This window comes from Sphingopyxis sp. PET50 (genome assembly GCF_025244705.1).
Taxonomy (GTDB): Bacteria; Pseudomonadota; Alphaproteobacteria; order Sphingomonadales; family Sphingomonadaceae; genus Sphingopyxis.
Genome location: NZ_CP104207.1, coordinates 1,750,864 through 1,805,350, shown reverse-complemented (window position 1 = coordinate 1,805,350; position 54,487 = coordinate 1,750,864). Strand labels below are relative to the sequence as shown.

General features: G+C 67.2%; 52 protein-coding genes, 2 tRNA genes and 7 pseudogenes (2 of these 61 running past the window's edge). 28 read left to right on the top strand and 33 right to left on the bottom strand.

Annotation, left to right across the window (positions count from 1 at the left end):
- The 4 genes from N0A20_RS09460 to N0A20_RS09445 form a co-directional block, all read right to left on the bottom strand.
- Nucleotides 1–648 carry the 5' portion of a zinc-dependent alcohol dehydrogenase family protein gene (locus N0A20_RS09460; protein ID WP_260583681.1) on the bottom strand. The gene continues 360 nt to the left of window position 1, outside the view, so 648 of the gene's 1,008 nt are visible here — the first part of the coding sequence; the start codon lies at nucleotides 646–648; its stop codon lies off the left edge, out of view.
- 15 nt (nucleotides 649–663) lie between these two features.
- Nucleotides 664–1,230: a nuclear transport factor 2 family protein gene (locus N0A20_RS09455; RefSeq protein WP_260583680.1), complete on the bottom strand. Its 567-nt coding sequence runs from the start codon at nucleotides 1,228–1,230 to the stop codon at nucleotides 664–666.
- Nucleotides 1,231–1,313: 83 nt separating this feature from the next.
- Nucleotides 1,314–2,891 carry an FAD-binding protein gene (locus N0A20_RS09450; RefSeq protein ID WP_260583679.1) on the bottom strand — a complete coding sequence of 526 codons (1,578 nt, stop codon included), beginning with the start codon at nucleotides 2,889–2,891 and terminating at the stop codon, nucleotides 1,314–1,316.
- Nucleotides 2,888–4,231, bottom strand: a complete 1,344-nt coding sequence (locus N0A20_RS09445; protein WP_260583678.1) for an aromatic ring-hydroxylating oxygenase subunit alpha — start codon at nucleotides 4,229–4,231, stop codon at nucleotides 2,888–2,890. The genes N0A20_RS09450 and N0A20_RS09445 overlap by 4 nt, the downstream gene beginning before the upstream one ends.
- Nucleotides 4,232–4,382: 151 nt before the next feature.
- Between N0A20_RS09445 and N0A20_RS20665 the strand changes: the two are divergent.
- The 6 genes and pseudogenes from N0A20_RS20665 to N0A20_RS09415 all read left to right on the top strand — a co-directional run.
- Nucleotides 4,383–4,622, top strand: a pseudogene (locus N0A20_RS20665) (GntR family transcriptional regulator); the annotation flags it as partial.
- A gap of 229 nt (nucleotides 4,623–4,851) precedes the next feature.
- Nucleotides 4,852–5,316: an FCD domain-containing protein gene (locus N0A20_RS09435; protein WP_260583676.1), complete on the top strand. Its 465-nt coding sequence runs from the start codon at nucleotides 4,852–4,854 to the stop codon at nucleotides 5,314–5,316.
- A 23-nt stretch (nucleotides 5,317–5,339) separates the two neighbouring features.
- Nucleotides 5,340–6,329 (top strand): thiamine pyrophosphate-dependent dehydrogenase E1 component subunit alpha, encoded by a 990-nt coding sequence (locus N0A20_RS09430; RefSeq protein ID WP_260583675.1) that lies wholly within the window; start codon nucleotides 5,340–5,342, stop codon nucleotides 6,327–6,329.
- Complete coding sequence (locus tag N0A20_RS09425; protein ID WP_260583674.1) at nucleotides 6,326–7,336, top strand: alpha-ketoacid dehydrogenase subunit beta; 1,011 nt, start codon at nucleotides 6,326–6,328, stop codon at nucleotides 7,334–7,336. Before N0A20_RS09430 ends, N0A20_RS09425 begins: the two co-directional genes overlap by 4 nt.
- 50 nt (nucleotides 7,337–7,386) lie before the next feature.
- On the top strand, nucleotides 7,387–7,578 hold the full coding sequence (locus tag N0A20_RS09420; protein ID WP_409574783.1) for a biotin/lipoyl-containing protein: 192 nt from the start codon (nucleotides 7,387–7,389) through the stop codon (nucleotides 7,576–7,578).
- Nucleotides 7,579–7,600: 22 nt separating this feature from the next.
- Entirely contained in the window at nucleotides 7,601–8,284 is a 684-nt protein-coding gene (locus N0A20_RS09415; RefSeq protein ID WP_260583882.1) for a nitroreductase, read from the top strand.
- 321 nt (nucleotides 8,285–8,605) lie between these two features.
- On the opposite strand, the gene N0A20_RS09410 is transcribed toward N0A20_RS09415, so the two are convergent.
- The 8 genes and pseudogenes from N0A20_RS09410 to N0A20_RS09375 form a co-directional block, all read right to left on the bottom strand.
- Entirely contained in the window at nucleotides 8,606–9,574 is a 969-nt protein-coding gene (locus tag N0A20_RS09410) for an ecdysteroid 22-kinase family protein (RefSeq protein ID WP_260584003.1), read from the bottom strand.
- A 71-nt stretch (nucleotides 9,575–9,645) separates the two neighbouring features.
- Entirely contained in the window at nucleotides 9,646–10,779 is a 1,134-nt protein-coding gene (locus tag N0A20_RS09405; protein WP_409574756.1) for a GMC family oxidoreductase, read from the bottom strand.
- Between the two features lie 151 nt (nucleotides 10,780–10,930).
- Nucleotides 10,931–11,227: pseudogene (locus N0A20_RS09400) on the bottom strand (GMC family oxidoreductase N-terminal domain-containing protein); the annotation flags it as partial.
- A 4-nt stretch (nucleotides 11,228–11,231) separates the two neighbouring features.
- Nucleotides 11,232–11,396: a rubredoxin gene (locus N0A20_RS09395; protein ID WP_260583671.1), complete on the bottom strand. Its 165-nt coding sequence runs from the start codon at nucleotides 11,394–11,396 to the stop codon at nucleotides 11,232–11,234.
- 15 nt (nucleotides 11,397–11,411) lie between these two features.
- A complete protein-coding gene (locus N0A20_RS09390; RefSeq protein ID WP_260583880.1) occupies nucleotides 11,412–13,454 on the bottom strand; it encodes a cytochrome P450 in 2,043 nt (680 codons plus the stop codon).
- A gap of 76 nt (nucleotides 13,455–13,530) precedes the next feature.
- Nucleotides 13,531–13,815: pseudogene (locus N0A20_RS09385) on the bottom strand (serine hydrolase domain-containing protein); the annotation flags it as partial.
- On the bottom strand, nucleotides 13,800–14,978 hold the full coding sequence (locus N0A20_RS09380) for a cytochrome P450 (RefSeq protein ID WP_260583669.1): 1,179 nt from the start codon (nucleotides 14,976–14,978) through the stop codon (nucleotides 13,800–13,802). The pseudogene N0A20_RS09385 and the gene N0A20_RS09380, both read right to left, overlap by 16 nt.
- Before the next feature lie 39 nt (nucleotides 14,979–15,017).
- The gene (locus N0A20_RS09375) at nucleotides 15,018–15,296 is read right to left on the bottom strand and encodes a hypothetical protein (protein WP_260583667.1); all 279 of its coding nucleotides are present in this window, start codon (nucleotides 15,294–15,296) and stop codon (nucleotides 15,018–15,020) included.
- 175 nt (nucleotides 15,297–15,471) lie between these two features.
- On the opposite strand from N0A20_RS09375, the pseudogene N0A20_RS09370 reads away from it, so the two are divergent.
- The 5 genes and pseudogenes from N0A20_RS09370 to N0A20_RS09350 all read left to right on the top strand — a co-directional run.
- Nucleotides 15,472–16,029: pseudogene (locus tag N0A20_RS09370) on the top strand (acyl-CoA dehydrogenase family protein); the annotation flags it as partial.
- A gap of 232 nt (nucleotides 16,030–16,261) precedes the next feature.
- A complete protein-coding gene (locus N0A20_RS09365) occupies nucleotides 16,262–16,618 on the top strand; it encodes an acyl-CoA dehydrogenase family protein (protein ID WP_312846643.1) in 357 nt (118 codons plus the stop codon).
- Nucleotides 16,615–16,956, top strand: coding sequence for an acyl-CoA dehydrogenase family protein (locus N0A20_RS09360; RefSeq protein ID WP_260583665.1), 342 nt, complete (start codon nucleotides 16,615–16,617; stop codon nucleotides 16,954–16,956). Before N0A20_RS09365 ends, N0A20_RS09360 begins: the two co-directional genes overlap by 4 nt.
- On the top strand, nucleotides 16,904–17,692 hold the full coding sequence (locus N0A20_RS09355; protein ID WP_260583663.1) for an acyl-CoA dehydrogenase family protein: 789 nt from the start codon (nucleotides 16,904–16,906) through the stop codon (nucleotides 17,690–17,692). Before N0A20_RS09360 ends, N0A20_RS09355 begins: the two co-directional genes overlap by 53 nt.
- Complete coding sequence (locus N0A20_RS09350) at nucleotides 17,693–18,454, top strand: enoyl-CoA hydratase/isomerase family protein (protein ID WP_260583661.1); 762 nt, start codon at nucleotides 17,693–17,695, stop codon at nucleotides 18,452–18,454.
- Between the two features lie 81 nt (nucleotides 18,455–18,535).
- Here N0A20_RS09350 and N0A20_RS09345 read toward each other — a convergent pair whose 3' ends face one another.
- Entirely contained in the window at nucleotides 18,536–19,726 is a 1,191-nt protein-coding gene (locus tag N0A20_RS09345; RefSeq protein ID WP_260583659.1) for a 12-oxophytodienoate reductase, read from the bottom strand.
- Between the two features lie 186 nt (nucleotides 19,727–19,912).
- Here N0A20_RS09345 and N0A20_RS09340 point away from each other — a divergent pair, with 186 nt between their 5' ends.
- Entirely contained in the window at nucleotides 19,913–20,479 is a 567-nt protein-coding gene (locus N0A20_RS09340) for a nuclear transport factor 2 family protein (RefSeq protein ID WP_260583658.1), read from the top strand.
- 236 nt (nucleotides 20,480–20,715) lie between these two features.
- On the opposite strand, the gene N0A20_RS09335 is transcribed toward N0A20_RS09340, so the two are convergent.
- The 8 genes and pseudogenes from N0A20_RS09335 to N0A20_RS09305 form a co-directional block, all read right to left on the bottom strand.
- On the bottom strand, nucleotides 20,716–21,483 hold the full coding sequence (locus N0A20_RS09335; RefSeq protein WP_260583656.1) for an SDR family NAD(P)-dependent oxidoreductase: 768 nt from the start codon (nucleotides 21,481–21,483) through the stop codon (nucleotides 20,716–20,718).
- Complete coding sequence (locus N0A20_RS09330; protein ID WP_260583654.1) at nucleotides 21,480–22,271, bottom strand: SDR family NAD(P)-dependent oxidoreductase; 792 nt, start codon at nucleotides 22,269–22,271, stop codon at nucleotides 21,480–21,482. Before N0A20_RS09330 ends, N0A20_RS09335 begins: the two co-directional genes overlap by 4 nt.
- A gap of 25 nt (nucleotides 22,272–22,296) precedes the next feature.
- Entirely contained in the window at nucleotides 22,297–23,454 is a 1,158-nt protein-coding gene (locus tag N0A20_RS09325) for an NADH:flavin oxidoreductase (RefSeq protein WP_260583652.1), read from the bottom strand.
- A gap of 22 nt (nucleotides 23,455–23,476) precedes the next feature.
- Entirely contained in the window at nucleotides 23,477–24,901 is a 1,425-nt protein-coding gene (locus N0A20_RS09320; RefSeq protein ID WP_260583651.1) for an MFS transporter, read from the bottom strand.
- A 40-nt stretch (nucleotides 24,902–24,941) separates the two neighbouring features.
- Nucleotides 24,942–26,147, bottom strand: coding sequence for an acyl-CoA dehydrogenase family protein (locus N0A20_RS09315; protein ID WP_260583650.1), 1,206 nt, complete (start codon nucleotides 26,145–26,147; stop codon nucleotides 24,942–24,944).
- On the bottom strand, nucleotides 26,144–26,836 hold the full coding sequence (locus N0A20_RS09310) for an acyl-CoA dehydrogenase family protein (protein WP_260583649.1): 693 nt from the start codon (nucleotides 26,834–26,836) through the stop codon (nucleotides 26,144–26,146). The genes N0A20_RS09315 and N0A20_RS09310 overlap by 4 nt, the downstream gene beginning before the upstream one ends.
- Nucleotides 26,837–26,936: 100 nt before the next feature.
- Nucleotides 26,937–27,086 (bottom strand): annotated as a pseudogene (locus tag N0A20_RS20660) (acyl-CoA dehydrogenase family protein); the annotation flags it as partial.
- 150 nt (nucleotides 27,087–27,236) lie between these two features.
- Nucleotides 27,237–28,040, bottom strand: a complete 804-nt coding sequence (locus N0A20_RS09305; protein WP_260583648.1) for an enoyl-CoA hydratase/isomerase family protein — start codon at nucleotides 28,038–28,040, stop codon at nucleotides 27,237–27,239.
- 106 nt (nucleotides 28,041–28,146) lie between these two features.
- Here N0A20_RS09305 and N0A20_RS09300 point away from each other — a divergent pair, with 106 nt between their 5' ends.
- Entirely contained in the window at nucleotides 28,147–28,839 is a 693-nt protein-coding gene (locus tag N0A20_RS09300) for a DUF4286 family protein (protein WP_260583647.1), read from the top strand.
- Here the strand turns inward: N0A20_RS09300 and N0A20_RS09295 are convergent.
- Nucleotides 28,831–29,979 carry a GntR family transcriptional regulator gene (locus N0A20_RS09295; RefSeq protein ID WP_260583646.1) on the bottom strand — a complete coding sequence of 383 codons (1,149 nt, stop codon included), beginning with the start codon at nucleotides 29,977–29,979 and terminating at the stop codon, nucleotides 28,831–28,833. The genes N0A20_RS09300 and N0A20_RS09295 overlap by 9 nt on opposite strands.
- Before the next feature lie 122 nt (nucleotides 29,980–30,101).
- On the opposite strand from N0A20_RS09295, the gene N0A20_RS09290 reads away from it, so the two are divergent.
- The 7 genes from N0A20_RS09290 to N0A20_RS09260 are packed head-to-tail and all read left to right on the top strand — an operon-like array spanning nucleotide 30,102 to nucleotide 36,288.
- Nucleotides 30,102–31,247, top strand: coding sequence for an acyl-CoA dehydrogenase family protein (locus N0A20_RS09290; protein WP_260583644.1), 1,146 nt, complete (start codon nucleotides 30,102–30,104; stop codon nucleotides 31,245–31,247).
- A gap of 3 nt (nucleotides 31,248–31,250) precedes the next feature.
- Nucleotides 31,251–32,207, top strand: a complete 957-nt coding sequence (locus tag N0A20_RS09285) for an acyl-CoA dehydrogenase family protein (protein ID WP_260583643.1) — start codon at nucleotides 31,251–31,253, stop codon at nucleotides 32,205–32,207.
- Nucleotides 32,177–32,998: a thioesterase family protein gene (locus tag N0A20_RS09280; RefSeq protein ID WP_260583642.1), complete on the top strand. Its 822-nt coding sequence runs from the start codon at nucleotides 32,177–32,179 to the stop codon at nucleotides 32,996–32,998. Before N0A20_RS09285 ends, N0A20_RS09280 begins: the two co-directional genes overlap by 31 nt.
- On the top strand, nucleotides 32,995–33,951 hold the full coding sequence (locus N0A20_RS09275) for an SDR family NAD(P)-dependent oxidoreductase (RefSeq protein WP_260583640.1): 957 nt from the start codon (nucleotides 32,995–32,997) through the stop codon (nucleotides 33,949–33,951). Before N0A20_RS09280 ends, N0A20_RS09275 begins: the two co-directional genes overlap by 4 nt.
- Nucleotides 33,948–34,733, top strand: coding sequence for an SDR family NAD(P)-dependent oxidoreductase (locus N0A20_RS09270; protein WP_260583638.1), 786 nt, complete (start codon nucleotides 33,948–33,950; stop codon nucleotides 34,731–34,733). Before N0A20_RS09275 ends, N0A20_RS09270 begins: the two co-directional genes overlap by 4 nt.
- Complete coding sequence (locus N0A20_RS09265) at nucleotides 34,730–35,470, top strand: SDR family NAD(P)-dependent oxidoreductase (protein ID WP_260583636.1); 741 nt, start codon at nucleotides 34,730–34,732, stop codon at nucleotides 35,468–35,470. The genes N0A20_RS09270 and N0A20_RS09265 overlap by 4 nt, the downstream gene beginning before the upstream one ends.
- A 14-nt stretch (nucleotides 35,471–35,484) precedes the next feature.
- Nucleotides 35,485–36,288 carry an SDR family NAD(P)-dependent oxidoreductase gene (locus N0A20_RS09260; protein ID WP_260583634.1) on the top strand — a complete coding sequence of 268 codons (804 nt, stop codon included), beginning with the start codon at nucleotides 35,485–35,487 and terminating at the stop codon, nucleotides 36,286–36,288.
- A 327-nt stretch (nucleotides 36,289–36,615) separates the two neighbouring features.
- Here N0A20_RS09260 and N0A20_RS20655 read toward each other — a convergent pair.
- Nucleotides 36,616–37,329: pseudogene (locus N0A20_RS20655) on the bottom strand (phosphotransferase family protein); the annotation flags it as partial.
- 38 nt (nucleotides 37,330–37,367) lie between these two features.
- Between N0A20_RS20655 and N0A20_RS09250 the strand changes: the two are divergent.
- The gene (locus N0A20_RS09250) at nucleotides 37,368–38,330 is read left to right on the top strand and encodes a hypothetical protein (protein WP_260583632.1); all 963 of its coding nucleotides are present in this window, start codon (nucleotides 37,368–37,370) and stop codon (nucleotides 38,328–38,330) included.
- A 134-nt stretch (nucleotides 38,331–38,464) separates the two neighbouring features.
- Here N0A20_RS09250 and N0A20_RS09245 read toward each other — a convergent pair whose 3' ends face one another.
- Entirely contained in the window at nucleotides 38,465–39,448 is a 984-nt protein-coding gene (locus N0A20_RS09245; protein ID WP_260583630.1) for a phytanoyl-CoA dioxygenase family protein, read from the bottom strand.
- A 369-nt stretch (nucleotides 39,449–39,817) separates the two neighbouring features.
- Here N0A20_RS09245 and N0A20_RS09240 point away from each other — a divergent pair, with 369 nt between their 5' ends.
- Nucleotides 39,818–40,567, top strand: a complete 750-nt coding sequence (locus N0A20_RS09240; protein WP_260583628.1) for a helix-turn-helix domain-containing protein — start codon at nucleotides 39,818–39,820, stop codon at nucleotides 40,565–40,567.
- 76 nt (nucleotides 40,568–40,643) lie between these two features.
- Entirely contained in the window at nucleotides 40,644–41,654 is a 1,011-nt protein-coding gene (locus N0A20_RS09235; protein WP_260583626.1) for an NAD(P)H-dependent flavin oxidoreductase, read from the top strand.
- Between the two features lie 12 nt (nucleotides 41,655–41,666).
- Here N0A20_RS09235 and N0A20_RS09230 read toward each other — a convergent pair whose 3' ends face one another.
- The 4 genes from N0A20_RS09230 to N0A20_RS09215 all read right to left on the bottom strand — a co-directional run bounded on the left by N0A20_RS09230 (nucleotide 41,667) and on the right by N0A20_RS09215 (nucleotide 45,999).
- Nucleotides 41,667–43,772 carry a prolyl oligopeptidase family serine peptidase gene (locus N0A20_RS09230; protein ID WP_260583624.1) on the bottom strand — a complete coding sequence of 702 codons (2,106 nt, stop codon included), beginning with the start codon at nucleotides 43,770–43,772 and terminating at the stop codon, nucleotides 41,667–41,669.
- Between the two features lie 68 nt (nucleotides 43,773–43,840).
- Nucleotides 43,841–44,263 (bottom strand): DUF4112 domain-containing protein, encoded by a 423-nt coding sequence (locus N0A20_RS09225; protein WP_260583623.1) that lies wholly within the window; start codon nucleotides 44,261–44,263, stop codon nucleotides 43,841–43,843.
- A 54-nt stretch (nucleotides 44,264–44,317) separates the two neighbouring features.
- Nucleotides 44,318–45,832, bottom strand: a complete 1,515-nt coding sequence (locus N0A20_RS09220; protein WP_260583621.1) for an ABC transporter substrate-binding protein — start codon at nucleotides 45,830–45,832, stop codon at nucleotides 44,318–44,320.
- A gap of 81 nt (nucleotides 45,833–45,913) precedes the next feature.
- Nucleotides 45,914–45,999: transfer RNA gene (locus N0A20_RS09215), tRNA-Leu, on the bottom strand.
- A gap of 90 nt (nucleotides 46,000–46,089) precedes the next feature.
- On the opposite strand from N0A20_RS09215, the gene N0A20_RS09210 reads away from it, so the two are divergent.
- Nucleotides 46,090–47,037, top strand: a complete 948-nt coding sequence (locus tag N0A20_RS09210) for an ABC transporter ATP-binding protein (protein WP_260583619.1) — start codon at nucleotides 46,090–46,092, stop codon at nucleotides 47,035–47,037.
- Nucleotides 47,034–47,801 (top strand): ABC transporter permease, encoded by a 768-nt coding sequence (locus N0A20_RS09205; RefSeq protein ID WP_260583618.1) that lies wholly within the window; start codon nucleotides 47,034–47,036, stop codon nucleotides 47,799–47,801. Before N0A20_RS09210 ends, N0A20_RS09205 begins: the two co-directional genes overlap by 4 nt.
- A gap of 21 nt (nucleotides 47,802–47,822) precedes the next feature.
- On the opposite strand, the gene N0A20_RS09200 is transcribed toward N0A20_RS09205, so the two are convergent.
- Together N0A20_RS09200 and rpsA are read right to left on the bottom strand one after the other, a co-directional pair.
- The gene (locus N0A20_RS09200; protein WP_260583617.1) at nucleotides 47,823–48,101 is read right to left on the bottom strand and encodes an integration host factor subunit beta; all 279 of its coding nucleotides are present in this window, start codon (nucleotides 48,099–48,101) and stop codon (nucleotides 47,823–47,825) included.
- Between the two features lie 198 nt (nucleotides 48,102–48,299).
- Nucleotides 48,300–50,015, bottom strand: coding sequence for a 30S ribosomal protein S1 (rpsA, locus tag N0A20_RS09195; protein ID WP_260583616.1), 1,716 nt, complete (start codon nucleotides 50,013–50,015; stop codon nucleotides 48,300–48,302).
- Between the two features lie 376 nt (nucleotides 50,016–50,391).
- Between rpsA and N0A20_RS09190 the strand changes: the two genes are divergently transcribed.
- The gene (locus N0A20_RS09190) at nucleotides 50,392–51,681 is read left to right on the top strand and encodes an adenylate/guanylate cyclase domain-containing protein (RefSeq protein WP_260583615.1); all 1,290 of its coding nucleotides are present in this window, start codon (nucleotides 50,392–50,394) and stop codon (nucleotides 51,679–51,681) included.
- Here the strand turns inward: N0A20_RS09190 and N0A20_RS09185 are convergent.
- From N0A20_RS09185 to aroA, 3 genes are read right to left on the bottom strand one after another with little or no spacing between them, the layout of a single operon-like run.
- Complete coding sequence (locus N0A20_RS09185) at nucleotides 51,665–52,294, bottom strand: d(CMP) kinase (protein WP_260583613.1); 630 nt, start codon at nucleotides 52,292–52,294, stop codon at nucleotides 51,665–51,667. The genes N0A20_RS09190 and N0A20_RS09185 overlap by 17 nt on opposite strands.
- A complete protein-coding gene (locus tag N0A20_RS09180; RefSeq protein ID WP_260583612.1) occupies nucleotides 52,291–52,557 on the bottom strand; it encodes a CBU_0592 family membrane protein in 267 nt (88 codons plus the stop codon). The genes N0A20_RS09185 and N0A20_RS09180 overlap by 4 nt, the downstream gene beginning before the upstream one ends.
- Entirely contained in the window at nucleotides 52,554–53,882 is a 1,329-nt protein-coding gene (gene aroA / locus N0A20_RS09175) for a 3-phosphoshikimate 1-carboxyvinyltransferase (protein WP_260583610.1), read from the bottom strand. The genes N0A20_RS09180 and aroA overlap by 4 nt, the downstream gene beginning before the upstream one ends.
- Nucleotides 53,883–54,007: 125 nt before the next feature.
- Here aroA and N0A20_RS09170 point away from each other — a divergent pair.
- Both N0A20_RS09170 and N0A20_RS09165 read left to right on the top strand, forming a co-directional pair.
- Nucleotides 54,008–54,332: pseudogene (locus tag N0A20_RS09170) on the top strand (TIGR02300 family protein).
- Between the two features lie 104 nt (nucleotides 54,333–54,436).
- Nucleotides 54,437–54,487: transfer RNA gene (locus tag N0A20_RS09165), tRNA-Ala, on the top strand; it runs 25 nt beyond the window's last position.

The following is a 54,487-nucleotide window of genomic DNA, read 5'->3' as shown; positions in this document are numbered from 1 at the left end:
TTGGGGGCAGTCCCGATAATTGACGACGTCCCTTGCACCGAGCTCGCGCAGCCGGTCCGCCTTCGCGTCGGTCGAGGTCGTCGCGATCACGCGGCAGCCTTTCGCCCGCGCGATCTGCAGCGCGAAGATCGAGACTCCGCCGGTGCCCAGGACGAGCACCGTGCGGCCGGGGCCAAGCGGCGCACCCCGATCGAGCGCGGTCCAGGCGGTCACGCCCGCGCACGGCATCGCCGCCGCTTGCTCGAACGACACCGCGTCGGGCAGCGGCACCACCGCGCGCGCCGCGACCGCGACCTGCTCGGCGAGCACGCCATCGACGGCGCCGCCGAGATCGGTCGCGATCGATCCGGCTTCGAGCGGGCCGTCGATCCACCCCGGACGAAAGGGAATGACGACGCGGGTTCCGGGGGCGATGCCGGTGACCGCCGAACCGCATGCGACAATTTCGCCCGCGCCGTCGGACACCGGGATGATCCCCGGTTTCGGACCATAGGGCGAAGGACCAAAGACCATCATCAGGTCGCGGGCGTTGAGCGACACGGCGCGAATTCGCACGCGCACCTCGTCGGGTGCTATTTGCGGTTCCGGCCCCTGTTCGACGACGAGGTTGTCGATCGAGCCATGATCGCGCAGGCGATAGAAACGCATCGGTCCGATCAGGCGCTAGGCGAGGATATCGACGTTGATGCCGATCCGGTCGGCGGGGATGGTCAGCGGACGTTCGTAGGAGCAGTCGCTGGTATCGCGCGCCGTCCTGCCGCTCTGCGCCAGCATCGCGCGCGCTTCGGGGCTGATCTGGGTCGCGACCGGCTGGCCGCCCCAGTCGGGCACGCATTTGCGCGCCGCGATCCGCCATTCGCCGCCGCGCTTTTCCATCCGGTCGATATAGCGTCCGCCGCCGATCGTCAGATTCTGTCCGTTGCGATCGAGCGCCGCGAACATCCAATAGGTTTCGCAATGCGCCGTGTCGCCGTCGAGTTCGCAGCTGTGGTTGGTGATGATGTGCTGGTGCGCCGCCTGGGCATTGGTGTGATAATGATTGACCCACGACCAGAATTCCTTCGGCCCGACGACGACGAAACCATGGTCGTCGATCGCGTCGGGATGATAGGCCGACAGGAACAGGTCGCGGTCCATGCGGTCGACGCCGCGGCAGTAGCGCGTGACGACCTCGCGGATCTGCTGCTTGTCGTAAAGTTCGCGCACCATCGTTTCGAGGGACGGTTCCATGCCGGCCCCGTCAATTCGGAACCTGGCCGAGCGCATGGCGCGCGGCGACCCATCCGAAGATGAAGGAAGGCGAGATGCTCGCGCTAGGCGCCCGGATAGGTTTTCCCCATCACCGAAGCGGTCGAATTGCCCGTCGCATAAAGGCCGGTGATGACCGACCCGTCGTCGCGCAGCGCGCGGGCATATTCGTCGGTCAGGATGCCGCCGAAGGTGCCGACGTCGCCGGGGAAGACCTCGATCGAATAATAGGGTGGCGTCTCGATCGGGCCGAGCGTCGGGCTCGGCTTGTTCGTCCGGTCGGCATAGACCAGGTCATAGGCCTTGTCGCCGCGGTGGAAATCGAGATCCTTGCCGGTCGCCGCGAACCCGTTGAAGCGTGCGACGGTCGCCTCGAGCCCGTCGGGATCGACGCCGATCTTCGCCGCCAGCTCGCGCAGCGTGGGGGCCGATTTCAGGAAGCCGCTGTCGTGCCATATCTGCGGCACGGCGCCCATGCGAAAGCCCCAGCTGTATTTCCTGAAATAGGAGGCATCCATGATCGCGTAGGCGGGGACCGCGCCGTGCGCATAAAAGTCCTGGCCGTTCGCCATATAGGATTGGGCTTCGTCGGCGAACCGCTTGCCGGCCTTGTCGACCAGGATGCAATGCGGCTTCGGCAGGTCGGGGACGTTCATCAGCGGCGGGCCGTCGGGCGGAACCGAGGTCGGAATCCACACCGCCTGGTCGGTCAGGTCGAGCGCCGCGCCATGCGCGCGGGCGATCTCGATCATTTCGCCGGTGTCGCCGGGATTGGCGTTGGTCCATTCGGTCGAGGAGGGCTGCGGGCCGTATTTCCTGCGCAGCTCGGCGTTGCGCGCAAAGCCGCCGGCATTGATCAGCACGCCGTCGCGCGCTTCCACCCGCCACGGCTTGCCGTTCCTTTCGGTCACCACGCCGACGATGCGGCCATCCTGTTCGACCAGGTCGGTGACGGGGGAATCGGTGCGGATGTCGACGCCATGGTCGAGCGCCATCTTCAGCATGCGCCCCTGGATCGCGGCGCCCGAGCCGACCTGGTGGATGCCCAATATCTTGTTGCGGATCAGGCGCAGACCGATCCTCATCATCGCGAACTTGCCCGCCCAGGTCACTTTCATCAGCGTCAGATGCTTGGTTTCGGCGCGCTTGGCCGGAACGCCGAATTCGCCGCGGCGAAGCTTGGGATACCACTCCTTGCCCAGCTTCTTGATATTGTAGATTTCGACGCCCAGCGAGCGGCCTTCGGCGAGACCGCCGGGCAGGTCGTCATGATAGTCGGACCAGCCGCCGTAGCGCACGAAGGGCATGCCCTTGGCTTCGAGATATTCGACCATCCGCGGGCCCATTTTCAGGAACATGTCCTTGCGCTCGCGCGAAGTCGACGGACCGACGTCGCCGACCGCGGAATCCATGTAGGTCCGCGCCTTGTCGGCGCTGTCGTCGATGCCTTCGCGCGCCTGCAGCGGATGGTTCGGAATCCAGAATACCCCGCCCGAGAGCGCGGTCGAGCCGCCGACCCGGTCGGTCTTTTCGAGGATCAGCGGCTTCTTGCCGGCGTCGACCGCGGCGATCGCCGCGAGCATCGAACCGCCGCCGCTGCCGACGACGACGAAGTCGGCACTTTCGTCCCAGGCGGTGCTCATTCGCCGTATCCGTTCTCGATGAAATCGTCGAGGCTGCGGTGGAAGTTGATCACCGCGATCTCCTGCCGCGGGTTGGGTTTGGCGCCCTTGAAGGCGCGCGACTTCATGCCCTTCTGCACCTCCGCCATATTCTGATAATCCTGGGTCAGGATCAGGCCCCAGAAATCGACATCGGCATGGTCCTGGCTCCATTCATGCTCGACCTTCGGCGCGGTTCCGGGCGCGACGCGCTGGAGCGAATAGACGTCCCAGATGCACTTGTCGGGATCGGTGCCGAGCGGGCGGGCGCGATAGCCCAGCAGGCCGGTCGGGCCCATCAGCATGATCTGGTTGGGGAAAAGATGCCAGTCGACCCCCGCGGCATACATTTGCTCGGGCGTGATGCTGGGCCATTGCTGGCCCTGCGCGATCGCATTTTCATAAATGAACTGGCCGAATTTCTGCAGCACTTCCATTGGTGGGGTGCCCGGCGGCACTTCCTGTTCGACCCGGCGGGCGGCATAGACGGTCTGCACCGACGACCCCGCGTTTAGCGTCGCCGCCATATCCTCCATATAGTCGCGGATGCCGGGGCGGATATCCTCGGTCGGCTTGCCGCCGGTCAGCCGCGGCGAGCGCGACCCCATCGGCATCGATTCCCAATAGCCGAAGTGCGAATGGCGGCCGCGCGCATAGCTTTGCGTCCAGTCGTCGAAATAGCGCAGCATCTGGTTGTGCGTCGTCTGGACATGATAGCCCTCGTTGAACGCCTCCAGCGCGACCTTCCAGTTGCAGTCGAAGATCGTCGACTTGCGCCAGTGATAGTTCATCCCGCCGATGTCATAGGGGTCGAGATAGGCCTTGGCGGGGGCGAGATGTTCCTCGAGGCTGACGCTGTCGGGGTCGAGGTTGATATAGACCCAGCCGCTCCAGCGGCCGACCTTGACCGGGACAAGGTTGAGGTCGTCGTCGGTCAGCGATTCTTCGGGCCATTCGTGCCGGTCGACCACCTTGGCGATCGTGCCGTCGAGCTTCCACGACCAGCCGTGGAATTTGCAGAAGAGGCGCGCGGCGTGGCCGCAGCCCTCGGTGATCGTGCGGCCGCGGTGCGGGCAGACGTTATAATAAGCCTTGATCTCGTCCTCGGCGACGCGGATCACGATGATCGACTGGTCGACGATGTCATAGGTGTAGAAGTCGCCGACGTTCGGGATTTCCTCTTCGCGGCATGCCATCTGCCAGACGCGGTACCACAGCTTCTCCGCCTCGATCCTGGCGAATTCGGGCGAGATATAGTGGTCGGCCGCAACGACATAGCCGGCCCCGTCCTGCTGCAGCCCGTCCTTGGTCTGAACGTTCATCGAAATTCCTCTCCTTACGCCCATCCAGTTCGCTGAATGCGCCCGCGTTTCGCCATGCCGATGCGTGCCGACATCTCTTTTTTATCATCTAACTAGGTAACATGACTTTTGGCAAGGGGCGAGTCTCTCTTCGTGCCCGGCTCGCGCATGCTTGCACCTTACAGCATTTCGGGGCAAAAGGCGCGCGACGGTAAAGGAATTAAACTTGTCTAACGCTTTCGTTGCAATACCGGTCGGCAATCGCAGCAATGCCGCGGCCGTACGTGTTCCCAAGACCGCGGAACTTGTCGCGAAGCAGATCCGCAATGCCATCATCCGCGGCGAGTTGGTCGACGGGGACACGCTTCCGGCTGAATCGCACCTGATCGCCGAGTTCGAGGTATCGCGCCCGACGATTCGCGAGGCCGTCCGCATTCTCGAATCCGAAGGGCTGGTCACCGTGGCGCGCGGGGCGCGGGGCGGCGCGCGCGTCAGTTCGCCCAATTACGAGATGATCGAGCGCGCGGCGGGCATCACGCTGCAGTCGAAGAATGTCACCATCGGCGACCTGTACGAGATGCGCACGCTGATCGAGCCGCCGCGCGGCGCGGCTGGTCGCCGAGCGCAACAGCGAAAGGGCGGTGCCGCTGCTGCGGGCGCTGATCGAAGGCGAACTGAGCCATATTCGCGACCGCTTCGCGGTCACCACGATGATTTCCGAATTCCACAGCACGATGATCGACCTGGCCGGGAACCAGACGCTGATCATGTTCAGCCACGCGCTGCGCGGGCTGGTCGAAGAGCATATGAACCTCGCGCAGCGGCGCAATATCAATATCGACCCCGAATTTTCGATGAAGCAGCTTCGCTTCGGGCTCAAGTCGCATTCCAAGCTCGTCGACCTGATCGAGGCGAAGGATGGCGCCGGTGCGGAGGCGCACTGGAAGTCGCACATGGTCGCCGTGCGGCAAGGTCTGGCTGGCGCAGGTGGGGCCGAATTCGGTGGTCGATCTGATCGACTGATTTTCGGGATCATCGCGCATATCGCGTATATCGCCTCTCGACAGAAGCAGTGTAATCATATAGCGGATTGCACTGATAAATAAGTCTGTTCGAGGGAGTGAGACGGATGGCCGAAAAGCAATTCGTGGCGGATTCAGCGGTTCTGCGGTCGATTTACGAGCGCGCGGCGCTGCTGAAGGCGAACGACGAGCGCGCCCGCAAGGTGATTCTCTCGGGCCAGATCGCGATGGTCTATTACAGCTATCGCGGGCAGGAGATCATCCCGTCGGTGATGGGCGAGGTGCTGCGCGACGACGACACCATCTGCACCATCTATCGCGGCATCCACGACATGCTGGGCAAGGGCTTTCCGCTGAACGAGCTGTGGGCCGAACTCATCGGCCGCACGACGGGGTCGTGCAAGGGCAAGGGCGGACCGATGCACCTGACCTATCCGCCCAAGGGGATTATGGTCACCACCGGCATCGTCGGATCGTCGGCGCCGATCGCCAACGGCCTGGCCTGGGCGGCGCAGCTCGACGGGAGCGACCGCGTGTCGGTGTGCACCTTCGGCGACGGCGCGTCGAACATCGGCGCGGTCCATGAGGCGATGAATCTCGCCGCGGTGTGGAAGCTGCCGACGATCTTCGTCTGCCAGAACAATCTGTTCGCCGAGCACACGACGTTCGAGAAGATGACCGCGGGCAAGAATATCGCAAACCGCGCCGAGGGCTATGGCATTCCCGGCGTGCGTGTCGACGGGAACGACCCGGAGGCGATGTATTCGGCCTTTGCCGAGGCGGTGGCGCGCGCGCGGGCGGGCGAGGGGCCGACCCTGCTCGAATGCATGACCTTCCGCTTCTTCGGTCATAATTTCGGCGACGACGACAGCTATATCCCCAAGGAACAGAAAGCGGCGGCGATGGAGGCCGATCCGGTCCCGGCGCTGCGCGCGCGCCTGATCGCCGACCGCATCGCGACCGAGGAGGAACTGGCGGCGGTCGAGGCGGAGATCGAGACGCGGATCGACGGCGCGATCGAGCATGCGCTCGCCTCGCCCTGGCCCGAGCCGGACGATCTGCGCTTCGACGTCTTCGCGCAGGAGATCGCGGCATGAGCGCGGTGGAAAAAGCGGCCAAGCCCAAGGTCACGATCATCGAGGCGATCTCGAAAGCCTATCAGGATGCCTTCGCCGAGGACCCCAAGGTCATCACGCTGGGCGAGGATCTCGCCGACCCCGAGGGCGGCGGCATCGCCAAGATCACCAAGGGGCTTTCCACCAGCTTTGGCGACGACCGCGTGCGGTCGACGCCGATCTCCGAACAGGCGATCATGGGCGCGGCGATCGGCGCGAGCCTTGCGGGCTACAAACCAATCGCCGAGATCATGCTGATGAACTTCACCACCGTGGCGATGGACATGATCGTCAACCATGCGGCGAAGCTGCGCTTCATGTCGGGCGGCCAGACGAGCGTGCCGATCGTGGTCCGCACCATGACCGGACTCGGTTTCGGGTCGGGCGGCCAGCATTGCGACTATCTGGAGGCCTGGTTCGCGCATACGCCGGGAGTCAAGGTCTGCACGCCATCGACGCCCGAGGATGCCTATGGGCTGCTGCGCGCGGCGATCGACGATCCCGATCCGGTGATCTTCATCGAGAATATGCCGACCTATCGCACGCCCATGTCCTTCGAACTGCCGTCGAGCGGCCACCGCGTGCCGCTCGGCCAGGCGGCGGTGCAGCGCGAGGGCAGCGACGTGACGATCGTCACCTATGGCCGCATGGCGATGCTCGCCCGTGCCGCCGCCGACCAGGCGGCGGAAGCGGGCATTTCGGTCGAGGTGATCGACCTGCGCACGATCGCGCCGTGGGACCGTGACACGGTGCTCGCGTCGGCGCGCAAGACCGGCCGCGTCATCATCGTCCATGAAGCGGTCAAGCAGCATGGCGCCGGTGCGGAAATCGCGGCGGTGATCGGCGAGGAATTGTTCGGGGCGCTGAAAAAGCCGGTCAAGCGGCTGGGCGGCGCCTATAGCGCGGTGCCCTATTCGCGGCCGCTCGAAAACGCCTACGCGCCGGACGGGGACAGCATCCTCGCGGCCATCAAAGACATCGCCAGTTAAGGAGGCCCTGAGTGGCAGTACAAGTGATCGTGCCGAAGATCGGCTTTTCGATGAACGAAGGCATTCTCGCCGAATGGCTGGTCGCGGATGGCGCCGAGGTGAGCGAGGGCCAGCCGCTCTATGCGCTGGAGGCCGACAAATCGACCAACGAGGTCGAAAGCCCGGCGAGTGGCAAGCTGAAGATCATCGGCGAGGTCGGCGAGACCTATGAGGTCGGCGACGTGATCGCGGAGATCGGCTGAGCGCGTGGACGAGCGGGAGGCGATGGCGGCGGCCTATGCCGCGGTGGTGAACGGTCGGCGCAGCATCCGCGGGTACAAAAACGATCCGGTGCCGAAGGCGTTGATCCGCGACATTCTTGCGCTGGCGATGCGCTCGCCCTCGTCGCTCAACACCCAGCCGTGGAATTTTTATGTCGTCACCGGCGAACCGCTGGCGCGCATCCGCGAAGGGAACACGCGCCGCAACCTCGAGCGCATCCCCTCGACGCGCGAATTCCGCGGCATGGAAAATTACGAGGGCGTGCACCGCGAGCGGCAGGTCGGCATCGCCAAGCAATTGTTCGCCGCGATGGGGATCGCGCGCGACGACAAACCCAAACGCCTCGACTGGGTGCTGCGCGGTTTCCGCCAGTTCGACGCGCCCGCGTGCATCGTCGTCACCTATGACAAGGTCCTCGTCGGCAGCGATATCGCGCCCTTCGACTGCGGCGCGGTCGCGACCGCGATCGTCAACGCCGCCTGGTCGAAGGGGCTGGGCTGCGTGATCAACAGCCAGGGGATCATGCATTCGGAAGTGGTGCGGCAGGAAGCGGGGATCGCCGACGACCAGACGATCATGATCTGCATCGCGATCGGCTGGCCCGACGAGAGCTTTCCGGCGAACGGGGTGGTGTCGACGCGCAAGGCGGTGGATGAAGCCGCGACCTTTGTGGGGTTCGCGGAGTAGGGTTGGGGCGCGGCTGTTTTGGGGTGGATAGCAGTCATTCCCCTCCCTTTTAGGGAGGGGTTAGGGGTGGGTAGCGAGCGCAGCGAGCAAGAGGAAGAGCGCCGCCTTCGGCGGCCACCCACCCCCAGCCCCTCCCTTGCAGGGAGGGGAGAACGAATGTCAGCTCCCGCCCGAAACCGGCCTCCTCGGTATCGGCGCTGCTATCCCGCCGTTGCGCCGTCGCTCTGTCAGCGCGCGGTGACCGCGCCGCCGGGGCCATCGAACAGGATGCGCGAGCGGCCGCCGGCGTCGATGGGACGATGAAGGCGCGCCGGCGATCGTTCAGACGCCGAGCGCGCCGAATGTATCGAGATCGACCATCGCCATCGCGAAGCGCGTCGCGGCGGCGGTGTTGTTCGCCTCGGTCTGGAAATGCGAGCCGTTGAGCATCCAGATCAGCAGGCCCCAGACCACATCGCGGCGAAAGGCGGCCCAGGCGTCGTCGAAGGACGGCGGGTCGATGCCCTCCGCCTTCAGGCAACCCAGATAATGGGCGAGCAGCGCGCCCTGCCAGCGGCGCCGGTCGACGAGGTCGAGCCCGGCGATCAGGAAATAGCTGACGTCGATCGACCAGGCGCCGAGCCTCGGCTGCGCGTCGAGAAAGCCCGGCGTGCCGTCGGCGTCGAGGTAGAGATTGCCGAGGTGCATGTCGCCATGGTTGATCACGCGCGCCTGCCCCTTGTGCGCCTCACGCATCGCGGCGTGCGCGGCGCGGATGCGCGGCGGGTCGAGCAGCATGCGCGGCATGGCGGCGCCGCGCGGCGAGGTGGCGTAGGTCTCGAAAAGGTCGGGCGTCAGCAGCAGGGTGAAATAATGTTCGAGCGCCGTTTCGCCCGTATCGGGCACCCAGGCGAAGTCGCTGTCGAGCTCGGGGGCGTCCCACCAGCGCGCGTGCAGCTTCGCCAGCCCGGCGAGGAAGCCCTTGGCGAGGTCGAAGCCGATCGGCCGCTGCAGCGACAGGAAACGCACGCCGCGCAGGCAGAGGTCCTCCAAAATGACGAGCGCGCGGCCGTCTTCGTCCATCGCCGCGCACAGGCAATCGGGGACGTTGAGGCCGGTGCTCGGCATCAGGTCGCGATAGGCGTGATATTCGTTGACGTGCATCTTGCGCATGTCCGGGCTGTGCGGCTCGAAGCCCGCCTTCATCAGCATCGTCGGCGGCAGGGCGGGGTGGTCGCCGCGCACCGACAGGCGGACCTTGGTGCAGGCGCCGTGGATCACGTCGACGGGCTCGGCATGGTCGATCCGCACCCCGGGGAAACGCGGGGCGAGCGCCTCGCCCAGCCAGCCGCACGGTGACGCCTTCCAGCGTTTCGGGGACGCTAATCCGCATCGGCGAGGATCAGTTCGCCCGCGCGCGACGCCATCGCCATCGCGGGGGCGTTGGTGTTGCCCGACACGAGCGAGGGCATGACCGAGATGTCGACGACGCGCAGCCCCTCGACCCCGCGCACGCGCAGCCGCGTGTCGACGACCGAAGCCTCGTCCTCGCCCATGCGGCAGGTGCCCGCCGCATGATAGCCCGCGCCGCCGATGCGGTGATAGGCGTCGATGATCTCGTCGTCGGTCTCGATCCCGGCGCTCGGGTCGATCTCCTCGACGACGAAGGGCGCGAGCGCGGGCTGGGCGAACATCGTGCGGATGAAGCGGAACAGCGCGACCGAGACGCGGCGGTCGTAATCGGTGGCGAGATAATTGGGGTCGATGATAGCCGGGGTCGCGATGTCGGGGCCGCCGATCAGAATGCTGCCCCGGCTTTCGGGCCGCATCACATAGCCGCCGCACATCGCGCCGGGGAAGCCGTGCAGTGACAGGCCCGGCGTGCTGCTGTCGATCGACATCGGCCCCATGCCGAGCTGCGCGTCGGGGCGGCCGCTGCCCGGCTCGGTGCGGATGAAGCCGCCCACCTCGAACGCCGCCGAGGTGAGCGGGCCCGATTTGAGCAGGAAATAGCGCAGTGCGCTGAGATAGAGCCCCGCGCCCTGGAAGGAGGCATTTTCGCTGCCCTTGCGCAGGCGATATTGCGCGCGGAGCAGGCGGTGCTCGCGCATATTGTGGCCGACGCCGGGGGCGTCGTGCAGCACCTCGACCCCGACGCTCCTGAGATGCGCAGCGGGGCCGATGCCCGATCGCTGGAGCAGGGTGGGCGAGTTGAGCGCGCCGGCGCTGAGGATCACCTCGCGCGCCGCGACGTCGCGTTCCCCCTGTGCATTGCGGATGCGCACGCCGGTGACGCGCTTGCCCGCGTGCGTCAGGCGCAGCACGTCGGTGCCGGTGATGACGGTGACGTTCGGGCGCTGCATCGCGGGGCGCAGGAAGACCTTGGCGGCGCTCTGGCGCTTGCCCTTCCAGATGTTGCGCGGCTGATAGCCGAAGCCCGAACTGTCGAGCGAATTGAGGTCTTCGACCGTCGGCACGCCCATCTGCGCGGCGGCGGCGATCATCGCCTCCAGCACCGGCCGCTTGGTCGGGTGGATGGTGATATTCAGCGGACCGCCGGCTGCCGCGCATGTCCGATGCGCCGAGCTCGTGGTTCTCCAGCGCCTTGAAATGCGGTTTCAGGTCCGCCCAGCGCCAGCCGTCGCAATCCCAATCGTCATAGTCGCTCGGCTGGCCGCGGACATAGACCATGCCGTTGAGCGAACTCGACCCGCCGAGCGTCTTGCCGCGCACCCAATATTCGGGTTCGTTGTGGCCGCCGGTCTTCTTCGCGACATAGGCGTGGGTCAGCTTCGGGTCCATCAGCGTCCTGCCGAAACCGCGTGGCATGTCGATCAGCGGGCTCGAATCGACGGGGCCGCTTTCGATAACCAGGATCTTGCGGCTGGCGCTGCGGCTCAGCCGCTCGGCGAGGACGCAGCCCGACGATCCGGCGCCGACGATGACATAGTCGAAAGGGCCCATCGCGTCAGATCTCGACCATGTCGAATTCGGCCTTCAGCGCGCCGCAGTCGGGGCATTTCCAGTCGTCGGGGATATCCTCCCACGCCGTCCCGGGCGCGATGCCGCCCTCGGGGTCGCCGAGTTCCTGCTCGTAAATCCAGCCGCAGTTCATGCACATCCATTTCTTCATCGCATCGAACCCCGGTCAGCGGTCGAACTTCACCCACAGGTGATAGGGAACACGCAGCAAATGCCCCTTGATCTCGGGCGCCGGCTTGTCGGGATCGAGCCGCAGGTTCGGCAGCCTGTCGAGGATCGCGTTCAGCGCGCGCGTCATCTCGACGCGCGCGAGGTGCTGGCCGATGCAGAGGTGCGGGCCGCTCGCGAAGGCGAGGTGGCGCGTGCCGCGCGGGCGGAAGATGTCGAAGCTGTCGGGGTCCTCGAACTTCGCCGGATCGCGGTTCGCCGAGGCGAGCACGGTGTTGATATAAGTGCCTTTCTTGATCGGCACGCCCTCGATCTCGGTGTCCTGCGCGGCATAGCGGAAGGTCGAGGAGACCGGCCCCTCCCAGCGCAGCGCCTCGTCGATCGCCTGCGGGATCAGGCTGCGGTCGGCGGTTACCGCCGCAAGCTGGTCGGGGTGGGTGAGCAGGCCGGTGAGCAGCACGCTCGTCCCGCGATAGGTGGTGTCACCGCCCGCGTTCATCAGCTGGCGGAGGAAGGAGACGAGGACGTCGTCGGGCAGGCGCTCGCCGTCGGCCTCGACCGTGGCGAGGTGGCTGATCAGGTCGGTGCCGGGGTTCCGGCGCTTTTCGGCGAGCAGTTCGCCGAAGAAGCTCCCGAGCTTGCTACTCGCCTCCGGCCCCTGCGGCGCGCCGATCGACGACAATATCTGCGCGATCGCGAGCTTGTGGAACACCGGCGCCTGCGCCGGGTCGAGCTCGACCTGCGCATAGATGACCTGAAAGGGGTAATGGTGGGTGAATTCCTCGATCAGGTCGGCCTCGCCGCGATCGATGAATTCGCCCATCAGCCGGTTGACGACGGGGTCGACGACCGTTTCCCCCCATTGGGCGACGATCTGCGGCAGGAAGGCCTTCTGAAAGATCTTGCGGTATTTGGTGTGGATCGGCGCGTCCATCACGGTGATGGTGTTGCCGAAGGATTTGCCGAGATTATTCTCGAACGCTTCCTTGTTGGTGAAGATTTCGGGCTGGGTCAGCACCTTCATCACCGCGTCGTAGCCGAGCACCATCACCTGCGGCAGGTGGCCCATCTGCGCGTCGGGCACGTCGGTGAACTGCATGCGATAGCTGCCCTCGACGACGGGCCCCTGTTCGCGCAGCTCGTGGATGCGCGGATAGGGGTCGGGGCAATTGCCGGTCGACAGCCGCTCGATGAGAAAGGGATCGAAGCTCTTGTCCTCGAGGTCTTCGAGGCGGGGCAGGACGGTCATGATTTCCACTCCAGGCCGAGCGCGGCGACGACCGCCTTGGAGATCGGCAGGATCGGGTCGTCCTGGGGATCGCGCGCGTTGAACATGCGGTTGTGGCACACGGCCACGGCGAGTTTCTGGTCGGGGTCGGCCCAGCCGAGCGAGCCGCGCGGCACCGGGGTGCCAGATCGCGCGCGGGCCGCTGACGCGGTGGCCGCCGAGCCAATAGCCGCCGATGCTGATCGGGATCGGGATGCCGAACATCACCGGATCGGGCTCGTCGCCATTGTCGCGGATGCTGGAGAAGCCGGCGACGCGCTCGGCGGACAGCAGGCGCACGCCATCGAGTTCGCCGCCGCCCGCGAGCATCGCCCAGAAGCGCGCCTCGTCGCGCGCGTTGAAGATGCCGCCGACACCGGCGATGGCGGCGCGGCGCACGTCGGGGCGCTCGAACACCGGCGGGACGAGGTCGACTGCGGCGGGCATCGAGCGCGCGTAGAGCGTCGCTTCGGGCGGCGGCGGGTCGTTCTCGTTGCGGTTCGACAGGGTGGCGATACGGTCCTCGACCGCGTCGGGGATACCGATCCACAGGTCCCTGAGGCCCAGCGGCGCGTTGATCTCGTCGAGCACGAACTGGCGGAAATCGCGGCCCTTCGGGTCGCTGCGGCGGACGATCTCGCCGACGATCCAGCCGAAGGTCATCGACTGGTAGAGCGTCTTTTCGCCCGGCGGCGCGAGCGGCTCCATCGCCGCGATCGCGCCGGTCATATAATCCCAGTCGCACATCTTTTCGGGCGTCACGCCCTCGGGCATCAGCGGCACGCCGGCTGCGGTGGGTGAGCGCGTGGCGCACCGTCGCCGCCGCCTTGCCGTTCGCGGCGAAGGCGGGCCAGTAGTCGGCGATCGGCGCGTCATAATCGACATGGCCGCGCTCGGCCTGGATATGCAGCGCGGTGGCCGCGACCGCCTTGGTCACCGAATAGACGTTGTAGAGCGTGTCGGCGTCGGCCTTGCGTCCCGATGCCGGGTCGGCGAGGCCGTCCCACACGTCGAGGAGCTTTTTCCCGTCGTGATAGGCGACGACATGCACCGCCTGTTCGTGGCCCGCGTCGATCGCGGCGCGGATCGCCGTGCGGACACCGCTGTCGTCGATCGCGCTCACTGCACCGCCCATTTCAGATAGAGCTTGTCGACGCCGTTGACGCTCCCCGCGGCGAAGACCGGCGGCCGGTCGGGGTCGATCGCGAAATCGGGGATTTCGGGCAGCCATTCCTCGAGGAAGACGATCAGTTCGCGCCGCGCCAGCACATTGCCAGGGCAGACGTGCGGCCCGGCGCCGAAGGCCGCGTGCTTGATCTCCGACGGCTTGCGATGGAAATCGACCACCGCCGGGTCCGCATTGATCCGGTCGTCGAGGCCATAGAGGCACTTCGGCATCTGGATCATGTCGCCCTTCTTGAATTGCAGCCCCTTATACTCATAATCGCTGGTGAGCTGGCGCGCGGTGTTGGGAAGGCCGTAACGGCGCAGGAATTCCTCGCAGGCGGTCTGGATCAGCTTCGGATTGTCGACCAGTTCGCGGCGATGCCCGGGGCTCTTCGCGAGGAAATGCGCGACGAAACCGAGCTGCGACGCGACCGTGTCGAGTCCGCCGACCAGCACCAGCAGCGACATCGCCATGATCTCCTGCGGGGTCAGCGGCCGATCCTCGACCTCGCCGTTCACGATCATGCCGAGCAGGTCGTCCCGCGGCTCCGCCTTGCGGCTTTCGATATGGCCCATCAGATAGCCGGCAAGCTCCATCTGGGTCCGCGTCTTGAGGTCGACGTCGTTGCTGCGCACCGCGATCTCGGCGCGGGGGAGCAGGAAATCGCGGTCCTCGAGCGGCAGGCCCATCATCGTCAGGAAGACGTTGATCGGCAGCACCTTCGCGAACTCGTCGATGAATTCGCATTCGCCGCGCGGCTTGAGCTTCGCGACGAGGTCCCGCGCGGTGTCGCGCGCGACTTCGGAATATTGCCTGACCTTGGCGGGCGTGAAGCCGGTCATCAGCAGCTTGCGATAGGGGGTGTGCTGGGGCGGATCGAGCGACAGCGGGATCGACTTCACCCGGTCGGGGTTCAGCGGGATGTCGAATTCATTGTGGCTGAAATGTTCGTGGTCGATCTGCATCACCTTGATGTCTTCGGCGCGCGTCGCGATCCAGTAGCCGCCATAGTGCGGCGTCCAGACGATATCGGGCCCCTTGTGCAGTTCGGCCCAGGCGAGCTGGATATCTTCGGCCTTGCTCGACCAGCGCGTAGAAGTCGAAATCGACCACCAGTTCGGGCGGAACATTGTCCGGCACCGCCACCATCTGCGGCATTGTTTCTCTCCTCAGCCCATCGGCACCGTTATCGTGCCTGTGAATTCTCTTTTGCCTTCGAGCCCGCCGTCGCGGCCGAAACCGGAAATGCCGATCCCGCCGAACCGGGCGGAAACAGGCCCGTTGCCCGTGCCGGTGGCCCCGACCGCAAACCGCGCGCCAGGCGGCGGATTCGCCGCATTTCTGACGTCCGGACATAATTTGTCAATGCGTAATACTCCGCCACGTTCGAACAGCGCGGGCATCGGATTGGCCGCGGCCGCCGCACGGCGTTCGAAAGGCCCGCTCATCCATCGCTCTTCCAGATTCCGTTTGCCGGAGGGTGCGCGCTTGCAGGCGTATAATCAAGTGACTTAGTTATCTGATTATCACCTTTTCGATTGACTCTTTCGGGCGGGAAGATTTGAGAGGAAAGGCGCTAATGATATAGAGGATTGAGGATGGAACTGGGCTTCGGGGCGGAATATGACGCCTTTCGTCAGGAGGTGCGCGATTTCATCGGCTCGACATTGGCCGCCCGCCGACGGCGATGCGAAGTCGCGCGAGAATGAGCGGGCGTTCGTGATCGCGGCGACCGAGCGCGGCTATCTCCATCGCTCGATTCCCAAACGTTTCGGCGGCAGCGAACAGGCACCCGACATCGGCAAGGCGGAGATCATCCGCGAGGAGCTGACCAGGGCGCGGGCGCCGGCCGGGCGCATTCCCGGCAACGGCCTGGTCGTCCCGACCCTGCTCGAATGGGGCACCGAGGAGCAGAAGGCGCGCTTTATCGCGCCGACGCTGCGCGGCGACATCGTCTGGGCGCAGGGTTTTTCGGAACCCAACGCCGGGTCCGACCTCGCCTCGCTGCGCACCAGGGGCGAGCTGGTCGGCGACAAATGGATCATCAACGGCCAGAAGATCTGGACCACCCATGCGCACAAGGCGACGCACATGTTCTGCCTGGTGCGGACCGAGCCCGAGGCACCGAAACATGCCGGCATCTCCTATCTGCTGGTCGATATCCGCCAGCCGGGGGTGACCGTGCGCCCGCTGGTCCAGATGACGCGGCAGAAGGAATTCAACGAGGTCTTCTTCGACAACGCCGAGACGCCGACGGACATGCTGGTCGGCGAGCGCGGACAGGGGTGGACCGTCACGCGCTCGACGCTGAAGCACGAACGGTCGGGTATCTCGTCGATGACCTGGAGCCTGTCGATGTTCCGCGACCTGGTGAAGATGGCGAAGGAGGTCGAGCGCGACGGGCGGCCGAGCGATCAGGGACCCGCGCATCCGCGAGGAACTCGCCGCGATCGAGGGGCAGCTGATGTCGCTCACTTACTCGACCTATCGCGCGACGTCGCACGACATGCACGGCCGCGACATCGGTCCGTTCCAGACGATGCCGAAGCTGTACATGACCGAGCTTGCGGGACGGATTTCCAAGCTCGCGCGCGACATCATCGAGGATGATTTCACCGACATGGGCGGGGCGCGGCTCAAATGGATCGAACGCTTCATGATCTCGCTGTCGATGTCGATCGCCGGCGGCACGTCGAACATCCAGCGCAACATCATCGCCGAGCGCAGCCTCGGCCTGCCGCGCGACAAGGCGCAGGGAGCGGGCGCATGAACTTCCTGCTTTCGGACGACCAACTCGCCTTTCTGTCGGCGACCGGGGATCTGCTGCGCGACCGCTGCGACCCGCAGCGCGTCCACAGGATCTTCGACGTCGAGGGCGACGCGCAGTTCGACGCCGATCTGTGGGCGGGGCTGGTCGAACTCGGCCTGCCCGCGATCTTCGTGCCCGAGGCTTATGGCGGGCTTGGCCTCGACATGGTCGATCTGGCGATCGTCGCCGAACGGCTCGGCGCTTATGCGGCGCCGGTCCCCTGGCTGGGGCATACGCTGGCGATCGTTGCGATCACGCTGGCTAAGCAGCGACACGCAAAAGGCCGCCTGGCTGCCTAGGCTGGCGAGCGGCGAGATATTGGCGACGGTGGCGTTCGGCGAAGGGCAGGGCGTCTGGTTCCCCGACGACTGGCGGCTGACGGCGGCGGGCGGGATCAGCGGCACCAAGACGCTGGTGCCCAATGCCGCCGAGGCCGACCTGATCGTCGTCGGCGTCGCCGAAGGGCTGGCGCTGGTCGAGAAGGGCGCGGCCTATACGGCGCGGCGGATCGACAGCGGCGACCGCACGCGTCCGGTCGATACCGTGACGTTCGACGGCGCGGCGGCCGAACTGCTCGCCGGCGGGCTGCCGGCGCGCGACCGGCTGGTCGATGCCGCGGCGGTGTTGCTCGCCGCCGATGCCTTTGGCGGGGCCGAGCATTGCGTCACGATGTCGGTCGATTACGCCCGCGTGCGCGAACAATATGGCCAGCCGATCGCGGGCTTTCAGGGCCTGCGATACCAGCTCGTCGAAATGGCGCTGGCGACCGAACCGGCGCGCGGGCTGTACTGGTATGCGGCGCATGCCTGGGACAAGCTGCCCGACAAGGCCGCGCATGCCGCGGCGCAGGCCAAGGCGCATCTGACCGACACCTATCTTCAGGTCACGCGCGACACGGTCGAGGCGCACGGCGGCATCGGCTTCACCTGGGAGCATGACACGCATATCTATATGAAGCGGGCGATGCTCGACTGGACATGGATGGGGTCGCCGAGCCGTCACCGGCTGCGCGCGGCCGATTTTGCGGGCTGGTAGATGGGGCAGGAGCGGGATGTCGTCCTCTATGCGGTCGAAGGCGGCGTTGCGCGGATCACGCTCAACCGCCCCGAACGGCTCAATGCGTCGAACGGCGGCCTGTCGCGCGGGCTGACCGCGGCGTTCACGCGGGCGGGGGCCGATCCCGAGGTGCGGGTCGTCCTGCTGGCGGGCGCGGGCCGCGCCTTTTGCGCCGGGGCCGACATGCAGGTGCTCGGAGAATTGTCCGACGATCCGTCCGCCCCCAATTCGGGGTCGGGCGGGCTGCGCTACGACGGGCTGATGCTGCTCCCCAAGCCGGTGATCGCGGCCATCCACGGGGCGTGCGCCGGGATCGGCCTCGCGCTCGCCTGCGCCGCCGACATCCGGATCGCCGCCGACGATGCGGTGTTCGTCGCGCCCTTCGCGAATCTGGGGCTGTGCGCCGAGGGCGGGCTCGCCTGGTCGCTGTCGCGGCTGGTGGGTCCCGGCCATGCCGCCGAAATGCTGATGTCGGCGCGGCGCGTCGCCGCCGAGGAAGCCTTTGCCAAGGGCCTTGTTTCGCGCCTGTTGCCGCGCGAAGGCTTTCGCGATGCCGCCCTTGGCTATGCCGCCGAACTGGCGGAGGGCGCGCCGTCGAGTTTCGCGCTGATCAAGCGCCAGCTCCGCGATGCGGACGGCGAGACGTTCGAGGCGGCGCGGGCGAAGGCGGCGGCGCTGACGCGCGAGACGCTGCACGGCCCCGATTTCGCCGAGGCGCTGGCGGCGAAGCGCGAGGGCTAGCCGGCGCGTTTCGCGCCCGTCACCGCGCCTTTCGCGCCGCCGGTGAGTGAGGGCTAGAGGCGCCGGATCATTCGAGCGTCATCAGATGCTCGGTGCGATAGACCTGCATGCCGGCGATAGTCGCCGGTGCGGACGCGGTTCGCGAAATCGGGGTTGGCGATCATCATCCGGCCCACGCCCAGCAGGTCGAAATCGCCGCGGTTGAAACGCCGCAGCGCCTCTTCGAGCATGTGCGGCGGGCCGTCGATCGTCGCGACTTCGGCCGAGCGCGGCCGCCTTGCCGCCCGCGGCGACGGCGCGCAGCGCGGCCATCGCGTCCTTTTCGAGCACCTCCCTGGCGATGCCCAGCGATCCGACCATCATCGTCGGCTTGCCCGTCAGCTGCTTCATCCAGCCCGACAGGCTGAGGTCCGATCCCGCGAATTCGGGCTCCCAGAAGCGGCGGGTCGAACAATCGAACAGGTCGGCGCCCGCCTCCGCCAGCGGCACCACGATATCGGCGAGTTCGCCCGCGGACTCGGCGATGCGGGCGCGATAATCCTGCTGCTTCCATTGCGACAGGCGCAGCATGATCGGAAAGTCGGGGGCGGTCGCGGCGCGGCACGCGGCGACGACCTCGACCGCGAAGCGCACCCGGTTGGCGATGCTCCCCCCATATTTGTCGGTGCGGCGGTTGAAGCGCGACCACAGGAATTCGTCGATCAGATAGCCGTGCGCGCCGTGGATGTTCACGCCGTCACAGCCGATCGCCATCGCGGTCGCGGCGGCGCGAGCATAGGAGGCGATGCATTCGTCGATCTCGGCGGCCGTCATCGGCTCCTCGACCTGCACCGGATCGGGCGGGGTCAGCGACGGATCGATCAGGCCCGGCATATAAAGTCCCGACGGCCCCATGGATTTGAGATGGCGGTTGACCATCTCGAGCTTCGGGTCTTCGGCCGGATAGGGCGAGCGCATCAGCGCGGCGTGCCAGATCTGCGGCATGAAGGCGCCGCCCGCGGCATGCACCGCGTCGGCGACCTTTGCCCAGGCCTCCGCACCCTGGCCGTATATGGTCGAACTCGTCCGCATGTGCATCGCGGTCGGATGGTCGATCGCGGTCGCCTCGCCGATCACCAGCCCGGCGCCGCCCGCGGCGCGGCGCGCATAATAGGGGGCATAGGCGGGCGACAGCACGCCATCGCTTGCCGAGCCGCGCCCCATCGGCGCCATCACGAAACGGTTGCCCAGCGTCAGGCGGCCGATCTGGAGCGGCGTGAACAGCGGGGACACGTCCAGCGGCCGCGCGGCGCTGCCGTTCGCCGGGCCGCCGGCTTTCGCGCCCCCGGTTTCCGCGCGGCCCGGCGTCGTCGGCGGTGCGGATGGTCGCGGTCTGCAGCATATCGGACTCTCCCCTTGTTCGTCTTACCTCGTTTAAATAGTATACTGATATAATCTGGTGGCAAGAGGGAGTCGGTGGTGGACGGGACAACGGAACAATGGGTGCGGCGGCTGGAAAAGGTCGAGGCGCAGCTGGCCATCCAGCAACTTGCGTCGCGTTATGCGCGCGCCGTCGACAGCCGCAACCTTGCCGACCTGGGCGAATTGTTCGCGCCGCAGACGCGCTTCGGCGATCATGGCGCCGGGGCGGAGGGTGCGCGCGCTTTCTATGGTCCGGTGCTTGCGGGCTTCTATCGCAGCTTTCACCAGATCGTCGGCCATGTGATCACCGACATCGAGCCCGACAGCGCGCGCGGTACCGTCTATTGCCGGGCGGAGCATGAGGATGGCGACCATTGGATCGTCAATCTGATGGTCTATTTCGACCGTTATGTGCGGGTGGAGGGGGGCTGGCATTTCCTCGGCCGCCGACCGCGCTTCCTGTTCGTCGGCGACCCGCGCGAGGCGCCGCGGTCGCTCGATTTCAACACATGGCCGGGGCGCGAGGATCGCTTTACCTGCGAACTGCCGCAATCGGACGAAAGCTGGGGCGATTATTGGGCGCAGCACGCCGACGCGCGGGGCAGGGTGACGAGCCTGCCTTGACCGATCCCAAGCCCTTGCAAGGCAGTCGAAGAGCTCGACACGAACGGGCAAGGGGCGTTGCAGATTAAACGCACGCCGCTCTAGTTAGCATAATCGCCCCTCCCCGGCGGGGAGGGGTTGGGGAGGGGAGCGAGACCGGCAGGTCTCGCGTCCACGCTGGCGCCGGAGCACCCCCACCCGGCCTCCCCCTCAAGGGGGGAGGGGCTTTTCGTGTCGGAACCCCGCACAGAAAAACCCTATCGCGCCGACCAGCCGCCATCGACGGGGATGACGAGGCCCGTTGCCCCGGCGCCGCCGGGGGCCGCCGCCCAGGCGACAGCGTCGGCGATTTCCTCGGGCGCGACCATGCGCTGCGACGGATGGAATTCGCGGACCAGCGATGCCCGTAGCTCTTCGGGCATGGCGCCCGCGACATTGGGCGTCAGCGTCAGCCCCGGCGCGACGACGTTCACGCGGATGCCGCGTGTCGCATAGAGCACCGCCGCGGCCTCGCTGAGGTGCACCACGCCCGCCTTGGCGGCGTGATAGGCATAGGAGGCGTAGCGCGTCACACGGATGCCCGCGAGCGAGGCGATGTTGACGATGCTGCCCGATCCCGCCGCGAGCATCGGCGGCAGCGCATATTTCATGCCGAGCATGCAACTCGTCAGGCATTGGCGCAGCGTGTTGTCCCACGCTTCGACCGCTGTGTCCTCGAGTCCCGCGCCGGCCGTGTCGCCGGCGCCGAAATTGCCGACATTGTTGACCGCGATGTCGAGCCGGCCGAGGACGGCGAGGGCGGTGGCGACGCTGCGTTCGGCATCCGCCTCGCTGGTCGCATCGGCGTGCAGGAAGCGGGTCGTCTCGGGCGCCGCGCCAGCGACCCGCTCGCCCGCCGCTTCGTCGATGTCGGTGAACAGGACGCGCGCGCCGTCGGCGGCGAGACGCCGGACGATCGCTTCGCCGATCCCGGAGGCGCCGCCGGTGACGAGTGCCACCTGGCCCGAGAAGGTACCGGCCGTCATGGTGCCATGAACAGGCCGCCGTCGGCCTGGAAGGTCATGCCGGTCAGGAAACCGGCGTCGTCGCTTGCGAGGAACACCGCGAGGCGTCCGCCGTCGGCATAGATGTCGCCGTAGCGGCGCATCGGGATCGTCTCGACCGCTCTCTGCGCCTGCTCGGGCTGGTTGGCGACGAAGCTCTTGAGCGCATCCGAGGCGATCGCCGGATTGATGACGTTCGCGGTGATGCCGTATCGGCCCCATTCGCGCGCGGCGGTGCGGGTCAGGCCGCGGATCGCTTCCTTGGCGGCATTGTAGGCCGCCGAGCCTTCATAACCGACTTGTCCCCAATAGGAGCCGAAGTTGATGATGCGTCCGGCACCCGACGCCTTGAGATGGGGAAAGGCGGCCTTCATGAAATGATAGGTCGCGGTCGGGCCCGTGGCGAAGGTGCGGTCCCATTCGCCGTCGTTGAAATCCTCGAGCGGGGTGATGACGGGGGTCGGCGCGGGCTGTTCGGCGGTGCCGAAGCTCTGCGCGTTGTTGACCAGGATTTCGAGGCCGCCGAAGCGGTCCACCGCGCCCGCGACCGCCCTTTCGATATGGTCGCGGTCGCCGACGTCGCAGACCTGCCCGACCCCGATGCCGCCGTCGGCGGCGATCTCGGCCAGCGTCTCGTCGATGCTGCCCTGCGAGCGCGAGGCGACGACGACCTGCGCGCCCTCGCGCGCCAGCTCGACCGCGATGCCGCGCCCGATGCCGCGTCCGGCGCCGGTGACGATCGCGGTGCGGCCCTCCAATGGCCCTGCCATAATCTCTCCCTTCCCGATAGGACCGTCAGGTCAGGACGAACCGCGAATTTTCGTCGAAGGGCAGCAAATCTGCGCCCTCGCGGATGCGGCGCGTCCATTGCGGGTCGTGCAGGAGCGCACGGCCGACCCCGACAAGATCGAACTCGCCGCGGTCGAGCCGCGCGGCCGCCCGTTCGACATTCTCGCGCGCCGCATCCGATCCGCCGGTCCTTTTCGAATCATAGACGCCCGACGACAGACCGACGCCGCCGACCGTCTGCGATGCCTTGCCGGTCAGCTTCTTCGCCCAGCCGGCGAGGTTGAGCGGTGATCCTTCATATTCGGGCCGGTCGAAATAGCGCTGGCTGCCGTCGAAGATATCGACCCCGGCATCCGCAATCGGCCCCAGCACCTCTTCGAGCTGCCCCGGCGTGTCGGCGAGCCGCGCGCGGACGTCCTGTTGCTTCCATTGCGAGAAGCGGAAGTTGATCACCGGTTCGGGGCCGATCGCGCGGCGCACCGCGCGCACCAGTTCGGCGGCGAAGGCGGTGCGTCCCCGGTGATCGCCGCCCCAGCGGTCGGTGCGCCGGTTGGTGCCGTCCCACAGGAAATTGTCGACCATATAGCCGTGCGCGCCGTGGATCGCGATGCCGTCGAAGCCGGTTTCCATCGCCCAGCGCGCGCTGCGCGCAAACCCTTCGATCACGTCGCCGACCTCGCTGTCGGTCATCGGCCGGCCGGGCTTTGCCGCCACCGCCTCCCTATAGGCGGGCGACACCATCGCGGTCCGGTCCAGCGGACCCCAGATGCCCGACGGACGCACCGATTCGACGTCGGGATGGGGGCCGGTGCCCATCTCGCGCATCACGCCCTGATGCCAGAGCTGCGGCATGATCACCCCGCCCGCCGCGTGCACCGCATCGACCACGCCGCGCCAGCCTTCGAGCGCCGCCTTGCCGTACATATGCGGCGCATTGTCGCCATCGACACCGCTGCCGCCGAGCGCCGCCGGATGATCGACGCCGACCCCTTCGGTGATGATCAGCCCGGTGTCGGCGCGGCGCGCATAATAGGCCGCGACATCGGCCCCGGGGACGCCTTGCGGCGAGAAACCGCGCGTCATCGGCGCCATGACGATACGGTTCGCAAGGCTGAGCGAGCGAAGCGCGAAGGGCGAGAAGAGCGGAGCGAGCGGGCCGTCCATCGGCGATCCTTTCGGGAAATGGTCAGCCGGGCCGCCCGGTCAGGCGCCCCGGCAGCTTCTGCGCCACGAGCGCGCCGATCAGCGCGGTTGCGGCGACGAACAGGAAGACGCCCTCATAGGCGGCTTCGGACGGGAAGGCGCCGGTGGGAGAGCCGTGATGGCCGCCGCCGGTCGACAACAGGGTGGCGACGGTCTGCGCGCCGATCGCCATCGCGGTCGCGCGGATGACGCCCATCATGCCGGTGACCTCGCTGACCCGGTCCATCGGCGCGGCGCCGACAATGACGATCGGCACGGTGACATAGACGATGCCGAGCCCGATCGACTGGACAACGAGCAGCAGCATCACGGTGACGATGTCGTCGTGCCAGACGATGAGCGCGAGGAAGGCGGCGACGACCATCAGGCAGCCGGTCGTTGCGACGGGACGCGGGCCGAAGTGCTGGTTGGCGCGGGCGACGAGCGGATAGATGAGGCCGGTCAGGATATTGGCGGGCAGCAGCAGGAAGCCGGCGAGCGTGGCGCTCAATCCCAGCCCGACGCCCGTTTCGGGCGATTGCTGCCCGAACAGCGCCATGATCTGCCCGCCCTGGAACACGCCGAGCGCGATGGTCACCATCAGGATATTGGCCCAGGCGATCCGAGGTTCCCCCAGCAGGCGCACGTTGATGAGCGGATTGGCGACGCTGCGTTCGCGGCCGATCCAGGCGACGAGGGATACCGCCGAGATGACGCCATAGACGAGCGTCATCCGGTCGGTGAAGCCGGCATGTCCCGCGTTGTCGATCGCGAGCAGCAGGCCGAGCGCCGCCGGAATGAACAGCAGGCCGCCGAGCAGATCGTCGCGCACCCCGCCAAGGTCCGACCTTTCATCCGCGGCGACGCAGAAGGTCACAACGAGGAAAGCGATCGCGCCCATCGCCGCCGAAACCTTGAAGATCATCGACCAGTCCGAATAGTCGATGATGAGCCCGCCGATCACGAGCCCCGAGGCCGCCGCGATGCTGGCCGAAGAGGAGATGAGGCTGATGCCGAGCGGGACGCGCTCTGCCGCGACCCGTTCGCGGATCAGGCCGAAACAGAGCGGGATGATCGCCCCCGCCAGTCCCTGCATCGCGCGCCCGGTGATGAGCCAGCCGAGGTCGCCGGTGAGGCTGCTGATCAGCGATCCGGTCGTCGACAGCGCGAGCACCCACAGCAGGATGCGCCGCCGTCCCATCAGGTCGCCGAGGCGCCCGAACAGCGCCGCGCCCGCCGCCGAAGAGAGCATGAAGGAGGTGACGAGCCAGCCCGCCGCCGATGTGCCGCCGAAATCGGCGACCAGGCTGCGCATCGCCGCATAGATCATCGTCAGTTCGAGCGCGGCGACGATCTCGGCGATCATCAGCGGGATGACGAGACGATAGAAGATCGTCGGACCCGGCGGCGCGGGCGATGCTTCGGTCACGTCACTCTCTCCCGTCATTCGACCTTGTCGTTCGCCGCGGTCAGCCCCGCGGCAGGCCGAGGATTCTTTCCGAAACGATGTTGCGCATGACCTCGTTCGATCCGCCCGCGATCGTCCAGCCATAGCTTTTCAGGAAATCGTTCATGCGCAGGCGGCTGCTGTGCCCGGTCCCGGGAATCGACGGCTGCCATTTCAGCGCCTCGATGCCTTCGGCGCGCAGCAGGAATTCGGTGTAGCGTTGCAGGAACGGACCCCAGACCAGCTTGATATAGGTCGGCAGCGTCGGCGACGCCTTGTCCGGATTGGCCTCGAGTTCGATCAGCAGCTTGCGGATCATCAGGCGCAGCGACTGGAGCTCGGCGTGAAAGGCGGCATATTCGCGGCGCAGCTGGACGTCCCGCATCCAGCTATCCTTCGCTTCCTTCGCGTCGAGTTCGAACGAGCGGGCCAGCCGCTCGACCGCGCCGAAGATCAGCAGGCCACGTTCGGTCGACAGCGTCGACTGGGCGATGTTCCAGCCGTTGCCTTCGGCGCCGATCAGATTTTCGGCCGGAATCCTGACGTCGTCGAGGAAGATTTCGGCGAATTCGGACTCGCCGGTGATCTGCAGGATCGGGCGGACCTCGACGCCGGGCGTCTTCATGTCCATGATGAAATAGGAGATGCCGTCATGCTTGCGCGGCCCATTGGGATCGGTGCGCGCGAGCAGCAGGCAGTAATCGGCGTGCATCGCCGCCGAGGACCAGATCTTCTGGCCGTTGACGACATAATGATCGCCCTCGCGCCGCGCCGCGGTGCGCAGCGAGGCGAGGTCGGAGCCGGCGCCGGGTTCCGAAAAACCCTGGCACCAGATGTCGGTGCCGTGGGCGACGCCGCCGATATAGCGGTCCTTCTGTTCCTGCGTGCCGTGCTCGAACAGGGTCGCGGGGGTGTGGAACAGCGAGATGGTGAACATGTCGAGCTCGGGCGCGTCGGCGCGGGCGAATTCTTCATAGACGATGATCTGATAGGCGAAGGGAATGCCCGGGCCGCCCCATTCGCGCGGCCAGTGCGGGGTCGCGAGGCCGACCTTGCGCCGTTCCTCGAGCCATTCGACGACGATTGCCTTCAGTTCGGATTCGCGCACCGCCTGCCAGCGCGTGCGCCAGTCGGCGGGAACGGTCGCGGCGAGCCAGTCGCGGATTTCCTGGCGAAAGGCGGGCTCGTCGCCGACCTTGGACAGGATGTCGAACGTCCGGCCCATCATGCGGCCTCCAGCAGGTCGGCGATGCGGTCGAGCAGCCGGTTGCGCGTGCCCCACAGCGCCTCGTTGAGCTTGCCGCGCTTCAGATAGATGTGCGGGAAGAATTCGGCGGTGAAGCCGACCCCGCCATGCAGCTGGATGCAGTCGCGCGCGATTTCCGCGACGACGCGCGTCACATGCTGTTTGGCCGATAGCGCCGCGAGCAGCGCGTCGGGGTGATCGGCCGAAAGGCTGCCCGCATGTTCGATCAGGCCGCGGCCCGCGACCAGCGCCGCCTGATGGTCGGCGACGCGGTGCTTGAGCGCCTGGAAGGAGCCGATGACGCGGCCGAACTGTTCGCGGACCTTCATATAGTCGATGGTTCCGGCAAGTGCCGCTTCGCCGCCGCCGATCGCGTCGGCCGCGATCGCCACCGCCGCCTCGCGCAGCAGCCGGTCGTCGAGCGCCGAGGGATCGGCGGGCCGGATCAGGGCGTCGTCGCCGATGCCGACGCGGTCGAGCGTGACCGTGGCCAGCGTATGCGTCGCGTCGCTGAGCGCGGCCGGGGCGACGGATACGCCCTCGGCATCGGTCGGGACCGCGATCCAGCAGGACTGTCCGTCCCTGTGGGCGCGCAGGAACAGCATGGTCGCCGACGGGGCGTCGATCATGGTCGCGATCGTCCCGCTCGCGCAGCCGTCCTCGATGGTCACGGCTCCGTCGGCCGAGCTGCGCCACCGCGGCGCGGAGCGAACCGTCGGCGAGCCCCGGCAGGAGATCGGCCTGCTGCGCTTCGCTGCCAGCCGCCACAAGCAGCGTGGTCGCGAGCGTCGTTCCGAGCATCGGCACCGGCGCTGCGGCCGCTCCGAGCGCGGCATGGAGCGCGGCGGCGGCTTCGGTGCCGAGGCCGAGGCCGCCGTGGCTTTCGGGCACCGTCAGCGCGGTCCAGCCGAGCGCCGCCATCTGGTTCCACAAGGCGCCGGCGAACGGGGCGGGCGCGCGCGAAAAGGCGACCGCCCGTTCGCGCGGCCATTCGGCGCCGAGCATTTCGGCGAAGCTTTCGGCGAGAACGCCGAGGTCGATATCATCGGACATGATGCGTGGCGGCCCCGCTTATTCGTCGACGAAATCGGGCGGGCGCTTGTCGATCATCGCCTGCACCGCTTCGCGGTGATTGGGCGATTCCCACGACCGGGTTTCGAGCCGCAGCATCTCGCCCATGTGGCGGCGCGCCTTGTCGAGGATGTCGAGGTTGAGCGCCTGCTTGGTCGTCTGGAGCGCGCTCGGCGACTTGGACAGGAAGATATCGACCCATTTCTTCACCGCGCCGTCGAGTTCCTCGCGCGTCACCGCGTCGGTGACCAGCCCCTTGGCCGCCGCTTCCTTGCCGCGCAGCGGATCGCCGCTCAGCAAATGGCGGCGCGCCTCGACGAGCCCGACGAGTTGGGGCCACAACAGCGCGCCGCCGTCGCCCGCCGCCAGGCCGACGCTGACGTGCGGATCGCCGATCAGCGCATCCTCGACCGCGATGGTGATGTCGGCGGCGAGCGCGAGGCTCGCCCCCATGCCCATTGCATGGCCGTTGATCCGCGCGATCACGGGCTTCGGGCATTCGAGCATGGCGACGATGATCGCCCGCGCCTCGAAGATGCCGACGTGCCAGCGTTCGCGGTTGCCCCAATTGTCGATCATCTTCTTCGGATCGCCGCTGCAGCGCAGAAACCGCGCTCGCCCGCGCCGGTGAAGACGATCACCCGCACGCCGGGGTCGGCGCCGAGCATCGGCCCAGATTCGCGTCAGTTCCTCATGCGCCTCGGGCGTCATGCCGTTGAGCGGCGGGTTGTCGAGCGTGATCGTCAGGACAAGACCGTCCTGCCCGACCCTGATGGCCGAATAATTCGCGTAACGCGCTGGCACCCTCAATCCTCCTAACTGGTATACCATATCTCTTGCATCGAACCGCGGTTCGCGGCAAGCCCCATTTCGACATCGCCATTCGACATCGGGAGTGAGGGAGAGAAATATGGCCGGGGCAAACGCGATCCTGCTCGTCATGCAGAACGCCAAATCGGGCCGCGATGCGGCGCATCGCGACTGGTATCTCACGCACCATCTTCCCGACGTGTGCGGCGTGCCGGGCGTGCTGCGCGGCGAGTTCCTGCGCGTCGCCGTCGCCGCCGATGCGCCGCGCTGGGCGAATGCCGCGGCCTATTGGCTCGACGGCGAACCTGCGGGAGTGCTGGGCGAAATATTCCGCCGCGCGGGCAGCGGCGATTGGGTGATGAGCGACACGCTCGACGGCGAAACGATGATGATGGCGATCGGCGAGGCGCTGACCGGACGCGTGCGCTCGGCGGTGACGCCCGACGCCGAGGGCAAGGATCGCCAGCTCTATATCGTGCTCACCAACGCAACCCCCGGCGACGACGACGAGTTCAACGACTGGTACAGCAATACCCATATCCCCGATGTGCTCGCGGTGCCGGGTTTCGTCGCCGCGCAACGCTTTCGGCTGGTCGATCATCCGGCGCTGCGCGCCTATCCCTATCGTTATCTGGCGCTGTACGAGGTGGCGGCGGGCGAGGCCGACGCCGCTTTCGCCGAGCTGGCGGCGCGGGCCGGGACCGAGCGCATGATGCTGTCGCCGACGCTCGACACGTCGGGGGTCGCGGCCGCGCCCTTCGCGGCCGAGGGCGTCTGTCCGGGTTCAGCCTGAAAATTCGGCGTCGATCTGGTCCTGCCGGCGCTCGATCCGCCGGATCCAGCGGCGGGCATGATCGAACATCGCGCGCATCGATTCCATCGCGGCGTCGCGGTCGCCCGCCGCGATGGCGTCGACCATGCGGCTGTGCTGCGCCTTGAGTTCGGGCAGGAAGTTTTCGTCGGGTCGCGGCATGACGATCAGGCCGTAGCGCAGTGCCACCCCGACGAACAGGGCGAGGGCGGGATTGCCGCTGCGGTCGGCGACGATCTGGTGAAACTCGCCCGCCGCGGCAAGATAATGGCTCGCCGATGCATTCTCGAGCCGCGCCAGCGCCTTGCGCAGCGCCTGAAGTGATTCCGCATTCGCCCGGTGAACGAATTTTTCGACCGCGGCGATTTCCAGCGCGCTCTGCGCCTCCCACAGATGCGACAGCGGGATGCGCGAATAGGTGAGATATGTCGATGTCAGTTCGATCGTATAGGTCGGGTCGCATTCGCGGATGATGACCCCGCCCTGCGCGCCGGTCTTGACCCGGACGATGTCGTGGAGCTCGAGCGGGCGCAGCGCCTCGCGCAGCACCGCGCGGCTGACGCCGTAGCGCCGCTGGAGTTCGCCTTCGTTGCCGAGGTTGGCGCCGCGTTTCGCCCCGGCCTGTTCGATATCCTGCACCAGCTTCAGCGCGATCGTCTCGCTGAGCTTGGGCAGCGACCCCGCGACCATGCGCTCGTTGGCGAGATCGGTGATCGTCCGCGTGTCGAGCGCCTCGAGGAAGAGGCCGATCGCCTGGTTCTCCGACTGGCCCGGCCGCAGCCGCGGCGCGGCGCGAAGGACCGCGGCGGCTTCGTCGAGCAGGGCACGGTCGACCGAGGCGAGGCCGAAATAGGTTTTCGCGCCATAGACGATCGCGTGGCGCGGCGGCGCCTTGACCACGAGCCCGCCATAGACGCCGCGGCGCATTCCCGCCGCGCCATGCCATTCGAGCTGCCGCACGGCTTCGCGGAAGGTCGCGCGCGAGACGCGGAACATGTCCATGAAATCGGCCTCGGTGCCCAGCACCTCGCCCTCGTTCCAGCCGCGCCGGATGATCTCGCCGATGATCCGCTCGGCGACGATCTCTCCCAATTTTCTCCTGCGCTTGCTCGCGCCCACCATGGCCAATCTGTCCCCCGGGAGGGTGAAGCCCCTCTCGCCCTCCGACATGTGTTGAATTTCCTCCCGTTTGACAAGCGAGCGATGTCGCGAATAAGTATACCAATTAAGAGAGGAGAGCAAAGATGGAGTTCGCCTGGAGCGATTCGGAGGAGGCGTATCGCGCCGAGCTTCATGAGGTGCTGGCGACGCTTCCGGACGATTGGTGGGACGAATATGCCCCGCACGGGCCGTCGAGTCCGAAGCTGATGGATCATGCCCGGCTGTTCAACGCGCGGCTTGCCGAACGCGACCTGATCGTGCGGCACTGGCCGAAATCCTATGGCGGCGCCGACGCCAGCGCGTGGCAGCAGATCATCATCAGCGAAGAGATGTGGTCGATCGGCGAGCCGCGATCCTCGCTCTATCTCGGCACCAACTGGGCCGGACCCGCGATCATGAAATTCGGCACCGAAACGCAGAAGCAGCGCTATCTGCGGGCGATCGCGGCGGGCGAGCTGCTGTGGTGCCAGGGCTTTTCGGAGCCCGAGGCGGGCACCGACCTCGGCAATATGCAGACCCGCGCCGAACCCGACGGCATCGACTATGTAGTCAACGGCTCAAAGATCTGGACCAGCTACGCCGCCCGCGCCGACATCATGTTCCTGCTCGCGCGCGTCGGCGGCAAGGGCAAGGGCGGGGTCAGCTGTTTCCTGGTGCCGATGGACACCCCGGGCATCGAGATACGGCCGATCCCGGGCGTCCATTCGCGCCACGATTTCCACGAGATTTTCTTCACCGACGCCCGCGTCCCCGCCGACGCGCTGCTCGGCGAGGAAGGCAATGGCTGGACGATCGTTCAGACGATCATCCATTATGAGCGGATCGGGGCGGGGCGCTATGAAAAGGCGGCGCGCGCCCTTGCGCATATCGTCGAGCTGCTGAAGGCGCGCGGCGATTTCGACGATCCGGTGGTGCGTGCCGATTGCGCCGCCGCGCTCGCGATGGTCGAGGCGGCGCGGCTTCAGACCTATCTGGTCATCGACGGCCGCGCGAAGGACAAGGAGCCGGGCTCCGAAACCTATCTCGCGCGCTGGGCGATGATCCAGGCCGATCATGCGGTCGCGAACCTGACCTCGACCTATCTGCCCGACCTGCTCGTCGACGGCGCCGACGGCCATCTGCGCGCGCAGTTCAATTCGGCGATCACCGCCGGCATCGCGGCGGGCGCAGCGGAGGTGCAGCTCAACATGATTTCGGGCCGCCATCTCGGGCTGCCGCGGGGAAATTGAGCGATGGATTTTGATTTTTCCGCCGACCAGCGCGCGCTCGCCGGGGCGATCCAGCGCATTGTCGCCGATCATCGCGAGGTGCCGCGCACCGGCAATGTGGTCGAGCCGCGCGCCTTTCACCCCGCGACCGGACTGGAAGCGGCGCTCGCGGGCGGCGGCTTCTTCGAAGTCGCGCTGGCGGATGGATGCGGTGCGGTCGAGGCCGCGATCCTCGTTTACGAGGCGGGGCTGTCGCCGCTGGTGCTGGAGACGGGCGCGTCGGTGCTGATCGTGCCGCTGCTGATCGGCGAGGCGCTGCCGCGGCCGATCGCGATCGCCCGGCTCGCCGACCTGCCGCGCGGCGTGCGCTTCCTCGCCGAGGCGCGGACGCTGATTGTCGATCTGGGCGACGATGTCGCGGTGGTCGATATGGCCGGGAGGGAGGTCGTGCCGCTGGACGGCGTCTATGCCTATCCGCTGGGCAAGTTCGCCGAGGCACCCGATCTCTCGGCGGCGCGGCGGCTGGGTGCGGACAAGGCCGGCGAGCTGCGGCGGCTATGGCGGCTCGCGCTGGCGCTCGAAATCGCGGCGGCGATGCAGGCGGCGACCGATTTCACCACCGAATATGTCAAGCAGCGGCATGTGTTCGGCCGGCCGGTCGGGTCGTTCCAGGCGGTGCAGCACCGCCTCGCCGCCGACGCCGAGAAGTGCCGCGGTACTTATTGGCTGGCGATGAAGGCGGCGTGGAGCGGCAGCGGACTCGACGCGGCGCTCGCCGCGCTGCACGCGCAGCGCGCGATCGCGCAGGTCAATTACGATGTCCACCAGTTCAACGGCGCGCTCGGCATGACGCTGGAACATGCGCTGCATCTGTGGACCTTTCGCCTGCGCTGGCTGGTTGGCGAGATGGGCGGCTTCCGCACGCATGTGGCCGACATCGTCGATCTCGCATGGTCGGCAGCGCCCCGGAAGGCGGGCTGATGAATGCCGGGGCCGCGCCGCCGCTGGTGCGGCATATCTATGACGTCGTCGATGGCGCCTATGTGCCGACGCGGCTTGCGACCGGCCCGTGGGATCGCCGCCTGCAAAGCGGGGTGGTGCTGAATGCGCTGATCGCGCACGTGATCGAACGGGCGCCGAGCCCGGTGCCGATGGTGACGAGCCGGTTGCTGCTCGACATGATGAAGCCGACGACGATGGCGCCGGTCGAGGCGCGCGTCGCCGTGGTACGCGAGGGCAAGCGGCTGCAGTTGCTCGACGTCGCGCTGGTGCAGGAGGGCGTGACCACGGCGCGCGCCTCGGCGCTGCGGATCCGGATGTCGGAGTCGCCGGGCACCGAAGCCGTGCGGCACATGCTGCCGCCCGCCGGCCTGCCGAGCCTCAACGGCGACCGCTCGCCGCTCGGGCATGTCAGCGAGACGCGGCTCGAATCGGGCGGGCTCGAAGTGCCCGGTCCGGGCGTCGTCTGGGCGCGCCTGTCGGGCGAAATCCTGCCCGGCGTCGCGATTTCGCCCTTCGTCCAGCTCGCGATGGCGGCCGATTTCGGCAGCGGCACGTCGAGTTTCGTCGACTGGCGCGCGTGGAGCTTCGCCAATGTCGATATCAGCCTGCACCTGACCCGCATGCCGCAGGGCGAATGGGTGCGGGTCGCCGCCGAAACCCGAAGCGCGGGCAATGGCCTCGCGGTCGTCCATTCGCTCCTCGCCGACGAGTGGGGCGAACTGGGGCATGCCCACCAGACCCTGTTTCTCGACAAGAGGAAAAGCGAATGAACCGAATCACGTCGCCCTTCGGCTGGGCATCGACCGCCGCCGAGGTTGCCACCGGGCACGACCTGTCGGGCAAGCGCGTCATCGTCACAGGGGCGACCGCCGGGCTCGGCGTCGAAACCGCGCGGGTGCTCGCGAGGCAGGGCGCGGAGGTCGTGCTCGCGGTGCGCGACACCGCCGCCGCGGAACCGCTCGCTGCGGAGATTGCCGCGGCCGGCGGCAAGGCGCGCATCGCCGCGCTCGATCTCGCCGACCTGCGCTCGGTCGAGGCCTTTGCCGCCGCGGACAGCGGCGCGCCGCTGCACTTGCTGATCAACAATGCCGGGATCATGGCGTGTCCGCTGATGCGCACCGCGCAGGGGTTCGAGATGCAGCTCGGCGTCAACCATATCGGCCATTTCCATCTCGCCAATCTGCTTCTCCCGGCGCTGAAAGCGGCGAAGGGCGCGCGCGTCGTCGCGGTCGCGTCGAGCGGACATCTGTGGAGCGGCTTCGATTTCGACGACCCCAATTTCGAGCGCACCGATTACGACCCGCTCGCCGCCTATGGGCGGTCGAAGACCGCCAACGCGCTGTTCGCGCTCGAACTCGACCGTCGGTACAAGGACGACGGCATCCGCGCCTTTTCGCTGATGCCCGGCGGCATCCACACCTCGCTCGGCCGCCATATGACCGACGAGATCCGCCAGCGGCTCGGCGTCGATCCGGCGCAGGCGAGCCAGTATAAATGGAAGACGGTCGAGCAGGGCGCCGCGACGACGGTCTGGGCGGCGCTCGGCCGCGAGCTCGACGGCGCCGGCGGCCTCTATCTCGAAGACTGCCAGGAGGCGTTGCCGAACCGGGAGGGGCGGCGCGACGGGGTCAAGGACTGGGCGCGCGATCCCGAGGCCGCGGCGCGGCTCTGGACATGGACCGAGGCCGCGATCGCGGCCACCAAAGGAAGGGACGGGCAATGAAGGTCGATCTGGAAGGCAAGGTGGCGCTGGTCACCGGCGGCGGGCGCGGCATCGGCCGCGTCATCGCGACGCAACTGGTGCAAAATGGCGCCAAGGTGCTGATCGCCACCCGCACCGAGGCGAGCGGGCGCGAGGTGACCGGCGAACTGCGCGCGGCGGGCGGCGACGTCGAGCTGGTGGCGCTCGACCTGTCGACGCGCGAAGCGTGCGACGCGGCGGTGCGGGCGGCGGTCGATGCCTTCGGCGGCCTCGATATCGTGGTCCACAACAGCGCGATCTTTCCCTTCACGCCCTTCGAGCAGATCAGCGACGAAGAGTTCGACGCCGTGCTCCGCACCAATCTCTACAGCTTCCTGTGGCTCGGCCGCGCCGCGCTGCCGCATGTGAAGAAATGCGGCAACGGCCGCGTCGTCGGCATTTCGTCGCTGATCGGCAACCACGCCTGGCTTGCGGGGCTCGACAGCTATGCCGCCTCGAAGGGCGGCATGAACGGCCTCGCGCGCAACATGGCGCTCGAATTCGCCAAGCATGGCGCGACGGTGAACATCATCGAGCCCGGGCTGGTCATCGACGACCGCAGCCCGAAGATGGACGATGCGACACGCGACAAGATCGTTCCCAACATCCCGCTGCAGCGCGCCGGCCTGCCGAGCGACATCGCCAATGCGGTGATGTTCTTCTGTTCGCCGACCTCGCAGTTCGTCACCGGTCAGGCACTGGTCGTCGATGGCGGCCACATGCTGCCCGACATGTCGAGCTACGCGATGGCATTGCGTCTGTGACCGCATCGCTCGGCGGCAAGGTCGCGCTGGTCACTGGCGCGGCCGGCGGTATCGGCGGCGCGGTCGTGCGCCGCTTCGTCGCCGAGGGGGCCGAGGTGCTGGCCGCCGATCTCGACGCGGCAGGGCTGGGCCGGCTCGCGGCGGAAGTGCCCGGCGTGCGGACCTGCACCGCCGACATCACCGCCGCCGATGGCGTGACGGCGCTGTTCGCGGCGATGGATGACGCGTTCGGCCGCATCGACATATTGGTGAACAATGCGGGGATCGGCGGGCCGCGCGTCAAGCGGCTGCATGAGCTCGATCTGGAGGAATATGACGCGGTGATGGCCGCGAACCTGCGCGCGCCGCTGGCGCTGACGCAGGCTGTGCTGCCGCGGATGATCGCAGCGGGCGGCGGCGCGATCGTCAACCTTGCCTCACCCGCGGGCATGCACGCGGTTCCGCGCGTCGGCCCCTACAGCATCTCCAAGGCCGGCATGATCATGCTCACCAAGCAGACGGCGAAGGAATATGCCGCCGACGGCATCCGCTGCAACGCGGTGGCGCCCGGAGTCACCGATACGGCGATCCTCGACGGGCTGCCGAAGGCGCATCTGGATCAGATCGTCGCGATGATCCCGCAGGGCCGCATCGCCCAGCCCGACGAGATCGCCGCAATGATCGTCTTTCTGGCGAGCGACGCGGCCAGCTTCGTCAACGGGTCGATCGTCCTGGTCGACGGCGCGGCGGGCACCTGAAAGAGGGAAGAAGCATGTTCTCACTCGCGGGCAAGACGATCGTCATCACCGGCGGTGGGCGCGGCATCGGTCGCGGTATCGCGCGCGCCTGCGCCAAGGCCGGGGCGAATCTGGTCATCACCGGGCGGACGCAGGAGCCGCTCGAGGAAACGGCGGCGGAACTCGCCGATCTCGGCGCCGATCATCTGTTGGTTCCGGGCGATATCATGTCGCAGGCCGCGCTCGACGAGATCGTTGCGAAGACCGTCGGCCGGTTCGGCCCGATCGACGGCTGGGTGAACAATGCCGGCAGCGCGAATGCCGCCGACGTCGGACCGATGCTCCGCATCGACGAGGGGCAGTGGGACCGGGTGGTCGACCTCAACCTCAAATGGACCTTCTTCGCGATGCAGGCGGCGGCGAAGGCGATGGCGGCGCGCGGCGGCAGCATCGTCAACCTGTCGTCGCGCAGCGGGTCGCAGCCCTGTCCGCCGACCGCCCATTATGGCGCGGCGAAGGCGGGGGTGGACAGCCTGACCGCGACGGCCGCGGTTGAATGGGGGCATCTCGGCATTCGCGTCAACGCGATCGCGCCCGGGGTGGTGCTCACCGAAAATTCGCAGACGATGGCCGACCCCGCGCGGCGCAAGCGGCAGGTCGAGACCGTGCCGCTGCAACGGCTCGGCACCGTCGACGATGTCGGACCGCTCGCGGTCTATTTCCTGTCGGACGAAAGCGCGTGGGTGTCGGGCACAGTCGTTCCGGTCAACGGCGGCAGCCGCATCCCGGTCGGGCTGCTGACCTATCTCCACCACAGGAACAAGGATATCGCGGTCTGACCGCCGCGCGGTCAACCGGTCAGCAGGTCGCGGAGCAGCCGCACCGCGGGGTTCGCCTCGCCCCACGCGTCGGCGGGCAGGCGTCCGGCCCGGATCGCCAGGCTGCGCGCGCGTTCGCTGATCAAGGCGAAGCGATAGCCGAGCGAAGACGAGGTGCCAGTCCATCGCCTGCGCCTTGCGTCCCGCCTCGGCCTCCCACAGCGCGACGGTCGCGGCGGCGCCAGGCAGTCCGTCGAGCCGTGCGATGCCCTCCGTTTCGCTCACCATGCGGTCGTAGAACAGCCACCAGCCCAGATCGCTTTCGCCGCCGCCGAGCGACGCGGTTTCCCAGTCGAGCAGCGCGGTACAGCGGCCCCCTGCGAACAGCATGTTGCACGGCCGCGCGTCGCCCCAGGCGAAGCCGGGCGCGATGGGGGCGGGGCGACGGTCGTCCAGCCACTGCCGCGCCTGGTCGTAGAGCGGCAATTGCGGAATGTCGGCCCAGCGCCGGTAGGCGTCCCAGCGCGCCAGTTCCTGCGCGATGCCGTCGGCCTCCGGCGCCATGCCAGGCGCGGCGAGGAAGGCGAAGGGCGCGGGGCCGAGCCGGTGCAGCCGCGCCATCAGCGCGACGCCCTCCGCCCACATCGCCTCGCGCATCGCGGGCGCGGCCTCGGCGAGCAGTCCTTCGCGGTGATAGCCGTTCGGGGGCGCCGCACCCTCGGCGCGCTCCATCAGGAAGAAGGGCGCGCCGAGCAGCGTCGCGCCGGTTTCGCAGGCGACGGGCGCCGGCACCGGCAGGCCCGGCTGCGCCGCGAGTACCTCGATCACCCGATATTGCCGCTCGACCGACGGGTCCTGATAGACCTGATGCCCGCGCGGTTCGATCCGCAGCACCCAGCGGCGATTTTCGGTGCCGACGCGCGCGTCGACGAGCCAGGTCTCGCTCGACGCGCCGCCTTCGGCCGCGACGATCGAGCCGAACGTGACGACCCCCAGATGCGCGAGCGCTCCGCGCGCCCAATCGTTCAATATGTCACGAAGATCGTCGCTGCTGCGCGTCATGCCCGTCCTCTTGCCGCCATCGCCCACGGGAGGCCCTGATGCACATCTTCTCCGAAGCCGACGATCGCCCGCATGTCCCGACCGACGATCCGCTGTGGCAGGAAAGCAGCCTGTTCGTCTGGCACGACCGCCAGGCGGGCGTCGGCGGCTTCTGGCGGCTGGGGCAGGAACCGGTCGCCGGGGCCGTGAACAGCTGCTTCGGCGTCTTCACGCACGACGGCCTGCGCTTCCGCTCGAACGTCACCGGCGCGCCGCTCGGCGCGGGCGACCGGGGCGAGGCGCATATGGGATGGGGGCCGCATCTGCGCGTGCTGTTCGACGGCGATGCGCATATCGCCGCCGACTTTCCCGATTGCGAGGCCGATCTGCGCTTCGCCGATTTCCACCCGCGCTTCGACTATCATGCGATCGCCATGCCCGGTCGGCAGCTGGCGGGCGCCGCGCATCATTTCGAGGTGTCGGGCCGTATGAGGGGCACGATCCGCATCGGCGACCGCGAGGTGGCGATCGACGCGCTCGGCTATCGCGACCGGTCGTGGGCGCGGCGCGACTGGTCGACGAGCCGGGGCACGCGCTGGTGGCCCTGCGTCTTCGGGCCGGACCTGACGACGCACGTCATCCATCTGGTGCAGGAGGGGCGGGTGCTGAAGGTCGGCTATGTCTGGCGCGACGGCGGGACGATCGCGATCGTCGACAGCGACGTCGTCGTCGAGCTCGAATCCGACGCGCTCACCCCGCGCGCCGGGCGCGGCGTGCTGCACCTCGCCAATGGCGAGACGTTGCAAATCGCCTGCGACCGCAGCGACGCGATCGTGATGCATGTGCGCGGCTATACCGCGGTCGAGACGATCGGCACCGCGCGCCTGGGGACGCGCGTCGGCATGTCGAACCTGGAGGTCAGCAGCAACGCCGCCGGCGGGTCGGCGCTGCCGCTCTGCACGCTGGGTTCGAACGCGGCCGAGGGGGTTTCGCACCGCAAGAGAGATGTGCATCAAATATGAGCCGTTCGCCCTGAGCCTGTCGAAGGGCCGTTCTTTCTTCTGACAACGAAAGAGAAGAACAGTGCTTCGACAAGCTCAGCACGAACGGTGTTGAGTTGATCGCGGTTCAGGTAACATCGCCCTCCCATCGGAAGTCAGTTCTCCGACGCCCGGCGCAGCGTTTCGGCGTGGTCGCCGTCGAAGACGACGACGATGCGCTTGCCCGGTGCCGCGCTCGGCACATAGTCGGCGCGCTTCTGGCGCACGCCCGGATGCTCGATGCGGATGAAGGTGTCGTCGTCGACCGTGAAGCGGCGCTCGGCGCCGTCGGCGGTGCGGACGCGGATGCTGTCCTCGTCGGCCGCGACGATGTCGGCGAGCAGGACGCGCGGGTCGGCGGCCGACTGCACCCGCGTGTCGATCGTCACCCGGCAGCGGTTCGAGGTGTTGGGCATGCTGGCGTGCGGGGTGCAGGGATTGAGGATCAGCACGTCGCCGGGAAAATAGTCGGTCGTCGCCCAGCTGTCGGCGGGGATCACGCCCTCCGGAATCGAACTCGGCGTCTTCGCCACATTGTGGAAGAAACCGCGGTTGCACTGGCGCACCGCGAGCATCAGCCCGCCGACCTCGCGCTCGCAATTGGTGAGGGGGGTCCACACCGGCTTGTAATTCCGGATGCCGGGGCTGAAGAAGCCGTCCTGGTGGACGCCGGTGATCGACCCGCCAGGCGGATAGGCGCGATACTGGACGATCGGGAGGATGCAGGCGGGCTCGCCGAGAATCTTCTCCATCAGTTTCATATTCGCCGGATTTTCGATCAGCCGCCGCGCGATGCCCGAAAATTCGGGGCTTTCCTCCATGCCGCCGGGCGAGGGGGTGCCGGTCCACACGGGCTCGGTCGCGCCGGGCGCGATCAGCCCGTGGCGCTCCATCACGGCGAACATCGCCTGACGTGCTTCCTCGACCGAGGCGGGATCGAGTACGCCGCGCAGCAGGATGTAGCCTTCCTCGTCGTGGAAGCGCATCAGTGCATCGTGAGCGTCGAGCAGATGGTTGCAGGATTCGAGCTCGCGCACCGGCTTGACGCTCATCACGTCGAGATCCTTTGCGTCGGGCATGTAAAGCGGCTGGGTCGCCATGGCCTGTCCTTTCGCTCCTCTCCGCCCGCAATCCCTGTCGCGGGCCGTCGTTGCGGTGATTGTGCGCCGCCGGTGCTCTCGACAACAAGGGGCGATATTGACATTATAGAGGGGCAAAATTCCGGATCGTCCCTATGTCCTTTCTCGTCGCCGTCGTCACTTCGCCCGGCTATGTCGCCCCCCTCGGCGCGATGGTCGACGCTCATGCGCGGCTCGGCGAGGTGTTCGCGACCAACCCCGCGCTCGGCGACTATGCGCGGATGCAGACGGGGCTGCGGCTGCTGGCGGCGGAGGGCGACCGGATCGAACTGGTCGGCGGGCGCGGCTTTCCGGCCGACGGCCAAGCTGGCCGAGGCGACCGCGCCGCGTATGATTTTCCTTCCCTCCTTCCAGCTGCCCGATCCCGATGCGTTCGAGCAGCGGCTGCCCGCCTTTGCGCCGCTTCACCGCTGGCTGCACGAACGGTCGGCGGAGGGCATTCAGATTGGGGCCTGTGGGGCGAGCGTGCTGCACCTTGCCGCGGCGGGTCTGCTCGACGGGGCCGGCTGCGCGGCGAGCCCGCGGTTGGTCGGAGCACTGCGGCGGCTGTTTCCGCGCGTGCAGGCCGATACCGACAATGTCATCCGCCGCGCGGGCAACCTTTGGACCTGCAGCCGCGATATCGACAGCGCGGCGCTGGTCGCGCGCCTGTTCGCGGAGGCCTTCTCGCTCACGCTCGGACGCAGCCTTGCCGCGCGCGAGCCGCCGGGCCCGCTCGCCGGGCCGCTGGCGGCCGCGACCGATCCCTTCGTCGCGCGCGCGCAGCTTTGGATCCGCGACCGCTTCACCCGGCGCTTTCGGATTTCCGATCTCGCGCGCGACCTCGGCGTCAGTCACCAGTCGCTGATCCGCCGGTTCCGCGCGGCGGGGTCGGCGAGCCCGCGCGAGTTCGTCCAGCGGACGCGCGTCGATGCCGCCATGTCGATGCTCGCCGAAACCAGCCGCTCGGTGACCGAGATCGCGCAGCTCGTCGGCTATGCCGATGTTCCCTCGTTCCGCCGCGTCTTCACCGCCGCGACGGGCGTATCGCCCAGCGCCTGGCGGCGCGAACGCCGGACATCCCCGCGCACGCACTCTTGACAATCGCGATGCGGGCATCGAGAAAACATATAAATGATTAAGGGGAATGCGCCGGAGCGCGCGGAGGAGGAATGTCATGGCTCTCGATCCCGCGCTGCGCGACCGCTTGGTGCTTCCCGCCGTCTGTGCACCGATGTTTCTGGTCAGCAATCCGGCGATGGTGATCGCCGCATGCCAGGCGGGCATCATGGGCGCGCTGCCGCGGCAGAATACACGCAGTTTCGAGCAGTTCGAGGCGTGGCTACAGGACATTCGCGCCGCACTCGACCTTCATGCCGAGAAAAATCCCGGCGCGCGTATCGGCCCGCTGGCGATCAATCTGGCAACGAAGATGGAACCCACCGAGGCGGCGCAGCATCTCGATGCCTGCAAGCGTTACGGCGTCGACATCATCATCAGCGCGATCGGCAATCCCGCCGACCTGACCGCACGCGTCCACGATGCGGGCCTGAAGATTTTCCACGATGTCGTCTCGATGCGCTTCGCCGAAAAGGCGATCGCGGCGGGGGTCGACGGAATGACCTGCGTCGGGGCAGGCGGCGGCGGCCATTCGGGCAATATCGGGCATCTGGTGCTCGTACCGCGCATCCGGCGCATCTTCGACGGCACCTTGCTGATGGCGGGGTCGATCTCGACCGGCGCGGCGATCCGCGCCGCGGAGATATTGGGCGCCGACCTGGCCTATATGGGCACGCGCTTCATCGCCACGCAGGAGGCGGCGATCGATCCGGCCTATGCGGCGATGCTGGTCGGAAACCACTCCGAAGACCTGATGTTCACGCCGAAGATCGCGGGCGTCGCCGCCAACTGGCTGCGGCCGTCGATGGAGCGGCTCGGGCTCGACCCGAAAAACCTGCCGCAGCCGACGGTGGCGCACGGCCGGGGTTATGACCATTTGCCTGAAGGCGTCAAACCGTGGAAGAATCTGTGGTCGGCGGGGCAGGGCATCGACCTGATCGACGATATTCCCGCGATCGCCGACCTTGTCGTCCGGCTGCGCGCCGAATATGTCGCGGCGTGCGAGGCGCCGGCCTTCGCCGATGTCGCGCGGCTCGTCGATCGGGCGCTGGACGCCCCCGCCGACTGAGCCCATCGGCGGTTATTTCTTTTCGGTCAGTTCGCGCAGCAGGAAGGCGTGAAGCATCGCGGCGCGGATCGCGTCCTCGGCATGGTCGGCGCCGACCGAATGACCGCCCTCGATATATTCGTGATAATAGACCGTGTTGCCATAGTCCTTCAGCCGCGCGGCGAATTTGCGGGCGTGGCCGGGGTGAACGCGGTCGTCCTTGGTCGAGAGATAGAGGAAGATCGGCGGATATTTCACGCCCTTTTTGATGTTCTGATAGGGCGAATATTTCGAGATATAGGCCCAGTCCTCCGCCTTGTCGGGGTCGCCATATTCGTCCATCCACGACGCGCCCGCGAGCAATTTATTATAGCGTTTCATGTCCTTGAGCGGCGAACCTGAGATCACGGCGCCGTACAGGTCGGGGCGCTGCTCCATCGCGGCGCCGACGAGCACGCCGCCGTTCGAGCGGCCCGAGATGGCGATCTTTTCTTTCGCGCTGACCCCGGTCTTCACCAGATCCTCGGCGACCGCATGGAGGTCGTCGAAGCTGTTCTGGCGCTTCTCGAACAGCGCCGCCTGGTGCCACGCGGGGCCATATTCGCCGCCGCCCCGGATATTGGCGAGCACATAGGCATTGCCGTCCTCGACCCAGAAGAGCCCGAGCGGGCCGGCGCGGTAGGGCTGGCCGGTGAGGTAGCCCGGCGTCTGCGCGGTGCGGAATCCGCCATAGGCGTGGACGAGCGCGGGGACAGGTCCTTTCGCGCCCTTCTTGCGGACGAGGAAATAGGGCACCTGGGTGCCGTCCTTCGACGTCGCAAAGCGTTTTTCGACGCTCATCTCCCTGGCGTCGAACACGGCGGGCAGGCTCTGGACCGCTTGCGGCGCGCCGGTCTCGCCGACGGCATAGAGCGTCGGCGGCTGGAGCATCGTCTCCGTGGTCGCGAAGACCTGGTTCCGCGCCCCGATGGTGCCCCCGATCTGCACCGTCGCGTTGGTGGCGAGCGGCACCTCCTTCTGGCTCCAGCGTCCGTTCGGCTGGTCGCGGCGCAGCGCGAAGAGTTTGCCCTCGACATCGTCGAGCGCCTTGACCCACAGCACATCGTCGGTGGCGGCGACATTTTCGATCGCCTGCGCCTTGGTCGGCGTCATCACCGGAACGAACGGCACCTGATCGCCGCGCGCCATCGTGTCGAGCGGCAGCGCGAGCAGGGAGCCGGCGGCAAAATCGGCGTAATCCTCGTTGAGGAAAATGATCGCCTGACCGTCGATCACCGCGCGCAGATCGGCGGTCTCGGGAATGACGGTGCTCGTATAGCCGTCGCCGCCGGGCTTCGGCAGATAATAGGTGCTGGTGTAGAAGCTCTTGTTGCGCGTGATGACCGGCCAGCGCTTGCCGCCGTCCATTTCGGCGCCGACGCCGACGCCGACATCATCCGTCTCGCCCTCGACCAATGTCTCGGCACTGGCGAGCGGGGTGCCGCGTTTCCAGCGCTTGACGATGCGCGGATAGCCCGAGGTCGTCATGCTGCCCGGCCCATAGTCGGTCGCGACGAGCAGCGCGTCGGCGCTTTCCCACGTCACCGCGCTCTTGGCGAGCGGCACGGTGAAGCCGCCATCGACGAAGCTTTTGGTCGTGCGGTCCCATTCGCGCACGATATCGGCGTCGGTGCCGCCGGGGCTGAGCGAGACGAGGCAGCGGGTGTATGCGGGGGCGAGGCAGTCGGCACCGTGCCAAACCCAGCTCTGCTTCTCCGCCTTGCCGAGCGCATCGACGTCGATCAGCACTGTCCACACCGGCTTTCCGGCCAGATAGGCGTCCAGCGGGCTTTGCCGCCACAGACCGCGCGGATTGGCGGCGTCGCGCCAGAAACCGGTGACCATGTCCCCCATCACCTCGCCGGGCATCGCGATCTGGCGATCGTCGTCGAGGATTGCGCGCGCGCGCCGGCGGTCGGCCTCGAAGCCGGGGCGGGTGAGGATCAGCCGGTCGGTTTCGGCATTTTCGGCCCTGACCCAGTCGAGCGCCTTCGTGCCCTCGATATCCTCGAGCCACAGATAGGGATCGTCGGCCTCCGGCGCGGCGAGCGCGGCGACGGAACAGCTGAGGGCGAGCGCGGCAAGCGGGGCGCGAAACATCTTGGTCTCCGGAAACGGGATGGATGGCGCTGTGCTAGCACCATCACACAGCCCGATGGAAGACCGGGTTATTGATCGATGATCATCGTGCCGGGGTGGTGCTTGTCGAGGTGCTTCTTGATGATCCTGAGGTTCCGGCTGTTCGAGCGGAACAGGAAGTCGAAGGCGTCGCCCGCGATCGGGATCGCGCCCACCGCCGTGTCGAAGCCCAGATTGCCGATCATGCGCCAGATCTTCCATTTCGGCATGCCGAGGTTGCGGGCTTCCCAGATCAGGTAGGCGCCCATCGCCGCGGTGATCACGTCGCCGACCACCGGAACCAGGCCGACGATCGCGTCGAGGCCCACGGGGCGGTTGATGCCGGGGATGACGAAGCTGCGTTCGAGGATGATCTCCAGCGTCTCGACGCGCTTGCGCAGCGCGGCGGGGTCGCGGCGATTGGGGATCAACGCATCGAACATCGCGTCGGTGTCGGGAGTCGAAGGGGCCATCGGGGTCCTTTCATGCGGCGCCCGGACTTGGGCGCCCCAAAACTATACGGTGTGTTAGTTGGGTAGGGCAATCAGGCGATTCAAGGGGTGCTGGCCGCGGCCGTTGGCGCGCAGCCCGGTCAGCCGCTGCGACGCGACCGACCAGCGCAGCGGCGTCGCGAGCGGGATGAAGGGCGAATGGTTCGCGAGCAGTTCCTCGGCCTCGCCGATCAGGCGCGCACGGTCGGCGGCGGTCGTCGCGGCGCCCGCCTCGTCGATCCGCTCCTGCGCATCGCGATGGCAGAAGGTATCGGGGCGGCACGACAGGCGGCGCAGGCCCCACAGCGCGTCGTCGTTGGGCATGACCTCGTCGATCAGCCGCAGATCGGCCGCCGCTCCGGCGGGGACGCGCCGGCTGGGCACGCCGAGCCGGGTAAAGTCGGCGGCGATATAGGCGTAGAGAATGCGGCCGCCGGGTGTGTCGGGGACGGCGATCCGCAACGTCTCGATCTCGCGCCCGTCGGCGCGCCAGGCATCGACGACGCGCTTTGCCTGCACGAAGCGCGACTGTTCGTCGAAATCGGCCCAGGCGGGGAGCAGCGGCGCGGGGCCGGCCGCGCGCGAGTAGAGATCGGGGCGTAGCGTCAGTTGCGGTTCCCATTCCTGAAGCCCGAAGGCGCCGATCAGCCGCTCGCGGCGGACCGCGCGCGACAGCGCTTCGCGATTGGCCTGGACCGCGAGGAAATTGCCGGTGCCGACGAAGCTGAATCCGAACAGCCCCGGTACGGGGTCGACGACGAGCCGCGAGCGGCCAATGTTCGAGGCGGCGAAATAGGGGAGGGTGGAAAAGCGCCCGCCGATGACCCCGTCGGCATAGCCGTTCTTGAAGCGCGCGAGTGCCCCCGCTGGTGAGGTGCCGACGAGTTCGATCGACGCTGCGGGATCGTCCGCCGCGGCCTCGGCCGCTTCGGCGTCCTCGGCGAGCGGATCCGGCACCGGCGTCAGGCGGATCGCGCCGCCGGCCTTTTTCGCGCGCATCGGCCCCCAGCCGAGACCGCGGTTGACGATCGCCATCGACGGCTGGGCGAGCAGTTCCAGCATGCCCGGCTGCGGCACCGACAGGCGGATTTCGATGACGCTGTCGGTCATCGCCTTGATCGTCTCGATCTCCGGAAAGTCGTCCTTGAGCACATGCCTGCTGCGCGGGCCGAGATAGGAGCGGAGGATGGCGGCGACGTCGGCCGCGGTGACCCTGCGTCCGTTCGACCATTTCGCCTCGCGGATGCGAAAGACATAGCTGCGCCCGTCGGCAGTGACCGTCCAGCGCTCGGCGAGACCGACGTCGATCTGGCCGTCGCCGTCATAGCCCACCAGTCCTTGCGAGGTGACGTTGAGCAACGCGGCGTCGGCCGCCGACAATTCGCCGCCAATGGGGCTCGCCGCGGCGTCGAGCGGCCCGATCGCGGCGATCCGCACCGGCCCGCGCGCGCCGAACAGGCCGCAACTGGTCAACAGCGCCGCGATCAGGGCCGCGGCGGCGATGCGTTTGATCCCTGATCCGATTCCCGGGGTGGCGTTAGGCGGTGGCATTGCTTGACCATCATAGCCGTGCGGTTCGAAACCGGAAGAGTCCTAAACGTGGGGCGGCGCGTCCGGTTTCGTTGCTAGAGCTGGTGCGGACGGCGGGACTTGAACCCGCATGTCACGAGGACGGCAGATTTTAAGTCTGCTGCGTATACCGATTTCGCCACGTCCGCACGCCGCAGCCGGTCAAGCCGATGGCCCCGGTGAGGTCAAGCGCTGTTTGCCGCTTCACCGGCCGGGGCGGAGCCGCTAGAGGGGCAGCAATGGAAGCTGTCCTCACCATCGCCGGGCTCGGCAAGACCTACAAGGGCGGCCACACCGCGCTGTCGTCGGTCGACCTCACCATCAACAAGGGCGAGATTTTCGCGCTGCTCGGGCCGAACGGCGCGGGCAAGACCACGCTCATCAGCATCGTTTGCGGCATCGTCACCCCCAGTGCGGGCACGGTGACCGTCGCGGGGCACGACCATGCGCGCGACTATCGGGCCGCGCGTTCGCTGATCGGGCTCGTGCCGCAGGAATTGCACACCGACGCGTTCGAGACGGTGATGGCGACGGTCAGCTTTTCGCGCGGGCTGTTCGGCAAGAAGCGTGACCCCCGCTATATCGAGCAGCTGCTGCGCGACCTGACGCTGTGGGACAAGCGCGATTCGAAGATCATGGAATTGTCGGGCGGGATGAAGCGCCGCGTGATGATCGCCAAGGCGCTGTCGCACGAGCCCGAAATATTGTTCCTCGACGAGCCGACCGCGGGGGTCGACGTCGAACTGCGCCGCGATATGTGGAACATGGTGCGCTCGCTGCGCGAACGCGGGGTGACGATCATCCTGACCACCCATTATATCGAGGAGGCCGAGGAAATGGCCGACCGCGTCGGAGTGATCACCGGCGGGCGGCTGATCCTGGTCGAGCGGAAGGACGAACTGATCAAGAAGCTGGGGCGCAAGACGCTGACGCTCAACCTCGTCGAGCCGCTGGCGGCGATCCCCGCCGAACTGGCGCAGTGGAAGCTGGAGCTGGCGGGCGAGGGGAACGAACTCGTCTATGAATTCGACAGCCGCGCCGAGGCGACCGGGGTACCCTCGCTGCTGCGGCGGATGACCGACATAGGGGTCCAGTTCAAGGATCTGCACACGCGGCAAAGCTCGCTCGAGGATATTTTCGTCGGGCTGGTTCATGAATCGAATGGCGTGAAGGGAGAGGCCGCATGACCGCGAACTGGCGCGGCGTGCGCGCGATCTATCTGTTCGAACTGGCGCGCTTCGGGCGCACCGTGTGGACCAGCCTGATGCTGCCGGTGATCACCACCGCGCTCTATTTCGTCGTCTTCGGTTCGGCGATCGGCAGCCGGATGAGCGAGGTCGGCAACGTGCCCTATGGCGCGTTCATCGTGCCGGGACTGATGATGCTGACGATGTTCACCGAGAGCATCAGCAATGCGAGTTTCGGCATCTATATGCCCAAATGGACGGGCACGATCTACGAGATGCTGTCGGCGCCGCTGTCGCCGCTCGAAACGGTGATCGCCTATGTCGGCGCCGCCGCGACCAAGTCGGTGATCATCGGCGCGATCATCTTTGCCACCGCGCATCTGTTCGTCGACGTGCAGGTCGCGCATCCGATCTGGATGGCCGCGTTCATGATATTGATGGCGGTGACCTTCTGCCTGTTCGGCTTCATCATCGGCGTGTGGGCGCAGAGTTTCGAGCAATTGCAGGTGATCCCGCTGCTCGTCGTCTATCCGCTGACCTTTTTGGGCGGTGCCTTCTACTCGCTCGACATGCTGCCCGCGGCGTGGCGGACGATCACCCTGTTCAACCCCGTGGTCTATCTGATCAGCGGGTTCCGCTGGACCTTCTTCGGGCAGGGCGACGTCGGCATCGGGGTCAGCATGGGCGCGGTTGCGCTCTTCCTGACGCTGTGCCTCGGCGTGATCTTCTGGGTGTTCCGGACCGGCTACCGGCTCAAGAATTGAGCCGGTAGCGACGCGGCGGCGTCAGTTGTTGAGCCGCTCGCGCATCTCCTTGCCCGGTTTGAAATAAGGCACGCTTTTCGCCTGCACATCGACCGCCGCGCCGGTGCGCGGGTTGCGCCCGGTCCGCGACTCGCGGCTGCGGGTCGAGAAGGCGCCGAAACCGCGCAGCTCGACGCGGCCCCCGGACGCCAACTGGTCCACAATGGAATCGAAGAAAACATCGACGATCCTTTCCACCTCTTCGAGGCGTAGGTCGCTGTTTTCACTAGCGATCTTTTGAACCAGTTCTGACCGGATCATAGCTTCCCCTATCGTTGACGCGCATCTTTGCGATGCTGGCTACCGGTCGTTGCTTAAGCTCCGTGCGTGAGACCCCTCCCAACGCGGGCGTGAGACTAACATGAATCAACAGGGGCGCAAAATATATCGCCGAGATCAAAAGGCCCGCCGGACGCATCCGGCGGGCCTTCTGTCTCATTTCGGAAAGGACGGGCCCGATCAGCCCTTCTTGCCGGCCTTCAGCGCTTCGCCGAGGATGTCGCCGAGCGACGCACCCGAGTCCGACGAGCCGTACTGCGCGACGGCTTCCTTCTCTTCGGCGATCTGCATCGCCTTGACCGAGAAGCTGGGCTTTTTCGAACGGTCGAAGCCGATGACCATCGCGTCGAACTTCTGGCCGACCTGATAGCGTTCGGCGCGCTGTTCGTCGCGGTCGCGACCGAGGTCGGCGCGCTTGATGAAGCCGGTGGCGCCATCTTCGCCGGCCTGCACTTCGAGGCCGTTGTCGCGGACTTCGAGGACGGTGACGGTGACGACGTCGTTCTTCTTCACCGAACCCGCAGCGGCTGCGGTGCCGCCGCCGACGGCCGGGGCGCCCTTTTCAAGCTGCTTGATGCCGAGGCTGATGCGTTCCTTCTCGACATCGACGTCGAGAACGACGACCTGCACGGCCTCGCCCTTGCGGTGGAGGTGCAGCGCTTCCTCGCCCGAGATGCCCCAGGCGATATCCGACATGTGGACCATGCCGTCGACGTCGCCGGGCAGGCCGACGAACAGGCCGAATTCGGTGGCGTTCTTGACTTCGCCCTCGACGACCGAACCGACCGGGTGGGCCTCCGCAAAGGCACCCCAGGGGTTCGACTGGGCCTGTTTGAGGCCGAGCGAGATGCGGCGCTTGTCGCTGTCGACTTCGAGGACGATGACGTCGACTTCCTGGCTGGTCGAAACGATCTTGCCGGGGTGGACGTTCTTCTTGACCCACGACATTTCGCTGACATGGACCAGGCCTTCGATGCCGGGTTCGAGCTCGACGAACGCGCCATAATCGGTGATGTTCGTGACGACGCCCGACAGCTTCGCACCGACCGGGTACTTGGCGGCGACGCCTTCCCAGGGATCGCTTTCGAGCTGCTTCATGCCGAGGCTGATGCGCTGCGTGTCGCGGTTGATGCGGATGATCTGGACGCGGACGGTGTCACCGATGTTGATGACTTCGCTCGGGTGGTTGACGCGCTTGTAGCTCATGTCGGTGACATGGAGCAGGCCGTCGATGCCGCCGAGGTCGACGAACGCACCATAGTCGGTGATGTTCTTGACCGCGCCTTCGATGATCTGGCCTTCCTCGAGGTTGAGGATCAGGCCCGAGCGCTGTTCGGCGCGCGTTTCCTCGAGGATGGCGCGGCGCGACACGACGATGTTGCCGCGGCGGCGATCCATCTTGAGGATCTGGAAGGGCTGGGGCAGGTCCATGAGCGGGCCGACGTCGCGCACCGGGCGGATATCGACCTGCGAACCCGGAAGGAACGCCACGGCGCCGCCGAGGTCGACGGTGAAGCCGCCCTTGACGCGGCCGAAGATGACGCCTTCGACGCGGGCTTCCTTGTTGAATTCTTCTTCGAGGCGGTCCCAGGCGGCTTCGCGGCGGGCGCGGTCGCGGGACAGCATGGTTTCGCCATTGGCGTTTTCGACGCGGTCGACATAGACTTCGACTTCGTCGCCGACGTTGAGGTCGGCCTTCTGGCCCGGCATCGCGAATTCGCGAAGCGGCACGCGGCCTTCGCTCTTCAGGCCGATGTCGATCACTGCCAGGTCGTTTTCGATCGCGGTCACGGTGCCCTTGACGACGCGGCCCTCAAAGCCGCCGTCGGCGCCGCCCAGCGATTCATCGAGCAACGCGGCGAAATCGTCGCGCGTCGGGAATGCCGTAGAGGCCATGGATGTTCTTCCTTACTTCGTTTGTTTCCGGCCAAGCGGTTGGATCCGCTGGTCTTGTGGCCGAACTGCCATGCCCGCCGGATGCGGACGCGGCATCCTTCACACGCTCATCGGCGAGGTACGGACAAAGCAAAAAGGGCGCGACGAGGATGCCCCGCCACGCCCGACGCTCTCCTATGAGCGGCGGTTGTCCGTGCCTCGACCGGCGAAAACGCCCGTCGGACGGCGGGCATATAGGTGCGAAAGCCCCGATTGGCAAGGCGAAAGGTCGAGCCCGCACCGCTGCCGTGCGGGCCGCGGCAATGGGGGCTTTTCCGATAAACTTCATCGTAAGACCTCGATTCTATGCTACCCTCGGCAATCGAGAGGGGTCTCCATGCAGGCGGCGCAGCACGGCAGGTTCGCCGATCCGGCGGTCGAGGCGCGTTTCCAGGAAACTGCGCGCACGCTGCGGCTGCCTTTCGTCCGCATCTATGGCGTGCTCTTCATGCTGGTCGCGCTCGCCTATTCGATCGCCAATCCGGTGTTCCTCCAGGCGCGCGATTCGGCGCATATCGCGGTGCTGCTCGGCGCGACACTGCTGCTGGCGGGGGCCTATGTCGCGGTGACCTTCTGGCCGCGCTATATCGAGCAGCCCGCGCTCGATTTCGCGGCTTTGCTGGGCATTTCGCTGCTCGTCGGGCTGGTCAACGTGATCCTGACCGAAGAACTCATCGAACTCGACGACGACCTGCATGCGGTCGGCGCGATCAACCGGCTGGCGATCAGCGCCTTCGCGGCGGTGGCGCTCGCGGGGCGGCCGCGGCTGTTCCTGCTGTGGGTCGCGCTCGAATGCAGCGTGTTTCTCGCCACGGTGATGCCGCTGCAGGACCATGGCGCCGGCTTCTGGTATGCGATCCTCAGCTATGTCAGCGGCGCGCTGGTGATGATCGCGATCAATTTCGCGATCGACCGGTCGAGCCGCGGCGCCTTCGCCCTGTCGGAGGCGCTCGAGGCCGAGCGCGCGAAAAGCGAGGAGTTGGTCTACAACATGCTGCCGCCCGCGGCGGTCGAGCGGATCCGCGACGGGCGGATGGTCGCCGACAGCTATGCCGACGCGAGCGTGATCTTCATCGACATGGTCGGTTTCACCAAGCTCGCGCAGCGCGTGTCGCCGGGCCATCTGGTCGAACTGCTCAACGCCTTCTTCAACCACGCCGACCGCTGTGCCGCCGAACATGGGGTGGAGAAGGTCAAGACGATCGGCGACGCCTATCTGGCGATCGCCGGCGGCAACATCACCAGCGGCAACAGCGCCGACACCGCGATCGCCTTTGCGCGCGCGGTGCTGGCGGGCGTGAGCGAACTGAAGGCGGTGGCGGGAACCGAGGTCGGGCTGCGCGTCGGCATCCACAGCGGCCCCGTCGTCGGCGGGGTGATCGGCGCGACGCGCATGGCCTATGACTATTGGGGCGAGACGGTGAACATGGCGGCGCGGCTGGAGGGCACGGCGCCGGTGGGCGGCATCGCCATCTCGGAAAGCACCTGGCTGCGCGCGAAGAATCGCGGCGAATTCGGTCCGCAGCATGTCGAGATGCTGAAGGGCGTGGGCGAAACCAGCGTCTATCACGCGGCGCCGGCGGCCCCGGCGCCGGAGACGCTGCCCGAGATCAACTGGGTCGCCTGACCTTTCCCTCGACGAAGGCGATGGCGGCGGCGATCGCGGCCTCGCGGTCCATCGCCGTCGTGTCGAGCAGCATCGCGTCGTCGGCGCGGAGCAAGGGCGCTTCGGCGCGGCCGGTGTCGCGGGCATCGCGGGCATGGATATCGGCGAGCACGGCTTCATAGGTCACGTCGACGCCGCGCGCGCGCATTTCGGCATGGCGGCGATGCGCCCGTTCGGCAGCGGTCGCGGTGACGAACAGCTTCGCATCGGCGTGCGGGGCGATCACGGTGCCGATGTCGCGTCCGTCGAGGACCGCGCCACCGGGCTGGCCCGCAAAATCGACCTGGCGCTGAAACAGCGCCGCGCGCACTGCGGGGTGGATCGACACGCGGCTCGCGAGGCCGCCGGTGGTCTCGTAGCGCAGCGCCGGGTCGTCGAGCAGGCTGTCGGGGAAGCTGCAGGCGGCCAGCGCGTCGTCGGCCTTGTCGGCGTCGCCATGGTTGAGCTGCGTCTGGTAGCCGACCGCGCGGTAGAGCAGCCCGGTGTCGAGCATCGGCAGCCCGAAACGGTCGGCGAGCGCCTTGGCGATGGTTCCCTTGCCCGAGGCGGTGGGGCCGTCGACGGCGATGATCATGGCGCGGCGTTCCGGCGGCGCAGCGCGCGGGCGAGGCCCCAGATCGCGATCAGCGCCCAACAGGCTTCGAGGACGAAGGCGGCGAGATTGAAATGGACCGACAGCGATACGAGCAGGCAGATCGCGCCGACCAGGTTGAGCGCGTTGAACAGCAGCGGATCCATGGTCCGCGCCGCATTGGCATAAACGAAGGCGCCGAGGAAAATGGCGCTGCCGAACAGGCCGATGACCGTTGCGGCGGTCGCGGAGACATAGGCCGTCATCGCCGGAGACTTTCGAGCAAAGCCTCGAAACCCGGAAAGCTCGTCGCCACCGGCGCCATGTCGTCGATCGTCACCGGCGCCTTGCTGGCGAGGCCCGCGATGGCGAAGCTCATGCAGATGCGGTGGTCGAGATGGTCGGCTATGCCCGCGCCGCCGGGCAGCAGGTTGCCGCCGGTGCCGTCGATGACGAGCCCGTCCTCGCTCTCCGCGACGCGCGCACCGATCGCCTTCAGGCCGGTCGCCATCACCGCCAGGCGGTCGCTTTCCTTGACGCGCAGCTCGTCGAGCCCGGTCGTCGTCGTGCGCCCCTCGGCGAGCGCAGCGGCGACGAAGAGGATCGGAAATTCGTCGATCATGCTCGGCGCGACGGCCGGATCGACGTCGATGCCCTTCAGCGCGCTGTGGCGCACGCGCAGGTCGGCGACCGGTTCGCCGCCGACAGTGCGGGCGTCGATAAGCTCGATGTCGCCGCCCATCGCCTTCAGCACCTCGACCAGCCCCGCGCGCGTCGGGTTGAGGCCGACATTGGCGATGGTGACCTCCGATCCCGGCACGATCAGCGCCGCGACGATGAAGAAGGCGGCCGACGAGGGGTCGCCGGGAACGACGATCGTTTGCGGCGCGAGTTCGGCTTCGCCCCGGATGCGGATATGGCGGGTGCCGCCGGCGTCCGCTTCGACGCTCAGGTCGGCGCCGAAGCCTTTCAGCATCCGCTCGCTGTGGTCGCGCGTCGGCACCGGCTCGATCACCTCGGTGATGCCCGGCGTGTTGAGCCCCGCGAGCAGCACGGCGCTCTTCACCTGCGCCGAGGCGACGGGCAGGCGGTAGGACAGGGGGATGGCGGGCGCGAGGCCGCGCACCATCAGCGGCAGCCGCCCTCCGGGCGAGGCCGTTATATCGGCGCCCATCGCCGACAGCGGGTCGATGACGCGGCCCATCGGGCGCCCCGACAGGCTGGCGTCGCCGACGAACGTGGCGGTGATCGGATGGCTGGCGACGAGCCCCATCAGCAGGCGGGTCGAGGTGCCGCTGTTGCCCATGTCGAGCGCGGCGCGGGGTTGCAGCAGTCCGCCGACCCCGACGCCGTCGATCACCCACTCGCCGCCGTCGCGCCGTTCGATGCCGGCCCCCATCGCGCGCATCGCCGCCGCGGTGGCGAGCACGTCATGGCCTTCGAGCAGCCCGGTGACGCGGCTTGTCCCGACCGCCAGCGCCGACAGCATCAGCGCGCGGTGCGAGATGCTCTTGTCCCCGGGGATCGCGATCCTACCTTGGAGCGGAGCGGCGGCGGAAAAGCTGCGCGGGCTGGGACTTTGATCGGTCATGGCGTGCGGCTTTTGACAGCGGCGTTGCAATCTGGCAAGGCGCACGCCGATTTGACGGACGGCCATCCAGTTGCTGTCTCTCTTTCCGATATTTTATCCTGTTTCCAAAAGGTTATGAGGCGTTTATGGTGAAGGCTGAATGGGGCACGAAGCGTAGCTGCCCGAAATGTGCCACCCGATTCTATGATCTGACCAAGGATGACCCGGTCAGCTGCATCAATTGCGGCTATGCCTGGATCCCGGAATCGGTGCTGAAATCGAAGCAGCCGATGCCGTTCGAGGAAGTCGAAAAGCCCGGCAAGGTCGTCAAGGAGCCGGAGGCCGATGACGATCTGGATCTGGACGTCGATGTCGACGACGACAGCGATCTCGCCCGACAATGACGTCGATCTCGGCGGCGACGACGATCTGGGCGTCGCGACCGGCGACGACGAGGACGTCGAAACCTGATTTTTTGCGCAAAGGGCCAATTGGCCCCTTGCATCGGTCGTCCGCGCTGCTAAAGGCGGCCACCCGATCGCAGACACCCGATTGCGATCATATCGAAATGGCACGGGGCCTTAGCTCAGCTGGGAGAGCGCCTGCATGGCATGCAGGAGGTCAGC

What these genes read in the sequence shown, in the direction of transcription:
- N0A20_RS09455 (WP_260583680.1), bottom strand. Translation starts at nt 1,230, where the DNA reads ATGGAACCGTCCCTCGAAACGATGGTGCGCGAACTTTACGACAAGCAG.
- N0A20_RS09450 (WP_260583679.1), bottom strand. Translation starts at nt 2,891, where the DNA reads ATGAGCACCGCCTGGGACGAAAGTGCCGACTTCGTCGTCGTCGGCAGC.
- N0A20_RS09445 (WP_260583678.1), bottom strand. Translation starts at nt 4,231, where the DNA reads ATGAACGTTCAGACCAAGGACGGGCTGCAGCAGGACGGGGCCGGCTAT.
- N0A20_RS09430 (WP_260583675.1), top strand. Translation starts at nt 5,340, where the DNA reads ATGGCCGAAAAGCAATTCGTGGCGGATTCAGCGGTTCTGCGGTCGATT.
- N0A20_RS09425 (WP_260583674.1), top strand. Translation starts at nt 6,326, where the DNA reads ATGAGCGCGGTGGAAAAAGCGGCCAAGCCCAAGGTCACGATCATCGAG.
- N0A20_RS09420 (WP_409574783.1), top strand. Translation starts at nt 7,387, where the DNA reads ATGAACGAAGGCATTCTCGCCGAATGGCTGGTCGCGGATGGCGCCGAG.
- N0A20_RS09415 (WP_260583882.1), top strand. Translation starts at nt 7,601, where the DNA reads ATGGCGGCGGCCTATGCCGCGGTGGTGAACGGTCGGCGCAGCATCCGC.
- N0A20_RS09395 (WP_260583671.1), bottom strand. Translation starts at nt 11,396, where the DNA reads ATGAAGAAATGGATGTGCATGAACTGCGGCTGGATTTACGAGCAGGAA.
- N0A20_RS09390 (WP_260583880.1), bottom strand. Translation starts at nt 13,454, where the DNA reads ATGCCCGAGGGCGTGACGCCCGAAAAGATGTGCGACTGGGATTATATG.
- N0A20_RS09380 (WP_260583669.1), bottom strand. Translation starts at nt 14,978, where the DNA reads ATGTTCCGCCCGAACTGGTGGTCGATTTCGACTTCTACGCGCTGGTCG.
- N0A20_RS09375 (WP_260583667.1), bottom strand. Translation starts at nt 15,296, where the DNA reads ATGAGCGGGCCTTTCGAACGCCGTGCGGCGGCCGCGGCCAATCCGATG.
- N0A20_RS09360 (WP_260583665.1), top strand. Translation starts at nt 16,615, where the DNA reads ATGAACTTCCTGCTTTCGGACGACCAACTCGCCTTTCTGTCGGCGACC.
- N0A20_RS09350 (WP_260583661.1), top strand. Translation starts at nt 17,693, where the DNA reads ATGGGGCAGGAGCGGGATGTCGTCCTCTATGCGGTCGAAGGCGGCGTT.
- N0A20_RS09335 (WP_260583656.1), bottom strand. Translation starts at nt 21,483, where the DNA reads ATGACGGCCGGTACCTTCTCGGGCCAGGTGGCACTCGTCACCGGCGGC.
- N0A20_RS09330 (WP_260583654.1), bottom strand. Translation starts at nt 22,271, where the DNA reads ATGGCAGGGCCATTGGAGGGCCGCACCGCGATCGTCACCGGCGCCGGA.
- N0A20_RS09325 (WP_260583652.1), bottom strand. Translation starts at nt 23,454, where the DNA reads ATGGACGGCCCGCTCGCTCCGCTCTTCTCGCCCTTCGCGCTTCGCTCG.
- N0A20_RS09315 (WP_260583650.1), bottom strand. Translation starts at nt 26,147, where the DNA reads ATGATGGGCCGGACGTTCGACATCCTGTCCAAGGTCGGCGACGAGCCC.
- N0A20_RS09300 (WP_260583647.1), top strand. Translation starts at nt 28,147, where the DNA reads ATGGCCGGGGCAAACGCGATCCTGCTCGTCATGCAGAACGCCAAATCG.
- N0A20_RS09295 (WP_260583646.1), bottom strand. Translation starts at nt 29,979, where the DNA reads ATGGTGGGCGCGAGCAAGCGCAGGAGAAAATTGGGAGAGATCGTCGCC.
- N0A20_RS09290 (WP_260583644.1), top strand. Translation starts at nt 30,102, where the DNA reads ATGGAGTTCGCCTGGAGCGATTCGGAGGAGGCGTATCGCGCCGAGCTT.
- N0A20_RS09285 (WP_260583643.1), top strand. Translation starts at nt 31,251, where the DNA reads ATGGATTTTGATTTTTCCGCCGACCAGCGCGCGCTCGCCGGGGCGATC.
- N0A20_RS09280 (WP_260583642.1), top strand. Translation starts at nt 32,177, where the DNA reads ATGGTCGGCAGCGCCCCGGAAGGCGGGCTGATGAATGCCGGGGCCGCG.
- N0A20_RS09275 (WP_260583640.1), top strand. Translation starts at nt 32,995, where the DNA reads ATGAACCGAATCACGTCGCCCTTCGGCTGGGCATCGACCGCCGCCGAG.
- N0A20_RS09270 (WP_260583638.1), top strand. Translation starts at nt 33,948, where the DNA reads ATGAAGGTCGATCTGGAAGGCAAGGTGGCGCTGGTCACCGGCGGCGGG.
- N0A20_RS09260 (WP_260583634.1), top strand. Translation starts at nt 35,485, where the DNA reads ATGTTCTCACTCGCGGGCAAGACGATCGTCATCACCGGCGGTGGGCGC.
- N0A20_RS09250 (WP_260583632.1), top strand. Translation starts at nt 37,368, where the DNA reads ATGCACATCTTCTCCGAAGCCGACGATCGCCCGCATGTCCCGACCGAC.
- N0A20_RS09245 (WP_260583630.1), bottom strand. Translation starts at nt 39,448, where the DNA reads ATGGCGACCCAGCCGCTTTACATGCCCGACGCAAAGGATCTCGACGTG.
- N0A20_RS09240 (WP_260583628.1), top strand. Translation starts at nt 39,818, where the DNA reads ATGATTTTCCTTCCCTCCTTCCAGCTGCCCGATCCCGATGCGTTCGAG.
- N0A20_RS09235 (WP_260583626.1), top strand. Translation starts at nt 40,644, where the DNA reads ATGGCTCTCGATCCCGCGCTGCGCGACCGCTTGGTGCTTCCCGCCGTC.
- N0A20_RS09230 (WP_260583624.1), bottom strand. Translation starts at nt 43,772, where the DNA reads ATGTTTCGCGCCCCGCTTGCCGCGCTCGCCCTCAGCTGTTCCGTCGCC.
- N0A20_RS09225 (WP_260583623.1), bottom strand. Translation starts at nt 44,263, where the DNA reads ATGGCCCCTTCGACTCCCGACACCGACGCGATGTTCGATGCGTTGATC.
- N0A20_RS09220 (WP_260583621.1), bottom strand. Translation starts at nt 45,832, where the DNA reads ATGCCACCGCCTAACGCCACCCCGGGAATCGGATCAGGGATCAAACGC.
- N0A20_RS09210 (WP_260583619.1), top strand. Translation starts at nt 46,090, where the DNA reads ATGGAAGCTGTCCTCACCATCGCCGGGCTCGGCAAGACCTACAAGGGC.
- N0A20_RS09205 (WP_260583618.1), top strand. Translation starts at nt 47,034, where the DNA reads ATGACCGCGAACTGGCGCGGCGTGCGCGCGATCTATCTGTTCGAACTG.
- N0A20_RS09200 (WP_260583617.1), bottom strand. Translation starts at nt 48,101, where the DNA reads ATGATCCGGTCAGAACTGGTTCAAAAGATCGCTAGTGAAAACAGCGAC.
- rpsA (WP_260583616.1), bottom strand. Translation starts at nt 50,015, where the DNA reads ATGGCCTCTACGGCATTCCCGACGCGCGACGATTTCGCCGCGTTGCTC.
- N0A20_RS09190 (WP_260583615.1), top strand. Translation starts at nt 50,392, where the DNA reads ATGCAGGCGGCGCAGCACGGCAGGTTCGCCGATCCGGCGGTCGAGGCG.
- N0A20_RS09185 (WP_260583613.1), bottom strand. Translation starts at nt 52,294, where the DNA reads ATGATCATCGCCGTCGACGGCCCCACCGCCTCGGGCAAGGGAACCATC.
- N0A20_RS09180 (WP_260583612.1), bottom strand. Translation starts at nt 52,557, where the DNA reads ATGACGGCCTATGTCTCCGCGACCGCCGCAACGGTCATCGGCCTGTTC.
- aroA (WP_260583610.1), bottom strand. Translation starts at nt 53,882, where the DNA reads ATGACCGATCAAAGTCCCAGCCCGCGCAGCTTTTCCGCCGCCGCTCCG.